This is a genomic window from Nocardia sp. MH4 (assembly GCF_019266065.1).
In the GTDB taxonomy this organism is placed as follows: Bacteria; Actinomycetota; Actinomycetes; order Mycobacteriales; family Mycobacteriaceae; genus Nocardia; species Nocardia canadensis.
The window spans coordinates 1-44,031 of record NZ_LPNR01000076.1; the positions used below are offsets into that span (position 1 = coordinate 1).

Sequence of the window (44,031 nt, forward strand, 5' to 3'; positions counted from 1 at the left end):
CACGCGGCCGGGTCCGCCGCGCCGGACTGCTCGGCTACCTCGCCGCCGTGGTGGGCCGCCTCGCCGCCCGCGCCACCGAGACCCGGCAGCGGCCGACCCGCACCGACCTCACCTCCGCGCTCGCCCACCCGCTGGGCGTGGCGCACTACTTGGCGCTGTGGACCCGGTCGCACTACCGCCATCGCACCGGCACGCTGCGCTGGAAGCAGCGCCCACTGGTCGCGCCGGAGACCGCGAGCGCCCAGCACGCCTGACGCGCCCGGCCGCGCTCAGCGATCGGTGATCCGCAACGAGAATTCGCCGCCCATCCCCCGGCTCGTCGTCCGGGTCAGCCGCAGCCGCGACATACCGTCGACGAGATCGCGATTGCCGCCCCGACGAAGATCCGGCCACAGCCACGAGATCCTCGACCCCCAAGCGATCCGGCGCCACGCGATCCGGCGCCACGCGATCCGGCGCCACGCAGGAAGAGAGCAGATCCGCGGGGCCACCTTAAGGCGGCTGCCGCACGCGCTGTTCCATCGGCCAGGACCAGCACCAGCATGGCGGCCAGGAACACCGTCGAAGCCGTTGGTCGCGTAGACCACCCGCTTGCCGCCGAGTGCGGCGGCGCGCGCGAGTCCGTCGAGTCCCCGCTGAGCCCTCAGGGAACCTCGGTGATCCCGACGGTCGGGAAGAAGAAGCAGGAGCGGCCCGCGTTGTCGGTGGTGCCGAAGACGGCGGCCAGGACGGTGCCGTGGCCGGTGTCGACCGGGACGGCCCGCACACCGCCGACCGGGACGGCGGCGAAGAGGAAGTCGCGGATCGCGGTCTCGGCGATGGGGCGCAGTTCGACGGGGACCTCGGGCGGGACCAGCGCGCGCACCACGTCGGCGATGGAGCCCATCGAGGCCAGCCCGCCGCGCCCGGTGCTGATATTGAGCCAGGCCACCTGCATGCCGGAGGTCTCGGTGGCCGCGGTGTCCGGTGCCAGGCCGTAGGGCAGGAAGGTGAACATCGTCTGGCCCGACTTCACGGCGGTGAGGTCGAGACCGGGGATCTGCACGGCGTTGGCGGGCCACGGGCCGGGCACCGCGCCCGCGACGGCGGGCACGAGCCCGAGGCCGTCGCCCGCGCAGTTCGCGGCGACCGTCGGGTACAGGAACGGTTGGATGCCCAGCGCTTTCAGGGTGTCGACGACGGTCTGATACGCGCCGAGCAGGTCACCGGGACCGGCGGTCGGGGTGGCGGCGGGCGCATCCCTGGTTACCGTCGCGGGCACGGCCGCCGCGGTGGGCGCGGCCAGCAGCAGCGCGGCGGCGCAGGCCGCCAGCGTGGTCAGGGCGGTGAAACGACGCGGCACGGTCACAACGCACTCCTCATCGACGCGGAGACATCCGACGCTACGCCCGTATCCGGCGGAATCCGCGCAGGTGAGGCGCGTCGTTTCGTCGGCGCGTCGCGGACAGTGTGCACCAGCGCCGCCCCGGTTCCAAGCTCTGCGCTCACGCTGATCCTTACCGTTGTGAAGTATCGCCGCAGTGCCACATGCTGATTCGGTACCGGCCCCTGTGGTCGGTCACAACCATCCAGAGCGACCGAGAGACCTGGCTCCATGACGTCGCAGCAACCCGCCCGTTCCCGGGTGTGGGTGCTTCCGCCAGGTTCGATGGAGGAGCAAGAGTGGCGAGGTCTGCTGTCGCATGAAGTTTCTGTTGTTCACGCTGGTGACCCGGGCGGTGACCACGCTCAGCCTGCTCGACCCGGTGCGCGCGTCCGAGGACTACGCGACGCTGGACAACCTGGCGGATGGCCGGCTGGAGCTGATCATCGGCAAGGGCAACGGCCCCGCGCAGGCCCGGATCTGGCACGGCAGCGCGACCAGCCGCGAGTCGGTGGAACTGGCCGCGCGCCACGGTGATCCGCTGTTCTCGGCCGACGTCACCAACCCCATCGAGCCGTCTGCCGAACTGGTTCGCCACTATCGGCAGCGCTGGGCCCACTACGGCCGCGACCCCGCCGACGCGCTCGTCGGCGCGGGCACCGCGGGCTTCCACGTCGCCGCCACCTCCCAGCAGGCCAGAGCGGTCTCCACGCCGCTGTTCGAGGCGCGTCGCGCGCTGGCGCGAAAGCTGGGCCTGCCCCTGGTGTTCGACACCATCGACGACTTCCTCGCGCGCAGCTCCGCTCTGGTCGGCAGCCCGCAGGAAGTCATCGACAAGGTCGGCCGCTACCACGAGCAGCTCGGCCACGAGGTGATCCATCTCTCCGCCGAACGCGACGGTCGCGCCGACACCGACTACCTGGGCAGCCTCGAGCTGTACCAGGCCGAGGTGGCGCCCGAACTGCGCCGCCGCATTCCCAGCCATCCCCTGGCCGCAGGCCGCGAATTCTCTGGAGTCACCCCGTGATCGGTCCTCGTCATCGTTTCGCCGCCGCCGTCGGCGTCCTGGCTGTCGCCACCTCCGTGGTCGCGTGCGGCAGCGACACCGGCGGCGCGGGTGGGCAGGCCGGTCCGCCGCAGCCCGGCGGCACCCTGCGCTACGGGTTGTCCCAGGCCCCGTCGTGCTCGGATCCGGCCCAGGCCGGGTCGAACCAGACCATCTACGTCACCCGCCAGATCGTCGACTCGCTCACCGACCAGGACCCCAAGACCGGCGCGATCACCCCCTGGCTGGCCAAGAGCTGGGAGGTCAGCCCCGACGCCAAGGTGTTCACCTTCACCCTCGCCGACGGCGTCACCTTCAGCGACGGCACCGCGCTGACCGCGGATTCGGTGCGCGACACCTTCGACGCGATCGTCGAGCTGGGCGGTGCGAAGGCGCCGCTGGGCGCGAGCTACCTGACCAACTACGTCGGCACGACGGCGGTCGACAAGCTCACCGCCCGGGTCGAGTTCAGCCAGCCCAACGCCCAGTTCCTGCAGGCCTCCTCGACGCCGCAGCTCGGCATCCTGGGCCGGGCGACCAATGCCAAGCCGGCCGAGGCCCGCTGCGCGGGCGACAACATCGGCAGCGGCCCGTTCACCTACGCCGCCTACAAGCAGGACGTCTCGGTGACCCTGGCCAAGCGGGCCGGATACCACTGGGGCTCGGCGGTCTTCGGCCATCAGGGCGAGGCCTACCTGGACCGGATCGAATTCACCGTCGTTCCCGAGTCCGGCGTGCGCACCGGCAGTCTCGTCTCCGGCCAGCTCGACGCGATCAGCGACGCGCTGCCCCAGGACGCGCCGCAGATCGAGGCCGTCGACGGCCGGATCCTGTCCACCTCCAACCCAGGCACGCCGTTCGGCTTGCAGCTCAACGTCAATCGCGGCCCGCTGCGCGATCCAGCCGTGCGCCAGGCGCTGCTGCCCGCGCTCGATCGCAAGCAGCTCGTCGACACCGTGCTCGGCCCGCAGTTCAAGTTCGCGACCTCGTCGCTGGCCTCGGCGACCCCCGCCTACACGGACCTGTCGGCGAAGCTGCCCAACGACCCGGCCGAGGCGAAGTCGATCCTCGACCAGGCGGGCTGGGTGCCCGGTGCCGACGGTATCCGCGCGAAGAACGGTGAGCGCCTGAGCTTCTCGGTGACCTTCAGCCAGGTCTTCGCGGGCAACCAGGCGATCCTGGAGCTGGTGCAGCAGCAGCTGCGGCAGGTCGGCGTCGAGCTGACGCTCGATCTGGTCTCGGGCCCGGAGAGCACCGCCAAGATGAACTCCAAGGACTACGACTCCTTCTACAGCAACTCCACCCGCGCCGACGGTGACATCCTGCGCACGTGGTTCTCGCTCACCGGCCGCAACCTCAACGCGCGCGGCCCGATCCCGGCGCTGGACGAGACCCTCGACAAGCAGCTGGCCACCAACGATCCCGCGGCCCGCGCCGCGCTGCTCGGGACCGCGCAGCAGCTGATCCTCGACAACGGCCTCTACCTGCCCACCGTCGAGTTGTCCCAGGCGATCGGCGCGGCCGCCAACACCCGGGATCTGAAGTTCGAGGCCTCGGCCCGACTGCAGTTCTTCGATACCTGGCTGAGCGGGCGCTAGTCATGGTCCGCTATGTGGGTTCGCGCCTGCTGCAGGCGATCTGGGTGATGTGGGCCGCGTTCACCATTTCCTTCGCCGTGCTGTACCTGCTGCCCGCCGACCCGGTGTCGATGGCCGCCGACGGCGGCGGCCCCGGCAGCGCCGTCGACAAGGCGGCGATCGCGGAACTGCAGGCGCGCTACGGGCTGGACAAGCCACTGTGGGAGCAGTACGTGACCGCGCTGGGCAACGCGGTGACCGGCGATCTCGGCCGGTCCATCACCACCGGCCAACCGGTCACCGAGGCCCTGCTCGACGTGCTGCCCGCCACGCTCGGGCTGGCCGCGCTGGCGCTGCTGTTCGCCACGCTCGGCGGGGTGGTGCTGGCCTTCGCCGCCACCTACACCCGCCGCCCGTGGCTGCGCAACACCCTCAACGCGCTGCCGCCGCTGGGGGTGTCGGTGCCGACGTTCTGGACCGGCCTGATCCTGTTGCAGCTGTTCTCCTTCCGGCTGCACTGGTTCCCGGCGTTCGGCGGGACCGGGCTGCGCGGCACCCTGCTGCCCGCGCTGACCCTGGCCCTGCCGATCGGCGCGGTGATCGCCCAGGTGCTCGCGGCCGGATTGCAGCAGACCTGGCGGCAGCCGTTCACCGAGGTGGCGCTGGCCAAGGGCGCGTCGCGCTGGTGGGTGCAGCGGCGCCACGTCGCGCGGCTGGCGAGCGTGCCCGCGTTCACCATCGCGGGTGTGCTGGTCGGCACCATGCTCGCCGGTTCGGTGGTGGTGGAGTCGGTGTTCGCCCGCGCGGGCGTGGGCAGGCTGACCCAGACCGCCGTGCTCAACCAGGACATCCCGGTCGTGCAGGGCGTGGTGTTGCTGTCCGCGCTGATCTTCGTCGCGGTGAATCTGACCGTCGACCTGCTCTATCCGCTGCTCGATCCACGCATCACCGGTGCGAGCAGGCGGCGGGCCACCGCGCGCGCCGCGCTCCCGGACACCAAGGCCGATGTCGCCGCGAAGGCGGTGCACAGTGCCTGATCCCACCCCGCCCATCGAGACCGAAGGGAACGTCCATGGTTGACATCCTCGTGCGCCGTGGCACGGTCGCCGAGCGGCCCGACGCGGCCGACGACAGCCACGTACGGACGCACCGTGCCGCCGCGGCGGCGCGCTGGGTCCGCGGGCATCTGGGCCTGATGCTCTCGGGCGTCGTGCTCGTCGTCGCGGTCGGCTGGGCGGTGGCGCCGTCGGTGTTCGCCTCCGGCGACCCGCTGACCGGCGTGCCCGCCGAGAAGTTCCAGGCGCCCAGCGCGGCGCACTGGTTCGGCACCGACAATCTCGGCCGTGACCTCTACACCCGGATGGTGCACGGCGCCGGGCTCTCGCTCACCGCGACCCTGACCGCCGTCGGGATCGCCCTGGTGATCGGCTCGCTGCTCGGGCTGCTGTCCGGCGCGGCGGGCGGGATCGTCGACACCGCGATCATGCGGGTCGTCGACGTGCTGCTCTCGATCCCCGCGCTGCTGCTGTCGCTGGCCCTGGTGACCGCGCTGGGCTTCGGTACCCGCAATGTCGCGCTCGCCGTCGGCATCTCGCTGATCGCCAACTTCGCCAGGGTGATGCGCTCGGAGGTGCTGCGGGTGCAGCACGCGCCGTATGTCGAGGCGGCGCACGCGTCCGGCGTGCGCTGGTACGCGGTGCTCGCCCGGCACGTGCTGCCCAATTCGTTCCAGCCCGTGCTGGCGCTGGCCGCCGTGGAATTCGGGATGGCGGTGCTGGCGGTGTCGTCGCTGAGTTTCCTCGGCTACGGCACCAAACCGCCCACCCCCGAATGGGGTTCGCTGATCTCGGAGGGCCGCAACTTCCTCGCGTCGGCGTGGTGGCTGACGACGCTGCCGGGTCTGGTCATCGTCACCGTCGTGCTGTCGGCCCAGCGCCTCGGCCGGTTCGTGGGAAAGGCGGAGACCCGATGAGCGAGTCGGCGGCCACACACCCGACGTCGGCGGCGGAAGCGTCCGCCGCACACGCGGAAGTTCCAGCGCTCCCGGCCGGTCCGCTGCTGCGCGTCGACGAGCTGCGCATCGCCTACCACTCCAGCTCCGGCCGGGTCGACGCCCTGCGCGGCGCCTCGATCGAGGTCGGGCGCGGGGAGGTGGTGGCGCTGGTCGGGGAATCCGGCTCGGGCAAGTCCACGCTGGCGCACGCGGTGATCGGCCTGCTCGGCGATACCGCGCGCTTCGTCTCCGGCGGCATCGACTTCGCCGGCGAGAAGGTCGACCCGACCGACGAGAAGGCCCTGCGGCGCCTGCGCGGCGCCCGGGTCGGACTGGTGCCGCAGGATCCGGGACTGTCGCTGAATCCGGTTCTGCGCGTGGGTGATCAGGTGGCCGAGGCGCTGCTGGTGCACCGGCTCGCCGATCGGCGCGGCGCCCGGTGGCAGGCGCTGGACCTGCTCGCGGAAGTCGGGCTGGACCGACCCGAGCTGCGGGCACGGCAGTTCCCCCACGAATTGTCCGGTGGCCAGCGGCAGCGGGTGCTGATCGCCATCGCGCTGGCCTGCGGACCGGAGCTGATCATCGCCGACGAGCCCACCAGCGCCCTGGACGCGACGGTGGCCCGCCAGGTGCTGGATCGGCTGGCGGAACGGATCGCGGCCCGCGGCACGGCCGTCCTGCTGATCACCCACGATCTGGCCGTCGCCGCCGAGCGGGCCGATCGGCTGGTCGTGCTCGAACGCGGCGAGGTGGTCGAATCCGGTCCTGCGGCACAGGTGCTCACCCATCCGCGGCATCCCTACACACGTCGGCTGCTCGCCGCCTCCCCCGCGCTCGCGCCCGCCGGCTTCCGACCGCCGCGGGCCAGGGCCGAGTCGCCGCTGCTGTCGGTGCGCGCCCTGCACAAACGGTTCCACGCGGCCGAGGTGACCGCGGTCGACGATGTCGGGTTCACCCTCGACCGGGGCGAGACCCTCGCGCTGGTGGGCGAATCCGGTTCGGGCAAGTCCACCACCGCGCGCATCGCGCTGCGATTGACCGAACCCGACAGCGGCACGGTGACCTTCGACGGGCACGACCTCACCAGGGCGCGCAGGCGCAGGCTGCGCGAGCTGCGCAGGCGCTTCCAGGTGGTCTACCAGAACCCGTACTCGTCACTGGATCCGCGCTGGCAGGTCGGCGACATCATCGCCGAACCCCTGCACGCCTACGGCGTCGGCGACCGCGCCGCGCGAACCCGCCGGGTGACCGAACTGCTCGACCAGGTCGCGCTGCCCGCCGAGTTCACCGCGCGCAGGCCCGCCGAGCTCTCCGGCGGCCAGCGCCAGCGCGTCGCCATCGCCCGCGCGCTGGCCCTGCGGCCCGACCTACTCGTGCTCGACGAGCCGGTCTCGGCACTGGACGCCTCGGTGCAGGCGCAAATCCTCGACCTGCTCGACGGGCTGCAAGCCGAGCTCGCGCTCGGCTACCTGTTCATCTCCCACGATCTGGCCGTGGTCCGGCAGATCAGCGACCGGGTGGCGGTGCTGCGCCACGGTCGCATCGTCGAAACCGGGCCCACCGCCACCCTGTTCACCGATCCGCAGCACGACTACACGCGCGAGTTGCTCGCCGCGATTCCCACACCGAGCGTCCGGATCGACCCCCTCGACGGAAAGGACCCCACCCGATGAGCGAAGGCACGCTGTTCCTTGGCATCGAGACCGCGGGCACCGGAACGCATCCCGCGTCCTGGCGACGCGCGGACTCGCGTGCCGAGGATCTGTTCACCGCCGGCTACTGGACCGAGGTGGTGGCGCGCGCCGAACAGCTCGGCGCCGACGCGATATTCCTGCCCGACGCGTTCGGCCTGCAGGACGGCGGCACCGCGGTGACCCGCGGCCGACTCGACGCCGTCGCGATCGCCGCCCGCGTCGCCCCGCTGACCCGCCGGATCGGGCTGATCCCGCAGGCGCCGCTCACCCACACCGAGCCGTTCCACGTGTCCAAGGCGATCGCCGCGCTCGATTTCGCGAGCCTGGGCCGGGCCGGCTGGGAAGTGGGCGTGTCCGCCACGGCCCAGGAGGCGAAGGCTTTCGGCCGCAAGGCGGTTCAAGATCGCACCGACCTGTGGCACGAGGCCGACGAGGCGATCGAGGTGGTGACCCGGCTGTGGGACAGCTGGGAGGACGGCGCCGAGATCCGCGACGTGCCTACCGGCCGGTTCATCGACCGGGATCGCCTGCACTACATCGATTTCGCCGGGGACCACTTCTCGGTGAAGGGCCCGTCCATCACGCCGCGCTCGCCGCAGGGTCAGCCGATCGTGACGGTGCGCGCCGACGACGCCGTGGCCGTCGACGTCGCCGTGCGCCGCGCCGATCTCGTGCGGATCAGCGCCCCCGATCTGGCCACCGCCGCCGCGCACCGCGTTTCGCTGCGCGCCGCCCTCGCCGCGGCGGGCCGCGATCCGGACACGGTCCGGGTGCTGCTCGATCTCACCGTGCACCTGGCCGATTCGGCCGAGCGGGCCAGGGCTGAGGTCCGCGAGCTGGATCAGTGGCTGGGGCAGCCGATCGACGATCCCGGGCTCACCCAGGTCGGCACCGCGGGCGAACTCGACGACCTGCTCGCCGAGATCGGCGGTTCGGCCGTCGCCGACGGTGTGGTGCTGCGACCGCTGGCGCTGCCCGCCACTCTCGCCGCGCTCACCTCGCGCCCCGAACGGGCGACGGGCACCCTGCGCGAACAGCTCGGCCTCCCCCGCCCGGCCAGCCGTTATGCCGCCGCGACCACGCAAGGAGCAGCACTGTGAACGCGAAGCCACGCAAGCAAGTCCATCTCGCCGCGCACTTCCCCGGCGTCAACAACACCACCGTGTGGGCCGATCCGGCGTCGAAGTCGCAGGTCGATTTCGCCTCGTTCGAGCACCTGGCGCGCACCGCCGAACGCGGTCTGTTCGACTTCTTCTTCCTCGCCGAGGGGCTGCGGCTGCGCGAACACCGCGGGCGCATCCACGATCTGGACGTGGTGGGCAGGCCGGACACCTTGACCGTGCTCAACGCCGTCGCGGCGGTCACCGATAGGCTCGGCCTCGCCGGGACCATCAACAGCACCTACAACGAGCCGTTCGAGCTGGCCAAGCAGTTCGCCTCGCTGGATCACCTCTCCGGCGGCCGCGCCGCCTGGAACGTCGTCACCTCCTCCGACGCGTTCACCGGCGAGAACTTCCGCCGCGGTGGCTATCTGGACCACAGCGACCGCTACCGCCGCGCCGCCGAGGTGGTCGAGGCGACGAAGACACTGTGGGACAGCTGGCCCGCCGACGCCCTCGTGATCGACCGGGAGCGCGGCGTCTTCGCCCACGAGGTCCCCACCACGGCCGTCCGCAGCAGCCAGTTCGACATCGAGGCGCCGTTCGTGCTGCCACCGAGCCCGCAGGGTCATCCGGTGCTGTTGCAGGCGGGCGATTCCGACGAGGGCCGCGAATTCGGCGCCAAGGCCGCCGATGCCATCTTCACCGTGCACGGCACCCTCGAGGCGGGGCAGGCGTTCTACGCCGACATCAAGGGCAGGCTGGCGAAATACGGCCGCTCCCACGACGAACTGCTGGTGTTCCCGGCGGCGACGTTCGTGCTCGGCGACACCGAGGCCGAGGCGCACGAGCGGGCCAGGCACATCCGTTACCAGCAGGTGAGCCCGCAGACCGCCATCGCCTTCCTCGAACAGGTCTGGGGCCGCGACCTGTCCGGCTACGACCCCGACGGTCCGCTGCCCGACATCGAGCCCGACACCACGACCGAGATCACCCGCGGCCGGGTGCGGCACGCGAAAGATCCACTGGCCGTGGCGAAGGCGTGGCGCGCGCAGGCCGAGGCCGCGAACCTGAGCATCCGCGAGCTCATCATCGAGGTCACCACGCGCCAGCAGTTCATCGGCACCCCGGTCCAGGTCGCCGAGCAGATCGACCACTACGTGCAGTCCGACGCCGCCGACGGATTCATCCTCGTCCCGCACCTCACCCCCGCCGGGCTCGACGAGTTCGTCGACCGGGTGGTGCCGGAATTGCAGGAACGCGGCAGTTTCCGCACCGCCTACACCGGCACCACGCTGCGCGACCACCTCGGTCTGCGTCATCCCCACCACCACACCGTCGCCGAAGGAGCACGCGCGTCATGACGATCACCGTCGATACCACCAGCACCGCAACCACGTTCACCGACGACTGGCACCGCTGGCACAACGCCCGCGAGGACGGCCTGCGCGACCCGCTGGGCTGGCTCAGCCTCGCCGGACTGCACTGGCTCACCGACAGCCCCGAGCGCATCGACGGCCTGCCGGGCACCTGGTGGGTGACCGACGGGAAGGTGTTCATCACCGCCCAGCCCGCCGACCGGCTCGACGTCGACGGCGAGCGGATCGGCGGCGTGCAGATCTTGGTCCCGGCCGAGGGCGCGCCCGGGCTGAGCGTGTTCAACGAGGAGCGGGTCTTCGAGGTGATCCGGCGCTCCGGGCAGTTCGCGGTGCGGGTGCACGACCCGGCCGCGCCGACGCTGGCCGCGTTCACCGGCGTGCCCGCCTACCCGGCCGATCCGCGCTGGGTCGTCACCGGGCGGTTCACCCCGTTCGACAGCGCGCGCACCGTCACCACCGGCGCGGTCGTCGACGGACTCGAACACCACCACAGTGCCGCGGGCACCATCGAATTCCGGATCGGTGACACGACCGAGACCCTGGTCGCCTTCGGCACCCCCGCCGATCTGAAGGTGCTGTTCACCGACGCCACCAGCGGTGTCACCACCTACCCCGCGGCACGGTCGCTGGCGATCGGGGCGGTCGAGGCCGACGGGACCGTGACGCTGGACTTCAACCGAGCGGTCAACCTGCCGTGCGCCTTCAGCGACTTCGCGACGTGCCCGGTCGCGCCGGCCGAGAACCGGCTGCGGGTGGCGATCGAAGCGGGAGAACAGGATCCGACGCTGTGACCGTTCCGCTGTCGATCCTCGACCTCTCGCCGATCAGCGCCGGGTCCTCCGCCGCGCAGGCCGTGCGCAACACCATCGAGCTGGCCCGGCGGGCCGAACAGTGGGGTTACCACCGGTATTGGCTGGCCGAGCACCACTTCGTGTCGGTGGCCAGTTCGTCGTCACTGACGCTGCTCGGGCTCGTCGCGGCCGCGACCTCCCGGATCCGGGTCGGCACCGGCGCGGTACAGGTGGGCCACCACACCTCGGCTTCGATCGTCGAGTCGTTCGGCACCGTCGACGCGGTGGCGCCGGGCCGGCTGGATGTGGGGTTGGGCCGGTCGGGACATCGGCGCAGCCAGTTCGGGGCCGAGACCTCGACCACCAAGGGCGGGCGGCCGGTGCTCGACGCCCTCGTCGGGCGCACCGAGATCCGCGACGGCGTGGTGGTGCCACCGCCGTTCGATCCGCGCGGGATCACCGACCGGTCCAAGTTCGCCGCCTCGCTCGAGGCCTTGCAGCAGCCCGGCGCGCAGGCGCAGGACTTCCCCGAGCAGGTCGCCGACGTGCAGGCCCTGCTCGAGGGAAGCTATATCGGCTCCAATGACGTAGCGCTGCACGCTGTTCCCGGCGAGGGAGCCGAGGTGGAGCTGTGGCTGTTCGGCAGCACCGCCGGGGAGAGCGCGGAACTGGCGGGTCGCCTCGGCCTGCCGTTCGCCGCCGCCTACCACGTCGCCCCCGGCACCGCGCTGGACGCGGTCGAGGCGTACCGGGCGGCGTTCCGGCCCTCGGCCACCCTCGCCGAACCCCACGTGATCGTCTCCGCCGACGTGGTCGTGGCCGCCGACGAGGACACCGCCCGCCACCACGCGAGCACCTACGGCCACTGGGTGCACAGCATCCGCAGCGGTTCCGGCGCCTGCGAATACCTCGACCCCGACACCGCCGCCCCCCTCACCCCCGACCAGCTCCGCCTCGTCGAGGACCGCCTGGCCGCCCAGATCGTCGGCACCCCCGACACCGTCACCGAGCGTCTCCGGGCCCTGGCCGAGCTCACCGACGCCAGCGAACTCCTGATCACCACCATCACCCACCACCACACCGACCGCTTGGAATCCCACCGCCTCCTGGCCGACGCCTGGGGGTTACGCACCGCCCGCGCCGCCTGAACTGCGAGGGGCGGCGCCGCGACCACCGCGGCGCCGCCCCTCGTCCATTCACGAAATACGTTGCACCACAACACGGGAGCGGGCCGCCGCACGCGGCTTCCCATACCCGCCGACCCGAGCTCGGAAAGGTCTACGGGGTTCAGTCGAAGAGATCCGCTGTCTCCGCTGCGTCGATCGCGCGTCTCAGCCAAGCATCGAGCTGGTTCAGGTCTCGGCAACCCTGGATACGTTCCCGCTGGTCGTCGGAGACAGCGAGTCGACGGGTACCGAGGACCGTCAGGATGCTGGCCGCGGTGGCTTCTTCACGGCCCTCTTCACGGCCCTCTTCGCGGCCTTCTTGTCGGCCCTGCTCGACATACTTACGGGCGATCCGGCCCTGGTATTCGTAGGTCATCGTCATCAATTCCTCCAACCGTCGGCTGGCCGCCTCGGACAACACCTCATCGACCAGGTCATGGTACATCCGCGCACGCTCGTCATCGGTCTTCGTCAGGCCGACGAGGAGAGCGGTGAAGACCTCGTCGGAGTGGGGGCCGTTGCCGTGCGCCATGGCTGAGAGGACCGCCCGTTCCGGGGAGGACGCGGCCTCCCTGGTCGCGAATTTCGTGATGCGCCAACAGCGTTCGGCGAGTCTGGTGCGCCGCGCCGTTTGCTGTCCGGAATATCCGGAGTCGAGTCGGCTTGGACGCGGGCGTGTTCGCAGCCCGCAGGCGCAGCGGAGATCGATCGATTGCCGCTGCCGCGCGGATCTGATCTATACGTAGGCGTATATCAGGGGTACGCTCCCTCCATACGCATCCGTACGGAGAGGGGTTTCTCATGCGAGTTCCGGCAGTGGCGCATACCGGGCGGGGGTGGCGTATCCACGAGATCACGCCGGATTTCGAGGTCGAGGACGTGTGGCGGTTTCGGACGCCGGGTGGGGCGGCGGGGGACTTTCCGGCGCTGCTCGCGGCGTTGCGGACGGCGCGGGCGTCGGAGTCTTCCGGGGTGAGCGGGGTGTTGTTCGAGATCCGGTGGAAGCTGGGGGCGGTGCTGGGGTGGGATCGGGAGGCGGCGGGGGCCGGGCGGCGGGTGGCGTCGTTGCGGGATCGGCTGCCCGCCGACCTGCGGGAACTGCCGCGACCCGACGACGCGGGGAGCCCGTTCACCAGCCTGTACGCGCTCGACGACGAGTACGCGGCCGAGATCGCCAACGGCACCGTGCACGGGGTGATGCACCTGGGGTGGGTGCCCGACGACGACGGGCCCGGCTACCACCTGCAGATGGCGGTGCTGGTGAAGCCGAACGGGGTGTTCGGGCGCGCCTATATGGCCTTCATCAAACCGTTCCGCTACCTGATCGTCTATCCGGCGATGACCAGGAACTGGGAACGCGTGTGGACCGAGCTCGCGCTCACGCGCTGAGCGGGGCCGCCGTCACGCCGTAACCGAGATTGGTGAGCACCTCGCTGGTCGCCTTCGCGAAGTTGAGGGTGATGAAATGCAGGCAGGGGGCGCCCTCGTCGATCAGGCGCTGAGCCATCTCGGTGGCGATCTGGATGCCCTCGGCGCGCACGGCCGCCTTGTCCTCTTCGGGGCCGGTGCCCGCGGCGCGGGTCAGCCGGGCCAGCACCGACGGCTCCAGCGGACGGCCGCAGAGTTCCTCGGCGCGCTGCACGGTACGCAGCGAGGTGATCGGCATCAGCTCGGGAATGATCGGCTTGGCGCCCTCGATCGGGTCCATGGCCACCACCCGGTCCCGCAGCCGCAGGTAGTGCTCGACGTCGAAGAACATCTGGGTGATCGAATACTCCGCGCCCGCACGCAGTTTCGCGGCGAGCTGGCGGGTGTCGTGGTCGAGGTCGGGCGAGCGGTGGTGCCCCTGCGGGAACGAGGCGACACCGACGTGGAAGTCGCCCAGATCGCGCACGATGCGCACCAGTTCCTCGGCGTACTCGACGCCCTCGGGATGCTTGCGCCACTCCCCGAGCGGATCGCCCGGCGGGTCACCGCGCAGGACGAGCAGGTTGCGGATGCCGGAATCGGCGTAGGAGCCGACCAGCGCGCGCAACTCGTCGATGCTGTGACCGACGGCGGTGAGGTGGGCGACCGGGAGCAGGGTGGTCTCGGTGGCCAGCTCACCGGTGATCCGCACGGTGCGGTCCTTGGTGGAGCCGCCGGCGCCGTAGGTCATCGACACATAGGCCGGGTGCATGCACTCGAACTCGCGGACCGCGCGCCACAGCCGGGCCTCGCCCGCCGCGTCGCGGGGCGGATTGAACTCCACCGAGAAGGGCACGCCGCTGCCCGAGTGGGCACGCAGGCTCTGCACCACCGAGGGGGTGTTCGAGACGATCGACTGCTTCCGGGCGGGTCGATCAGGGGTCGAACGTCCCCGTCCATCGTCGAATGTCACCGGTTCAGTGTAGTGGTGCGCCCCGGCACCGCGGCGCCGACCGGGAATCGACGGCCGCGACCGGCCGAAATCGGGCACGGACCTGCCGCTCGTTCGTCAAGTCCGCTGAACGCGATCCGCGCGAGGGGCAGACACCGCCGAATCGCCGGGTGTGGGGTCGGTCGCAGCGGCCGTGTGCGCCGACGACACCCCCGCGCCACCCGCGTATTCTGCGACGGAACGCCGGTGATCGCGCCGCCGCGTGCGATCGACGTCCATCCGCTCGCCCACTTCCGCACCTGGAGGCCACCCTGTCCGCCGGAATCGGTACCCCGCTTTCCCGGTCCGTCGCCGACACCCCGGCTTCGGTCGATCTCGTCACGCTCACGCCGGGCACGCCCGCGTTCGTCGCCGCGGTCGAGCAGGTGCTGGCCGATTTCTTCGCGTCCCGGCGCGAGATCGTCGAGCCGCTCGGCCCGGTCTTCGTCGACGCCGCCGAGGCGCTGGAACAGTTCGTCATCCGGGGCGGCAAGCGCACCCGGCCCGGCTTCGCCTGGACCGGCTGGCTCGGCGCGGGCGGCGATCCGGCCGGACCCGACGCGGCCGCGGTGCTCACCGCCTGCTCGGCGCTGGAACTGGTGCAGGCGTGCGCGCTGGTACACGACGACATCATCGACTCCTCGCAGACCCGGCGCGGCTACCCGACCGTGCACATCGAGTTCGAGGACCGGCACCGCGCGGCGGGCTGGCCCGGTGACGGCGCCGAGTACGGCCGCGCCGTCGCCATCCTGATCGGCGATCTCGCCCTGGCCTGGGCCGACGACCTGGTCCACGAGGCCGGGCTCGCCCCCGCCGCGCTGGCCCGGTTCGCGCCGGTCTGGGCGCGGATGCGCACCGAGGTGCTGGGCGGGCAGTTGCTCGACATCAACGGCGAGGCCGGTGGCGACGAATCGGTGGAGGCCGCGCTGCGGATCAACCGGTACAAGACCGCCGCGTACACGATCGAACGCCCCTTGCACCTGGGCGCCGCGCTGGCCGGAGCCGACGACGCCCTGGTGGCGGCGCTGCGGACCTACGGCACCGACGTCGGCATCGCCTTCCAGCTGCGCGACGACCTGCTCGGGGTGTTCGGCGACCCCGCCGTCACCGGCAAGCCGTCCGGCGACGACCTGCGCGAAGGCAAGCGCACCGTGCTCATCGCGGAGGCGCTGCGGCGCGCCGAGCCGGCACCGGCGGCCCTGATCCGCACCGGGCTCGGCACCGATCTCGACGATGCGGCCGTGGACCGGCTGCGCGCGCTGCTCACCGAGCTCGGCGCGGTCGACGAGGTGGAACGCCGGATCACCGAGCTCACCGACACCGGCCTGCGCGCCGTGGCGACGAGCAGCGCGACCGCGCAGGCCAAGCAATTACTGCACGACATGGCGCTGGCCGCCACCCGCCGAACCGCCTGAGCCCGCCATGAGAAGCGTGGTGGGACAGACGAACCATGTCGTCGTGGTCGGCGCGGGCTTGGCCGGGCTGGCCGCGGCGCTGCATCTGCGCGGCGCGGGCCGCGAGGTGACCGTGCTCGAACGGGCCGATCATCCGGGCGGCCGGGTCGGGCGCTACCGGTTCGACGACTACGAGATCGACAACGGGGCCACCGTGCTCACGCTGCCGGAGCTGATCGACGAGGCGCTGGCCGCGGTCGGGCGGACGCGCGCGGACGTCGGCCTGCGCGTGCACCGCCTCGCGCCCGCCTATCACGCCCGCTACGCCGACGGCACCGACATCCGCGTCTACGACGACGCCGAGACGATGGCCACCGAGGTCGAGCGAGCTTGCGGACCGACCGAGGCCCGCAACTACCGGCGGCTGCGCGCCTGGCTGGGGCGGATCTACGACGCCGAGTACGACGAGTTCATGGACGCGAACTTCGATTCGCCGCTGGACCTGGTGCGCAGCGGCGAAGCACGGGCGGGGCTGACGGCGCTCGCCCGCCTCGGCGGCTTCGGCAAGCTGGGACCGCGGGTGCGGTCCTACCTGCGCGACGAGCGGCTGGCCCGGCTGTTCACCTTCCAGGCGCTCTACGCGGGCACGGTGCCGGACAAGGCGCTGGCGCTCTACGGCGCGATCCCGAACATGGACACCTGCCTGGGCGTCTACTTCCCCGAGGGCGGCATGCGCGCGATCACCGCCGCGCTCGCCGAGGCGTTCACGGCGGCGGGCGGCAACCTGCTCCTCGGGGCCGAGGTCGTCGGGATCGACTATGCGGCCGGCACGCGCAAAGGCCGCCGCGCCGAGGCGGTTCGCACCGCCGACGGCCGCCGGGTCGCCTGCGATGCCGTCGTCCTCACCGCCGATCTCGGCGCACTGCCCCGATTCGGCCTGCGCCACCGGCGCGGTCTGCGGGCCTCACCGTCGGCGGTGGTGGCCCACGGCACGGTGCCCGCCGAGGTCGCCGCGCGGTGGCCGGTGCAGGCCCATCACACCATCGATTTCGGGGCCGCCTGGGCCACGACCTTCACCGAGATCGCCGCGCGCCGCGGCCGCGGACGGGTCATGAGCGATCCGTCCCTGCTGCTGACCCGGCCCGCACTGACCGACGCCGGTCTGTACGTCGAGCGCGCCGACGGCCGCCATGAACCGTTCTCGCTGCTCGCGCCGTGTCCCAATCTGGACGCCGCGCCGCTGGACTGGGACCGCCTCGCCCCGGCCTATCTGCGCGAACTGCTCGCGGAGCTGGAGCGGCGCGGCTACACCGGGATCGCCGAGCACTTCCGGATCGACCACGTCGACACTCCGGTCACCTGGGCGGCGCAGGGCATGATCGCCGGCACACCGTTCTCGGTGGCACACCTGTTCCGCCAAACGGGTCCGTTCCGGCCACGCAATCTGCCAAGGGGCGTGGACAACGTCGTTCTCGCAGGTTGCGGCACCACTCCGGGGGTGGGCGTGCCCACCACCTTGCTGTCGGGCAAGCTGGCCGCGGCACGAATCACCGGCAGCCGGACGCGCAACGCCACCGACCACCGGGCTAGTGTTCCAACGTGAAGCCGTAAACTGACGGCCGACTTATCAGCTCGCGGTTGCGACCGCCGACCATCCGGGGGGACCGACCGAACATGCCGCCCCCTGAGACGACCGTAGGCCCCATGGACACCACGCGCACCCTCGAGCCGCAGCGCCACATGCCCACCGGGACCGATCCCGGCGTCCGGTCCCGGCTACGGACCGCGGGTGACTTCATCCGCAGTCCCGAAGGCCACGCGGCCGTCATGGGGTTCTTCGGCGCGGTCATGATCACCTTCGGCGGTTTCGGCGCGGGCGCCGTGCGCAAGCGCGACCCGCTGCTCGAGGCACTGCACCTGTCCTGGCTGCGGTTCGGCCACGGCTACGCGCTATCGACGATCGTCATCTGGATCGGCGTCCTGCTGATGATCACGGCGTGGGTTCGGCTGGGCCGCAACACCCTCGGCAAGGACGGCGGGCACGTCACGCTGAACGAGCTGCGGGCCATCGTTGGCATCTGGATCACGCCGCTGCTGTTCGCGGCGCCGATGTTCAGTCGCGACGCCTACTCCTACCTCGCCCAGGGCGCGCTGCTGCGCGACGGTTACGACCCCTATCAGGTGGGTCCCGTCGCCAATCCCGGTGTGCTGCTGGACAACGTGAGCCCGGTCTGGACCACCACCACCGCGCCCTACGGCCCGATGTTCCTGCTCATCGGCCGGGTGCTCACCATGCTCACCGGCGACAACGTCATCGCGGGCACCATCGCGCTGCGCGTCGTCATGCTGCCCGGCCTGGCGCTGATGATGTGGGCGGTGCCGTACCTGACCAAGCACCTGGGCGGGAAGCCGACCGTGGCGCTGTGGCTGGCGGTGCTCAATCCGCTGGTGCTGGTGCACCTGATCGGCGGCGTGCACAACGAGATGCTGATGGTCGGGCTGATGTGCGCGGGCATCGCGCTGGTGCTCGAACGCCACCATGTGGCCGGCATCGTGGTCGTCGCGATCGGCGTCGCCATCAAGGCCACCGCGGGCGTCGCGCTGCCGTTCCTGGTGTGGATCTGGATCCTGCACGAGAAGGAGCGTCGGGCCGCCGAACGGGGCGCCTCCGATCCCGAGGTGTCGGAAGACCAGAAGCATCCCGACGCGGCCCGCCCGTCGGCGGACATGCCGCATCCGCTGTTCGTCTTCGCCAAGATCGCCGGTATCGGTGTCGGGGTGTTCGCGCTGGTGTTCGGCGCCGCCTCGGTGATCGCGGGGGTCGGGTTCGGCTGGGTCACCGCGCTGCAGGGCTCCAACAAGATCATCAACTGGCTCTCGCTGCCAACGATCCTGGCGCACATGGTCACCTGGGTGACCCCGCTGCGCCTGGACTCCGTGCTCAGCGTGACCCGCGAACTGTGCAAGATCGCCCTGGTGGTGTTGCTGGTCGCCATCTGGTGGCGGTTCCGGCATTCCGAGCGGGAGGCCGTCCTCGGCATCGTGATCGCGTTCGTCGCGATCGTGCTGCTCTCCCCCGCCGCGCTGCCCTGGTACTACTCGTGGCCGCTGGCGCTGGCCGCCGGTTTCGCGCTGTCGACAGTGACCCTGCAGTGGCTGGTCGGGCTGTGCACCTGGTTGATGCTGGTGTTCCAGCCGGACGGGTCGATCGGGCTGTACAACTTCTGGCACGTCGCGCTGGCCACCTTCGCCGCCGTCGTGGCCGCGGTGTCGCTGCGGACCGTCGATCCCCTGCACCTGCGATCGGCCAGTTCCCGGCCCGTCACCAGGGAACCGGCGCCCACCGTCCGGGCATGAGCGATCGGGGTCCGGGCGCGGTCGCGCCGGAAGACCTGACCGGGCCGGCGGCCGACGCCGCTGTGATCCCGCTCGATGCCGCGTACGCGAGTTGTCGGCGCATCGCCGCCGAGCACGGTCGCACGTACTACCTGGCGACCACCCTGCTCACACCACCGCGGCGCCGAGCCGTGCACGCGCTCTACGCCTTCGCGCGCATGGTGGACGACATCGTCGACCACGCCGACAACCCGGCCCGGGTCCTCGACCCCCGCGACGGCGCGTACCTCGCCGGTTCGGAGCTGAGCCCGGCCCAGCACCTCGATCTGGTCGAACGGCAATTCCGGCTCGCCCTCGAACAGGGCGTGATCGATACCGGCGACCCGCGTCGTCGGCAGATCCTGACCGCCGCCGCCGACACCATCGCCCGCTACGACATCGCGCACACCCACTTCTGGACGTTCCTCGACGCCATGCGCATGGACGTGCCCGGCACCGACGGCCACCGCACCCGCTACGCCACCATGACCGAGTTGCGCGAGTACATGCGTGGTTCCGCCGCCGCCATCGGCCTGCAATTGCTGCCGGTGCTCGGCACGGTCGTCCCGGTCGCCGACGCCGAACCGGCCGCCGCCGCGCTGGGCGAGGCCTTCCAGCTCACCAACTTCCTGCGCGATGTCGGTGAGGACCTCGACCGCGACCGGATCTACCTGCCCACCGAGGAGCTGGCCGCCTTCGGCGTCGACGAAGCCCACCTGCGCGCGTGCCGTGCCACCGGGCGCACCGATCAGCCGCTGCGCCGCGCGCTGGCACATCTGATCGCCGTCAATCGCGATGTCTACCGCCGCGCGGAGCCCGGTATCGCGCTGCTCGAGCCCCGGGTCCGGCCGGCGATCCGCACGGCGGCGGCGCTCTACGCCGAGATCCTCGACCGTATCGAGGGGGCCGACTTCCAGGTGTTCCAGCGAAGGGCGACGGTGCCCAACCGTCGGCGAATCCTGGTCGCCGCCAAGGGGTTCGCCACCGTACGGCGCTGACGCGGCCGGGCGGCCCGCGGCGTCACATCATCGGACTGCCGCGATCTCGGGCCGTCCGCCGACGTGCCAAGCCCCGGCACCGACCGATGCCGTCGGTTCAGCCCGCGATCTCAGGGCGTTCGGCCAGGCCCAGGCGCAGGTGCTCGCTGTGGTAGACAGCCTCGTCGAGCAACTGGGCGACGTGCTGGTCGTAGAGGCTGTAGACGATGCTGCGGCCGGCGCGGGTGCCGGTGACCAGGCCCAGATTGCGCAGCAGCCGCAGCTGATGCGACACCGCGGACTGCTCCATCCCCACCGCCTCGGCGAGTTCGGTGACCGGTCGGGGCCCCTGGCGCAGTTCGGACAGGATCAGCAGTCGGCTCGGGGTGGCCAACGCTTGCAGGGTGGTCGCCACGTGCGCGGCGGCCGCGGCGTCCAGCCGCGTCGCCGGACGGCCGCCTTCCACACCGTGTCCCATGGCGTGGAGTGTAGCGGACCAGCACACATGAATATCTCTTCATATGATCTGTTATTCTCGGGTCCTCGTTCCCCGCCTCGGAGGTGCCCTGTGGTCTCGTCCACCGCCACGCCGACCCGCGCCGTCACCGCGTCCCGCGCTTCGACCACGCGGACCGGACTGTTCGCGATTCCCGAGATGCGCTGGGCCGCCACGGCGACCGCGCTGTTCGCGCTCGGTCTGCTCGCGAAGCTGACCGGCGGACCGTCCTGGCTGTGGTGGTCGCTGCTGCTGGCCTGCTACCTCGCCGGCGGCTGGGAACCGGGTCTGGCGGGTCTGAAAGCGTTGCGGGACAAGACCCTCGACGTGGATCTGCTGATGGTGGCGGCCGCACTCGGGGCGGCGGCGATCGGCCAGGTCGTGGACGGGGCGCTGCTCATCGTCATCTTCGCGACCTCGGGTGCGCTCGAGGCGCTGGCGACCACGCGCACCGAGGACTCGGTGCGCGGCCTGCTCACCCTCGCCCCCGACACCGCGACCCGGCTCACCGACGACGGTGAACAGACCGTCGCCGCCGTCGATCTCGCGATCGGCGAGGTGATCCTGATCCGTCCCGGCGACCGGATCGCCGCCGACGGCCGGGTCGTCGACGGCGCGAGCGAGGTCGACCAGGCCACCATCACCGGTGAACCCCTGCCGGTGGACAAGGCCACCGGCGACGAGGTGTTCGCCGGGACGCTCAACGGCACCGGCGCGCTGCGGGTCCGGGTCGAGCGCCGGGCCGAGGATTCGGTGGTCGCGCGGATCGCGGCGCTGGTCGAGGAGGCGGGTCGCACCAAGGCCAGGACCCAGCTGTTCATCGAGAAGATCGAGCAGCGCTATTCGATCGGCATGGTCGTCGCGACGCTGGCCGTCTTCATCGTTCCGCTGATCTACGGTGCGCCGCTGCGGGATTCCCTGTTGCGCGCGATGACGTTCATGATCGTCGCCTCCCCCTGCGCGGTGGTCCTGGCCACGATGCCGCCGCTGCTGGCCGCGATCGCCACCGCGGGCCGCCACGGCGTGCTGGTGAAGTCGGCGGTGGTGATGGAACAGCTGGGCGCGACCACCCGGGTCGCCTTCGACAAGACCGGCACGCTCACCCGCGGCATCCCGGACCTCGTGGAGATCCACCCGCTGCCGGGCAGTGCGGTCTCCGAGGATCAGATCCTGCGCCTGGCCGCCGCGGTCGAGCACCCGAGCGAACATCCGCTGGCCGCGGCGACCGTCCGCGCTGCCCGGCAGCGGGATCTGGATTTCCCTGTCGTCCACGACTTCGCCGCACAACCCGGTCGTGGCGTGTCGGGGCGGGTCGACGGCCACCACCTGCGCATCGGCTCGCCCACCGTGCTCACCGGCGATCTCAGCTCGGTCGCGGACGCCGCACGAGTGCGGCACGGGTCCAGCGCCAGGCCGACGCGCTCGATCGCCGCCGCGGAGATCGTCGCGACGGTACACTCCCGTGGCCGCACGGCGGTCGTGGTGCTGCGCGAGGACGAACCGGTGGCGGTGCTCGGCTTCACCGATCAGGTCCGCCCCGAGGCGGCGAGCGCGGTGGCCGCGCTCGCCGAATCCACCGGCAGCACACCGGTTCTGCTGACCGGCGACAACCCCGCCACCGCGGACCGGCTCGCCCGGCAGCTCGGGATCGGCGAGGTGCGCGCCGGGCTGCTGCCGCACGACAAGGTCACGGCCGTGCGGGAGCTGGCCGCGGGCGGCCACCGGGTGACCATGGTCGGTGACGGGATCAACGACGCGCCCGCCCTGGCCGCCGCGCAGGTGGGGATCGCGATGGGTGGCGCGGGCTCGGATCTGACGGTGCGGACCGCGGACGCCATCGTCGTCCGGGACGACCTGACCGCCATCCCGGCCGTCATCGCGCTGTCGCGGCGCGCACGCCGGGTGGTGCTGGCCAACCTCGCCATCGCGGCGAGCTTCCTCGGCGTCCTGGTCGTCTGGGACCTGGTCGGTCATCTCCCCTTGCCGCTCGGCGTGCTCGGGCACGAGGGTTCGACGGTCCTCGTCGGCCTCAACGGCCTGCGACTGCTGCGCTCGTCCGCCTGGCGGCGGGCACACGATCAGGCAACCGGACGCGGCGCTTCCTGAGCGACGGGCGTCTGCTCGGGGCCGCAGGTCTGAGCCGCGTACCCGGCGCGCCGCCGACCGGGCTCAGGCGCAGGTCGACAGACGCGCACCGAGGCCCGCTGACGAGGATCAGGGCTGGAGCGACGGACGCCGGCTATCGGGCCGCCGACCGGACACGCCATGGGCCGGGCCGGCGGGCGGCGGCAGGAACGCGCGGGATCAGAAGGGTTCGGCGGCGGCGCGGCGGACGACCTCGCGCGCCAGCGGGCCGTGCAGGGCGTCGACGGGGCGGCCGGGCAGCGAGTCGTCCTCGGTGTAGATCCAGCGCAGGATGTCCTCGTCGGAGTACTTGCCGTCGCGCATCACGGTGATGAGGCCGGGCAGCATCCGGACGATCTCGTCGTTGTCGTCGAAGAAGCGGGACGGAATGCCGGCGACGCCGTTGCGGCGGATCGCGAGGAGCTGGTGGTCACGCAGCAACTGGTGCACCGCGGTGACCGGGATACCGAGTATGTCGGCGGCCTCGGGGAGCGAGACGACGGTTTCGGTGTCGGGCAGCACATCGTCGCTGCAAGGGAAGGCACTCACTCGCACAACCGTAGTACGTGCGACCTCGCGTGCATCGGCTGGCATGCCATCATGACCCGGTTACGATCGTGGGGGCCGCACACGGTGGCCTGGTCGCTTGTCGCAGTGTCGCGAGGGGTGAGAAGTTTGTGAAAGCCGGAGGACATCACTTGATCGGCCAGATGCTGGAAGGGCGCTATCGCATCGATGCGCCGATCGCTCGCGGCGGGATGTCGATGGTGTTCCGGGGCACCGACACCCGGCTGGATCGCCCGGTGGCGGTCAAGGTGATGGATCCGAAGTTCGCCGGCGACCCCCAGTTCCTGACCCGCTTCGAGTTCGAGGCGCGCGCGGTGGCCAAGCTGAAGCACCCCTCGCTGGTGGCCGTCTACGACCAGGGCGTCGACGGCGAGTACCCCTTCCTGATCATGGAACTGGTCGAGGGCGGCACGCTGCGCGAACTGCTGCGCGAGCGCGGCCCGATGCCGCCGCACGCGGTGCGCGCCGTCGCCGAGCCGGTCCTGCGCGCCATCGGCACCGCCCACGACGCCGGACTCGTGCACCGCGACATCAAGCCGGAGAACGTCCTGATCTCCGACGCCGGCGAGGTGAAGATCGCCGACTTCGGCCTGGTCCGCGCCGTCGCCGCCGCCAACACCACCTCGGCCAGCGTCATCCTCGGTACCGCCGCCTACCTGGCGCCCGAGCAGGTCACCACCGGCACCGCCGACGCCCGCAGCGATGTGTACTCCTTCGGCATCCTGATCTTCGAACTGCTCACCGGCCGGGTGCCGTTCACCGGCGACAACTCGCTGTCGGTGGCGTATCAGCGGGTCGAGAACGACGTGCCGCCGCCGAGCCAGTTCATCGGCGGCGTGCCGCCGGAACTCGACGCCCTGGTCGCCAAGGCCACCTCCCGCGATCCCGAGCGCCGCTACGCCGACGCCAACGAGATGGCCGCGCAGCTGCAGATGATCGCCATGGAGCTGAATCTGCCGCCGTACCGGGTTCCGGCGCCCCGCGATTCGGCCGAGCACCTCAGCGAGAGCTACCGCACCGGCGACGCACACCACCCCGGAGACCGCCCGGTCACCCCGAATCCCGTTGTCGCGCACGCGATGCCGAACGCCCAGCCACAGCACACCAGGGTGGTCACCGCGCCTCGCCCGCGCCCCGACGACTACCAGCACGCGCACTCCCCCGCACCACAGCACAACCCGTTCGCGTCCAACGAGAATCCCTCGCGCCGCACCGGCGTGGTCTGGGCCGCGATCGTCACCGCGCTGACCCTGCTGGTCGGCATCGGCGGCTGGTGGCTGGGCGTGGGCCGCTACACGGCCGTGCCGCCGATCGCGGGCATGGACTCCGAACGCGCCGTGGCGGTGCTGCAGGAGGCCGGTTTCGAGACGGTCCTGCGCAACAAGGCCTCCGACACCATCCCGGTGGGCGGCGTGGTCGGCACCGATCCGTCGGCCGGGTCGCGGGTCACCAAGAGCTCGACCATCGCGGTGCTGATCTCCAACGGCAAGCCCCGCGTGCCCGACATCACGCCGGGCGACCAGATCAGCGCCACCAACCAGGCCATCCGCGACGCGGGCCTGCAGCCGATCGACAGCGGCGAGGCCCCGAGCACCGCTCCGAAGGGCTCGCTGGCCAAAGTGGAACCGGCGCCGGGCACCATCCTGCCGATGGGCGCCCAGGTCAAGGTGTACCGCAGCAAGGGTTCGCAGCCGGTCAACGTGCCGGACGTGCGCGGCAAGACCGCCGAGGAGGCGGCCAGAGCCCTGACCACCGCCGGGCTGACCGTGCGCGAGACCCGCGTGCAATACGACAAGAGCATCGAGGGCGACAAGGCGATCGGCACCGACCCCGCCGTCGGCACCACCCTGCAGTCCGGCGACAGCGTGACGCTGATCGTGTCGAACGCGGTGAAGGTGCCCAATGTGATGGGTCAGACCGTCGGCAACGCCCGCAGCAAACTCCAGCAGCTGGGCCTGCGAGTCGAGGTCAAGTCCATCACCGACTCCGACAGTTCCCTGGTGATCGGCCAGGTCCCTGGCTTCAACTCGAACGTGGAAGCGGGCAGCGTCGTGACGCTCACCGCCCTGCCTTGAAGAGATCCGGCCCCGGACAAAGACGACAAGGACAAGGACAAGCCCGGGCGCGGTCACCGCTGACCGCGCCCAGGCACACACCGCACTCCCGGCCCCGCACATCCCGGCCTCGAGGAGGGATCGCCGCGCAGCGGCGGTTCGAGCGCGCCAGCGCTCCGAACTAGCGCAGCATCTCGGCGACCAGGAACGACAGCTCCAGCGACTGCTGGGTGTTCAGGCGCGGGTCGCACGCGGTCTCGTAGCGGTCCTCGAGGTCGAGGTCGGAGATGTCCTGCGCGCCGCCCAGGCACTCGGTGACGTTCTCGCCGGTCAGCTCGATGTGCAGGCCGCCGGGGTGGGTGCCCAGCGCGTGGTGCACCTCGAAGAAGCCCTGCACCTCGTCGACGATGCGGTCGAAGTGGCGGGTCTTGAAGCCGGTGGAGGACTCGTGGGTGTTGCCGTGCATCGGGTCGCACTGCCAGATGACCTGGTGGCCGGTGGCCTGCACCTTCTCGATGATGGGCGGCAGCACGTCGCGCACCTTGCCGTTGCCCATGCGGGCGACCAGGGTGAGCCGACCGGGCTCGTTGTGCGGGTCGAGCCGCTCGACGTACTCCACGGCCTGATCGGGCGTGGTGGTCGGCCCGATCTTCAGGCCGATCGGGTTGGCCAGCAACTCGGCCAGCGCGATGTGCGCGCCGTCGAGCTGACGGGTGCGCTCGCCGATCCACAGGAAGTGCGCCGAGAGGTCGTAGAGCAGCGGCTCGCCGGTCTCGGACTCGCTCAGCCGCAGCATCGCGCGCTCGTAGTCGAGCACCAGCGCCTCGTGCGAGGCGTAGATGCGGGCCGACTTCAGGCTCGGGTCGTTGACCTGACAGGCGGTCATGAAGCGCAGGCCGCGGTCGATCTCCTCGGCCAGCGCCTCGTAGCGGGCGCCGGCGGGCGACTGGGCGACGAAGTCGCGGTTCCAGTCGTGCACCTGGTGCAGGTCGGCCATGCCCGCGGTGGTCAGCGCGCGGACCAGGTTCATCGCGGCGCTGGCGTTGGCGTAGGCGCGGACCAGGCGCGAGGGGTCGTGGCGGCGCAGCTGCTGGTCGGCGACCAGGGAGTTGACCATGTCACCGCGGTAGGAGGTGAGCCCGAGCGCGTCGGTGTCCGAGGAGCGCGGCTTGGCGTACTGCCCGGCGATGCGCGCGACCTTCACCACCGGCAGGCTCGCGCCGTAGGTGAGCACGACGGCCATCTGCAGCAGGGTGCGGATGTTGCCGCGGATGTGCGGCTCGGTGTTGTCGGCGAAGGTCTCCGCGCAGTCACCGCCCTGCATGAGGAACGCCTCGCCGCGCGCGACGGCGGCGAGCTGGGTCTTGAGCTCCTCCACCTCGGCGGGCAGGCAGATCGGCGGCACGCTCTCGAGCACGGTACGCATCGTCGCGGCCTCGTCGGCGTCCCAGGACGGCTGCTGCAGCGCGGGCCGGGCCAGGGCGGCGTCGAGCCGGTGGCGCAGCTCGGCGGGCAGCGGCGGCAGTTCCGGCAGGCGGTCAATGGGTACGTCGACGGTCCAGGTCACCAGATCAGAATACGGCTTTCGCCGCCCGGCGAATATCCGGCGTACCGGCTACCCGTTCGTCGCGTCCCCGAACCATCGACATAGGGTTTCTCCCGACCCATCGTGGGTCACGGACCGCGTCGTCCTCCTCGGACGGTCACGGCCGCCCACCGGCACGAAGAGGCGATCTCCCTGCGATATTTCTACGACTCCGAATTCATCGAGGACGGCACCACGATCGATTTGATCTCGATCGGCGTCGTCTGCGAGGACGGTCGCGAGTACTACGCGGTCTCCACCGAATTCGACGCGGGACGGGCCGGTCCGTGGGTGCGCAAACATGTGCTGCCGAAGTTGCCGCCGGCGGGATCGCCGCTGTATCGCACCAGGGCGCAGATCCGCGACGACCTGTTCAAGTTCTTCCTGCCCCGCCCGAGCGTGCAGCCGGAGCTGTGGGCCTGGGTCTCGGCCTACGACCACGTCGCGCTGTGCCAGCTCTGGGGCGATATGACCGCGCTGCCCAAGGGCATGCCGCGCTACACCAACGAGCTGCGCCAGCACTGGGCCGCGCACGGCAGCCCCGAACTGCCGCCGATCCCCGACGACGCCCACGACGCGCTGGCCGATGCCCGCCACAACCTGGCCAAGTTCGAGGCGATCGAGGCCTACCGGCGCACCCCACGGCTGTAGCGACCGAGATGACGAGGAAGGCCCCGAGTCGTAGCGACTCGGGGCCTTCCTCGTGTGCGTCGGTGCGCGGTCAGTGACCGTGCGGCTCGTCACCGTTGGCGCGGGCCTGCTCCTCGGCGAGGGCCGTGAGCATCTTGTGCTCCTCGACGTGCTCGTTCTCGAAGTAGGCGTCGGACTCCGCCTTCGGGTCGGGGCGCAGGAAGCTACCCGTGCCCGGCTTGCCCGCCGAACCCAGCTTGTTCATCTTCTTGGGCACCGGGGCGCCCTGGTACTCCAGCGGGATCGCGTGGCCGTGGTCGTCGACCGGGCCCAGCGGCTGGTGCACCTCGATGTACTCACCGTGCGGCAGGCGCTTGATGACACCGGTCTCGATGCCGTGCTCGAGCACCGCGCGGTCACTGCGCTGCAGGCCGATGCAGAACCGGTAGGCCACGAAGTAGGCCAGCGGCGGCAGCAGCAGCACGCCGATACGACCGATCCAGGTGGTCGCGTTCAGCGAGATGTCGAACTTCAGCGCGATGATGTCGTTGACGCACGACAGCGTGAGCACCACGTAGAACGCGATGGCCATGGCACCGATGGCGGTACGCACCGGCACGTCGCGCGGACGCTGCAGCAGGTTGTGGTGCGCGGTGGTGTCGCCGGTGAGGCGCTTCTCGATCCACGGGTAGGCGATCAGCAGCGTGAACACCAGGCCCATGACGAGGGCGACCCAGAACACCGCCGGGATCGTGTAGCGACCCAGGTAGAGCTCCCACGGCGGCATCAGACGCGCCATGCCGTCGGTCCACATCATGTAGAAGTCGGGCTGCGAGCCCGCCGAGACCTGGGACGGGTTGTACGGACCCAGGTTCCAGATCGGGTTGATCTGCAGGATGCCGCCCATGATGCCGACGATGCCGAGGGTGAACGCGAAGAACGCGCCCTGGTCCGCGGCGAACACCGGCACGATGCGCGCGCCGACCACGTTGTTCTCGGTCCGGCCGGGGCCGGGGAACTGGGTGTGCTTCTGGTACCAGACCAGCGCGACGTGCGCGCCGATCAGCGCCAGGATGATGCCGGGCAGCAGCAGCACGTGCGCGATGTAGAGGCGCGGGATGATGATGTCGCCGGGGAAGTCGCCGCCGAACATCAGCCAGTGCAGCCAGGTACCGACGACCGGGACACCGATGGTGATACCCGAGAACGCGGCGCGCAGACCGGTACCCGAGAGCAGGTCGTCGGGCAGCGAGTAGCCGAAGAAGCCCTCGAACATCGCCAGGATCAGCAGCAGCGAGCCGATCACCCAGTTCGCCTCACGCGGCTTGCGGAACGCGCCGGTGAAGAAGATGCGGAACAGGTGGATGATGATCGACGCCGCGAACAGCAGGGCCGCCCAGTGGTGGATCTGCCGGACGAACAGACCGCCGCGCACCTCGAAGGAGATGTTCAGCGCGGTCTCGTACGCCCGCGACATGCCGACGCCGCGCAGCGGCTGGTAGGCGCCGTCGTAGGTCACGTGCGCCATCGACGGGTCGAAGTACAGCGTCAGGTAGATACCCGACAGCAGCAGGATGATGAACGCGTACAGCGCGATCTCACCGAGCAGGAACGACCAGTGGGTCGGGAAGACCTTGTTGATCGACCGCTTCATGAACGCGGCGGCGCGATACCGCTCGTCCATCTCGTTGGCTTGGTTCGCCACCAGAGTGCTCATGAACGACGCTCCCAGAAGGCCGGGCCGAGCGGCTCGATGAAGTCGCCGTTGGCGACCAGGAAGCCCTCGGAGTTGACGGTGATCGGCAGCTGCGGGAGCGCGCGGGCGGCCGGACCGAAGACCGGCTTACCCCACTCGGTCGCCGAGAACTGCGACTGGTGGCAGGGGCACAGGATGCGGTTGGTCTGCTGCTCGAACAGCGAGGTGGGGCAGCCGAGGTGGGTGCAGATCTTCGAGTAGGCGAAGTAGTCGCCGTAGTTGAAGCTCTCCTGGCCCTTGCGCTTGATGGCCTTCTCCGCGTCCGCGGTGCGCAGACGGATCAGCATGACCGCGTTGCGGATGCCGCGCAGCGACTGCAGCGTCTCGTGCTCGTTGCCGCGCCACTTCTCCTTCCACGGGAAGACGGTCTCCATGGCGCCCGCGTCCAGGTCCTCCGGACGCACCAGCACGACATCCTGCGGGCGACCGGTGTCGCGGCGGATGTAGACAGTCTCGCCCGGGAAGTCCGGGGTCCAGCCCGAGACCCACAGCGGCGACTTGTCGCGCTTGGCCCACGGGTTCTTCACCATGCCGCCGACGAACACCAGCAGCGCGCCGATACCCAGCACGCCGACGCCGGCGCCCGCGGTACCGAGCATCATCTTGCGGCGACCCAGGGTGGAGGTGTCGAGCGCGTCCTGCAGCTCGGCCGCCAGGGTGCGGCGCTCGACCTCGTCGGACGGGCCGTCGTGGCGCTGCTGGATCGAGATCTCGGCGGGGATGAACCGCTTGCGGATCAGCACCACCGCGATGCCGATGACCAGCACCGAGATGCCGAAGGTCAGACCGACCAGCGGGGTGAACAGCGAGTAGGCGGCATGGCCTTCGTCGCCGTTGCCCTTCCACTCCCACGGCCAGAACAGGAAGACACCGATCAGCGCGGCGGCGGCCAGGCCGGAGATGGCGAACCAGAACGTGACCGCGCGCTCGGCGCGCTTCTCCGCGCGCGTGCCGGGGACCGGCCAGCGCTCGCCGCGGTACGCGACGTCGACGCCGTCGCGCGCGGTACCGAGCTCGACCAGCTCGTCACGCGTCATCGCGTCCAGTTCGGCTTCGGTCGGTTCCCGACCCATGTCGTTGTGCTCCTGTCCACTCATGTGCGAGATCCGATCCACATCGCGGCACCCACCACGGCGGTGATGCCGATAACCCAGATCGCCAGACCCTCGGTCGCCGGGCCGAAACCGCCGAGGTCCCAGCCGCCGGGCGACTTCTCTTCCGCGGCGTTCTTGACGTAGGCGACGATGTCGCGCTTCTCCTCCGGCGTCAGCTGCCGGTCGGAGAACTTCGGCATGTTCTGCGGGCCGGTGAGCATGGCGTCGTAGATCTGCTGCTCGTTGGCCTCGGCCAGCGGCGGGGCGAACTTGCCGCCGGACAGCGCGCCACCACGGGCGGTGAAGTTGTGGCAGGAGGCGCAGTTCATGCGGAACAGCTCCGAGCCGCGGGCGATGTCGTCGCCACGCAGCGATTCCTGCGCGATCTCACCGTTGGCGTCGCGGATCACCGAGGGGCCACCGCCGTTGGCGGCGACGAACGCGCCGAGCGCGTCGGTCTGATGCGCGTCGAACTTCTCGGGCTTGCGCATGGCCTGGGCCTCGTTGCGCACCATCGGCATGCGGCCGGAGGACACCTGGAAGTAGACGGCGGCTTCGCCGACGCCGATCAGGCTGGGGCCACGATCCTCGACACCCTGCAGGTTCGCGCCGTGGCAGGTGATGCACGAGGTCTCGTAGAGCTGCTTGCCCTCGCGGATCAGCGCGGACTGGTCCTCGTGCGCGGTGGCGACCTGAGGCGCGGGGGTGAGTGCCGCGGCGAGGAAGCCGGCTCCGACCAGACCAACCAGCAACGCGAGGCCACCCGCGATACGACGGCGAACGCGACGCTGCTTACGCGCCTTGGTGGCCTGACCGTGGTCAGGGCCGGCGGGCTCGGGGGCCGACGGGGGAGATGAACTCATCTGTGTCCCTTTGGAGTAGACGGAACCGACTTGTGCAAATGCTGTGCGCCCGCGCGCTAGCGGACGAAGTAGATCGTGGCGAACAGCCCGATCCAGACGATGTCGACGAAGTGCCAGTAGTAGGACACCACGATGGCGGCGGTGGCCTGGGCGGGCGTGAACTTGCTCAGCGTGGTGCGGATCAGCAGGAACACGAACGCGATCAGACCGCCGATCACGTGCAGACCGTGGAAGCCGGTGGTGATGTAGAAGACCGAGCCGTACGAGCTGCCGGAGATCGAGGTCCCCTCCTCCACCAGGTGGTAGTACTCGTAGCCCTGGCCGGCGACGAAGAACGCGCCCATCAGCAGGGTGATCATGTACCAGCGACGGAGGCCGAACACGTCGCCCTTCTCCGCGGCGAACACACCCATCTGGCATGTGAACGACGATGCGACCAGCACGGCCGTCACCGGAACGGCGAGCTTCATGTTCAGCTCGGTCGGCTCCGGGGGCCAGTTGCCGTGCGCCTGCGCGCGCGCAACGAAGTACATGGCGAAGAGGCCGGCGAAGAACATCAGCTCGCTCGACAGCCAGATGATGGTTCCGACGCTGACCATGTTGGGCCGGTTCAGCGAATGCACACGCTGAGTAATGGCCGATCCTGGGGTGCCTACTGCGGTCGTCACGGGGTAAGTATGACTCTTCGTAGTACGACAGCTGTACCCGGGTACGAAAGTTTGTCGCGGGAGTCGGAAAACCCACGCACAGAGGGGGTCTACGACCTCCGTCGGCGTGTTGGCGACGATCACGTGACGACCCATTGTGACAGCGTTGGATGTGGATAACCTGAGACGAGGAGGCGGCGATGGTCGTGGTGCGGATGTGGCGGCGGTTGTTCGGCGGGCAGGGCGAGTCGCTCGACCCCGCGCGGACCGATCTCGTCGTGGTCGCGGCGAGTTTCGACGACGCCGAAGCCTGCTCGGCGGCGCTGGACCGGGCCACCGAGCTCGACCGGGACGCCGACTCGGTCCTGCGCCACCACCTGCGCCTGCCCGCGGACCGGATCGACGAGGCCGCCGAGATCGCCGGTTACGACGGCTACGCGCGGGCCGAGGCCGTGGACACCACCGCGGGCGAGCTGGTGCCGGTCGTGTTGCAGCGGGTGCAGCGCCTCGATCCGCTGACCTGTTCGCAGGAGCGATCGCGGATGGCCGGGCTCGCGCAACGCCACGACGGCGTCGCCGACGGCTGGGACGCGCTGCAACCGCCGCGTCCCGCGCCGTAAACTCAGCCAACGGCGCAATAGGCTTGCGCTACCCCGCCGCGCCCGATCAGAGTTGCGCGATGGCGATGTCGAACGGAGATGCGGAGCAGATGAGCGTGCGCAGCTGGCCCCAGGTGCTCGGAACCCTCGCCGACGGCGGCGACCTGGCCGCGGACGACACCACCTGGGTGATCGACGAGATCTTCACCGACAACGCCACCGCCGCCCAGATCGCGGCCTTCGGCGTCGCCATGAAGATCAAGGGCCCCACCCCCACCGAGCTGGCGGGGATGGTCGCCGGCATGCTCGGGCACGCCCGCCTGGTGCACGTCGACGGCGACGCGGTCGACATCGTCGGCACCGGCGGTGACCGCTCCGGGTCGGTCAACATCTCCACCATGTCCTCGGTGGTCGTGGCGGCCGCCGGGGTGCCGGTGGTCAAGCACGGCAACCGGGCCGCGTCGTCCAAGGCGGGCGGCGCCGACGTGCTCGAGGCGCTGGGCGTGAAGCTGGCGCTGGGCCCGGAGTCGGTGGCGCGGTCGGTGCGCGAGGCCGGGATCGGCTTCTGTTTCGCGCCGCTGTTCCACTCGGGGCTGCGTTTCGCCGGTCCGGCGCGCAAGGAGATCGGCATCCCGACCGTGTTCAACGTGCTCGGCCCGCTCACCAACCCCGCGCAGCCGCGCGCAGGCCTGATCGGCTGCGCCTTCGCCGACCTGGCGCCGGTCATCGCCGGGGTGTTCGCCGAGCGTGGCGCGAGTGCGCTGGTGGTGCGCGGACGCGACGGACTCGACGAGATCACGACCTCCGACGTCACCGACGTGTGGGTGGTCAGCGGCGGGCGGATCCGGCAGACCGTGCTCGATCCGACCCGCCTCGGCATCCCTCGGGTGGACCTGGACGCGCTGCGCGGCGGTGACGCCGTGGCCAACGCGGGGATCGCGCGCGAGATGTTTGCCGGCGCGCCGGGCGCGGTGCGCGACGCGGTGCTGCTCAACTCGGCGGCCGCGATCGTCGCCTACGACCTCTCGCGCGGCGCGGGCGACGTCGACCTGGATCTGGACGCCGCCCTGACCGGCGGGCTCGAGCGCGCCGCCGCCGCGGTGGACAGCGGCGCGGCGGCGAAGCTGTTGCAGAGCTGGGCCGAGCTCACCCAGGTCCTCGACGAGTCCTGAGCGCGCGAAAGCCTCACTCCCCCAGCGAGAATCCGGCTTCCACGTCGGCGCTCGAGTACGACTTGAAGGCGATGTGGGTGGTGGTGCGCACTACGCCGGGGACCTTGTCGATGCCGCTGGTGACGACCTCGGCGATGCGCTCGTGATCGCGCACCCGCACGATCGCGATCAGATCGACGTCACCGGCGCAGGAGTACACCTCGGCGACTCCGGCGGTGTCGGCGAGAGCCTGCGCGGTCTCGGGGATACGAGAGTTCTCGGCCTGGATCAGCACGATCGCGGTAATCATGGGATCAGCCTAGAACTTCGGGCCGCTCGGTGGCCGCTTTGAACCGGCGCATCAGCTCCAGGCTCTTCACCCCGGGCGCCGATTCCACCGAACTGGACACGTCGACGCCGTACGGGCGGTGCCGGGCGATGGTCTCGGCGACATTGCCGGCATCGAGCCCGCCGGCCAGCACCACCTTGCCGGGCAGCGCGCGCACCCAGTCCGGGAACTCCTCGAAGATCCCGGAGCCCGCGCTGGCGTCGTAGAAGAAGTACTCGCTGGTCTGCTCGGGCGCGGGCGGCGTGGACGAACAGAACGCGAGGTTGGGCAGGTCGGCCCACTGATAGAGCTGGACGACGTCGAAGGCGTCGGCCACCTCGGTGACCTCGGCGGCCGCCAGGGCCACGACGAAGGTGGTGATCCGGCCGCGCGCGTAGTCGGCGAGGGCACGGGCCTGCGCGGGCGTGCGGTACCGCTTGCTCTTGGGCGTGGCCATGACGCCGATCGCGGAGTAGCCGAGCTCGACGGCCCAGTCGATCTGCTCCTCGGTGGTCAGACCGCACACCTTCACGAACATTCGCGCCTTCGCCCTCTCTCCCGCCGTCACCGGGGCGTGACAGGCGCTTCCATGATCCTCCGGACCCGCGGTCACCGTTCGGCCAGGTACTGCTCCCCCGGGCCGACCGTGGTGGCGGCGGTGCGGGCCAGCTGGGCCCAGCCTTTCCAGCGGGCCGCGCCGTGCAGGGGTTCGCGATAGCCCTCGCTGGTGCGGACGATGCGGGCGCCGGGCTTGGCCAGCCAGCGGGCGATGACGCCGACCTCCTCGGGAGGGGCGCCGCGCAACGGGGGAATGTCGTCGTCGGGCGGGGTCGCGCAGGCGAACAGGGCATCGTGGGCGGGCGGGGCGTCCATGCCGGGCGCGGCGGTGGCCGGACGGATGCGGCCGGTGGTCGCCGCGTCGCCCAGGTCCGGGAGGACGGTCTCGGCGGCCGCGACGATCTGGTCGACGACCGCCATGGGCGGGGTGCCGCGCCGGGCGGTGCCCGCGGCGGCGAGGCGGCCGTAGCGGATCACCGAGAACTCCCAGCCACCCGCGCCGTCGGGCAGGGCGACGATCAGTTCCGCGAGCCGGGCCAGCGCGGCGAGGCGCTGGGTGCGGTACAGCATGGTGACGACGGCGGCGGCGCGGTCGCGCAGGCGGGCGGCGGCCTCGAAATGCTCAGCGGTGGAGTGGGTTTCGATGCGGTCGAGCATGGCGCGCAGCAGCGCGTCCGAGCGACCGGCGAGCAGGTCGCGCACCGCGTCCACGGCCGGGGCGTAGCCGGTGGCGTCCAGGTCGACCTCGGGGTGTGCGGCCGGGCAGCCGCCGACGACGGCGGGCGGGCAGGTGTGTCGCGCCGCGCGGGTGAGCCGGGTGGCGCAGGTCCGCAGGCCGGCGAACTCGGCGATCGTCGCCGCCACGTCGACGGCATCGGCGCGGGAACCGAACGGCCCCAACGCGGTTCGCGTGGGTGTGCGCACCGCGGTGAGCCGGGGGAAGGCTTCGTCGCTGAGGGTGAGCCACCAGCCGCGCCGGGGGAATTTCGAGCGGCGGTTGTAGGGCGGCGCGTGCGCGGCCAGCAGGCGCAACTCCCGCACCCCCGCTTCCAGACCGTGCGCGCACACCACATGGTCGACCCGGATCGCCAGGGCCACCATCTCTTTCATCCGGCCGCGGGTCTCCGAACCGGTGAAGTAGGTGCGGACACGGCGGCGCAGGTTGACAGCCGTCCCTATATAGAGGACTTCGTCGGACGGCCCACGGAACAGGTAGACACCGGGCGCGGTCGGCAGATCACCGGCGAAAGCGCGCTTGGCGCGCTGGGTTCCGGTCACCCCGGGCAGATAGTCGAGCAGCTCGGTCAGGCTGTGTACGCCCTGGTTGCCGACCCGGCCGATCAGGGCGTGCAGCACGTCGACGGTAGCGCGGGCGTCGTCGAGGGCGCGATGCGTCGGGGTGGTCGAGGCGCCCAGGATCTGGGCGAGCACGCCGAGCCGGGCCGAGGGCGCCTCGTCGCGGGTCAGCACCCGCCGGGCGAGCTTGACCGTGCACAGCACCTGCGGATTCGGCCAGGCGATGTCCTGCCGGGCGGCGGCGGCCTTGAGGAAGGCGGTGTCGAAACGGGCGTTGTGCGCCACCAGGACCGCGCCGGCGGCGAACTCGAGGAAACCCGGCAGCACCGCCTCGATCCGCGGCGCCTCGTACACCATCGCCGTGGTGATCCCGGTGATCTGCACGATCGCGGGCGGGATCGCGAATCCCGGATTCACCAGAGTCGCGAACTCCCCCAGCACTTCTCCCCCGCGCACCTTCACCGCCCCGATCTCGGTGATGGAGTCCCCGTCCGGGCTGGTCCCGGTCGTTTCCAGGTCGACGACGACGAAGGTGGTGTCGTAGAGCGGTGTGTCGAGTTCGTCGAACGCCAGCTGACGCGCGGCGGCCGGGAGCGGAACGGGATCGGGCACGGCGAGCAGCGTAGGACGGGGGTACGACACGCTCGCCGTCGCCGAACCCGGTTCCGCGCCGGGCCTCGCGCGCCGCACGGGAACCGGTTCGCCGGGCGCCGCCGAGAAGCCCGCGCCCGGCCATTCGCCGCGAGACTTTCGTTCCGATGCGAACAAAATGACCTTGATCAGACTCGAATGAGACCGGGCTCACAGTTTGCCGAACATCACATGACCGGGCCGAATTTCATCGGGTAAGACCGATTACCGATCGGCGGCCGCCGGAGCGGGCGGCGCGCCGCCCGCGGGCACGCTTGGTCGACCGACCGGTTCGAGGGTCGACGCGCGGAGGCGACCTGGGGGTTCACCCCTAGGGGTAGACCAATAGGCCGTGAACAAGCCGTCCACGACGCGCCGGGCGGCAGTCCGGAAGCCGCCCGAAGTCGACCTGGCGTTATCGTTTCGTGATTGGTGTGACGCAGCTCGCACACAAAGTTCGGGCTGATCTCCCGAATTACCTTTCGGACCGATGTCCGACTTTACAAACCACCGTGATGTCTTCGTAACCTTTTCGAGACCTCACGGAGTCCCCACGGCCACGAACGGTTCAACGGGATGAAGCCCGCCGCGTCATACGGACCCGGCGTCGTGGGGCAGATTGGAAGTACCCGCATCATGGCGACCAACACCGTCAAGCGTCAGGCGCAGCGAGCCGTTGCCGCCGGAGCCGTCGGCGCTGCCACCATCGGCGCGTTCCTCCTGCCGGCCGCTCCCGCGTCGGCGACGCCGGTCACTGTCCCCGGTATCGGCACCTTCGAGGTGCCCAACGAGATCCCGCTGCCGCAGGGCATCCCCGGCATCGAGACCCCCTCGGTCCCGCAGGCCTTCACCGCGCCGCGCGCCACCGCCGCCGACATCGCCCTCGATGCCGCGCTGAGCAAGGTCGGCTCCCCCTACGTCTACGGCGCCGCAGGCCCGGACGCCTTCGACTGCTCGGGCCTGGTCCAGTGGGCCTACCGGCAGGCCGGCATGGAGCTGCCGCGCACCAGCGGCGCCCAGCTCGGCGCAGGCACCCCGGTCTCCCTCGACAGCCTGCAGCCCGGCGACCTCGTCTCGTTCTACGGCGGCGGCCACTCGGGTCTGTACGCGGGCGACGGCAACGTCGTGCACGCCTCGACCTCGGGCACCCCGGTCCAACTGGCGCCGATCTCCTCGATGCCGTTCGCGGGCGCTCGCCGCTTCTGATCGACGGGTACGGTGCGTCGTTCGCGGGGAAGGGCGCACCGTGACCCCTCCGTGGCCTACTGGACACGGGCATACGCGGTTCCGTAACCTGATCGAGACCTTCTCGCCGGACGAGAGGATCCGGTTCGGGTAAGGCGCCGCATCGGCGGACATCGAGAGAACGGGGCACGGCGCACTGTGACTGACCACCACCGGAACCCACGCGTTGCGCGGGGCATCGCCGGAGCCATGTCCGCCGCGATCCTGGTGTGCGCCACCTACGCCGCTGGCCCCGCCCTCGCCGACCCGATCGCCCTGCCGACCACCGCCGGTGACGCCATCGCCCGGATGATCGACCTCTCCCGGCAGGCCGAGGTGCTCAACCAGGCCTCGCTCGACGCGCAGTCCGATCTCGACGCCAAATGGGCCGTGCAGCGCGAGGCCGACGACAAGCTGGCCGCCAGCACCGCCGTCGCCGACGCCGCCCGCGCCGAGGTCCGCAAGTTCCAGCCGATGATCGATCGCACCGCGATCGCCACCTACACCGGCGCCCGCACCGATCGCATGTTCGCGGTGCTGTCGAGCAATTCACCGCAGCAGCTGCTGGACAAGATGTCCACGCTGGACGTGCTCGCGCAGCAGACCGCCGACAGCGTGCGCCAGTTCAAGAAGGCCGCCGACGCGGCCACCGCCGCCGAATCGGTGACCCGCGCGGCCGCCGACACCGCCCGCGCCGCGACCGCGGCCGCCGAGGCCGTGCGCGCCGACGTCGACCGCAAGCGCCACGATCTCAGCCTGGCCACCACCCAGGTCGTCGAGGCCTGGGGCGCGCTCTCGGCCAAGGACAAGTCGACCCTGGCCGGTTCCCCCTTCCCGCCCGGCTTCGACCGCGACTCCCTGCTGCAGGGCCTGGTCCCCGGCAGCGGCACCAGCGCGCTGGCCGCCGCCTTGACCCGCATCGGCGACCCGTATGTCTGGGGCGCCACCGGTCCCGACCAGTTCGACTGCTCCGGGCTCGTGCAGTGGGCCTTCAAGCAGGTGGGCAAGAACGTCCCGCGCACCAGCTCCCAGCAGGCGAACTTCGGCACCCCGGTGGCCAAGGACGACCTGCAGCCCGGCGACGTCGTGCTGTTCTATCCCGAGATCTCCCACGTCGGGATCTACGCGGGCAACGGCATGATGGTGCACGCCTCCACCTTCGGTGTCCCGGTGGCCGTCGCGCCGATCAACACCACCCCCTTCCACTCGGCCCGGCGATACTGAGCCGGCGGTGACCGATCCGTCCCGCCGTACCTCCGGCCTACGATCCTGGTTCTCGGCCAACGGCCGCCTCGAATTCGCGCTCACGCTCGCCTCGGTCACGCTGTTGACCGGGGCGTGCGTCGCACTGATCCTGGTGCCGCGCAACGCCGGTCCGCTACAGCTGGCCACCGACGAGGCCGAGGTACTCGACACCACCGAGGGCATCGACGACCCCCGGCTGACCCCGGTCCGCCGCGAGCTGCAGCCGTTCGGGCCGATCCTGGTGCGCCGGGTCGCCGCGGGCGACGAGGCCGACGCGCTCGTGGTCGCCCACTCCGGCCACCGCACCGACGTCGACGTCCTCGAGCAGGAACTCGCCCCGGCGATCGCCGACGTGAGCACCGCCTGGGGCACCGACTGGAATCGCGCACCGGTGATCGTCGTCGCGGGCACGCCCACCGAGTTCACCGCGCTCACCAGGGCGGCGGGCGCCTCGACCGGTGCCGATGTGGCCGCGGTGTCGCTCACCGGCTCCTACGCGCCCGGCACCCGGCCGACCGATCAGCGGATCGTGTTCAATCCCGACGCCCGCCGCCGCGTCGGCGACGAGGGCATGGCGACGCTGCTGCGCCACGAACTGACCCACATCGCGACCAGGGCGGCCACCGCCGACGGCGCGCCGCTGTGGCTGGTCGAGGGCTACGCCGAGTACGTCGCCCAGCGCACGAGTGCCAGCACCTTCTCCCAGATCGCCCCCACGCTGACCACCCGGCTGCGCGCGGGCGCCCTGCCCACCGATCTGATCGGTGACGCCGACTTCACCGGCACCGACGCCCCCTACGCCTACGAATCGGCCTGGAGTGCCTGCGCCTTCCTCGCCGACCGCTACGGCCCGGCCGCCCTCACCACGCTGTACAAGCGGCTCGCGACCGGCCCGCAGTCCGCCGCGGCCCAGGACGCCGCCTTCGCCGCCGTACTCGGCACCTCGCGCACCGACCTGCTCGACGGCTGGCGCGCCTGGTTACGGGGCCGCGCCGTCTGACCACCCCTCATCGAGTCACTCCGTGACACTCGCCCACCCGTCGCCCGACCACCACCCCTCATCGAGTCACTCCGTGACACTCACCTATTAGGTTGTTCACTTATGGCCCGAACTCTGCTGGTTACCAACGATTTCCCGCCTCGGCCGGGCGGCATCCAGTCCTATCTGCACGCGCTGGCCGAGCAGCTGCCGCCCGACGACCTGGTCGTCTACGCGCCGCGCTGGCGTGGTGACAGCCACGAGAAGTTCGACGCCGCGCAGAAGTTCCGCGTCGTTCGCCATCCGACGACCCTCATGCTGCCGACGCCGGGGGTGATCAAGCGCGCGGGCAAGCTGCTGCGCGAACACGACTGCGACACCGTGTGGTTCGGCGCGGCCGCGCCGCTGGCGGCGATGGCGCCGATGCTGCGCCGCGCGGGTGCCGAGCGCATCCTGGCCAGCACCCACGGCCACGAGGTGGGCTGGTCGATGCTGCCGGGCGCGCGGCAGGTGCTGCGCTCGATCGGCGAGAACACCGACGTCGTCACCTATGTCAGCAAGTACACCCGGGGCCGGTTCGCCTCGGCGTTCGGTCCGCGCGCCGCGCTCGAGTACCTGCCGCCGGGCGTCGATCCGGCCGAGTTCCGGCCCGACCCGGGCGCGCGCGCCGAACTGCGCGCTCGCTACGGCCTCGGTGACCGGCCGACGGTGCTGTGTCTGTCGCGCCTGGTCCCGCGCAAGGGCCAGGACATGCTGATCGTGGCGATGAGCGAGATCCGTGAACGCGTCGACGGGGCGGTCCTGGTGATCGCGGGCGGTGGCCCCTACGAGATCCGGCTGCGGGGGCTGGCCGAGGCGCTCGGGGTCTCCGACTCCGTGGTGTTCACCGGTCGGGTGCCCTCGGGCGAGCTCGCCGCCCACCACACCATCGCCGACGTGTTCGCGATGCCGTGCCGCACCCGCGGCGCGGGCCTGGATGTCGAAGGCCTCGGCATCGTCTACCTGGAGGCCTCGGCCACCGGGGTGCCGGTGGTGGCGGGCAGTTCCGGCGGCGCGCCCGAGACCGTGCGGGAGGGCGAGACCGGGCTGGTCGTGCACGGCCGCTCCGCCGAGCAGATCAGCGACGCCCTGGTCGAACTGCTCACCGACCGCGACAAGGCGGCCGCCATGGGCGCCGCCGGGCGCGCGTGGGTGGAACAGAACTGGCATTGGGGCCGTCAGGGCGCCCGGCTGCGGGAGCTGCTGCGGTGACACCCCGGCCGCGTCCGGTGTGGCGTCCACTACGCTCAGCGAGGTGAGCAGTATCCAGGTCGCAGATCAGACCTTTCTCGCGGCGCCGCCCGCCGCGATCGCCGACGTGCTGAGCGCCACGAACAACTGGCGTCGCTGGTGGCCCGATCTCCGTCTCGACGTGCGGGAGGATCGCGGCGACAAGGGCATCCGCTGGACGGTGGCGGGCCCGCTGGACGGGACCATGGAAGTGTGGCTGGAGGCCGTCCCCGAGGGCGCGATCCTGCACTACTTCCTGCACGCCGAGCCCACCGCCGCCAAGCCGCTGACCCCGCGCGCGCTGGCCGCGGCGAATCGGGCCCGCCGGGTGGCGGGCAAGCACATGTCGTTCGAATTGAAGGCTCGACTCGAGGCAGGCCGACCCGCCGGCGTCGCGCCCGCGGTCGCCGCGGCGTCCTGACGCCACCGGCACCGACTGCTCGTCCCGCACGAAAGGAACCGTTGTCCGCCATGGCCGACCGGACCCAGAGATCGATCGTCATCGAGGCGCCGTCGCAGCAGGTGATGGCCGTCATCGCGGACCTGGAGTCCTATCCGGAATGGGTCGCGGCCGCGCAGTCGGTCGAGGTGCTCGACACCGACGCCGCCGGGCGGGCGGCGACCGCCCGGTTCGTGCTCGACGCCGGCGTCGTCAAGGACACCTACGTGCTGGCCTACACCTGGCGCGCCGACGGCCACGCGGTGAGCTGGCGGCTGCTCAGCGGTGACCTGCAGAAGGCCCAGGACGGCAGCTACGAACTGCGCGAACGGCCCGACGGCAGCACCGAGGTGGTCTACGAGCTGACCGTCGACTTGAACATCCCGATGATCGGCATGTTCAAGCGGAAGGCCGAGAAGGTGATCACCGATACGGCCTTGAAGGAACTGAAGAAGCGGGTCGAGGGCTGAGCGCCCCGGGCGGTACCCGCGTCGAACTGTTCGTCGGCAAGGGCGGTGTCGGCAAGACGACGCTGGCCTGCGCGACGGCCATGGCCCACGCCCGCGCCGGACAGCGGGTGCTGATCGCCTCGCTCGACCAGGCGCATTCGCTCGGCGACGCGCTCGGCTTCCGTTTCCCGCACGATCCGGGCACCGTCGCCGGGGTGGCCAGGGTCGCGCCCGGGCTCGAGGTGATCGAGATCGATTCCCTCGCCCTGCTCGAGGACCGGTTCCGCGATGTGGTGCGGATGCTGGCCAAGGGCGGCGGCCACGATCACGGCGTGGACTTGACCGCGATCGACCCGGCCGAGCTGACCGGTCTGCCCGGCGTGCAGGAACTGCTGATGCTGGTGGAGATCGCCCAGTACACCGAGGAGGACGACTGGGACGTCATCGTCGTCGACTGCCCGCCCTCGGCCGACATGCTGCGCCTGGTCACCGCGCCGGACACCCTGCTCACCTATCTGGAACGGCTCTGGCCGCGCCACGAACGCACGATGAGCGCGATCGGCCCCGATCTGCGCAAAGCGGTGCTGGCGGCCACGGTCGAACGGATCGTCGCCGCGGTCACCGGGGTTCGCGACCTGCTCGCCGACCGCACCCGCACCAGCGCCCGGCTGATCACCGGTCCCGAGCAGGTGGCCGTCGCCGAGTCCCGGCGCGTGCGTTCGGCGGCCGCGCTGCTCGGTCTGCGGCTGGACGCCGTCGTGGTGAACAAGGTGCTGCCGCAGGTGCCGCCGCCCGGCGAGAACGCCCATCCGGCCGTGCACTGGTATCTCAACCGTCGCGCCGAGCAGCTCGAGGTGGTGGCGCGGCTGCACGAGCAGATCACCGATGTCCCGATCCTGATCGCCCAGCACGCGGGCGCCGAGCCGGCGGGTCTGAGTTCGCTCTCGGCGTTCTCCTACGCGGTCGACACGCTGCCCGGCCCGCACGCTCAGAGCGCGCGATCGGGCGAACCGATGGTTCGATGGGAGTCGGGCTCCGGTGTCGACTCCGTGTACGCGATGCGGATGCGGCTGCCGGTAGTCGATCCCGGCACCTTGCGGCTGGGCCGAGTGGAGGACGATCTGATCGTGGGAGCCGACGGGGTGCGCACGCGCGTACGGCTCGCGCCGGTGCTGCAACGCTGCACGGTGGCGGGCGCCGAGCTCGACGACGGTCATCTGGTGGTCCGCTTCCGGCCCGATCCGCAGGTCTGGCCCGCCGATCCGAACTACACGAAGGCCACCGCAGATGAGTAGTGACGCCCAGTCCGACCGCCGCGGCCACCACCCCGACGGCTTCGCCGAGTTCACCGAGGAGCTGCGGCTGCTGGCCGAAGTGCTGCTGGCCAGAGTCGAACCGGTGCTGCGCCGCACCGCCGCCGACGGGCAAGCCGATCTCGGCGGCTGCGCCTGGTGCCCGGTCTGCGCGGCCGCGGCGCTGGTGCGCGGCGAACACCACGACGTGGTCGCCGCCCTCGCCGAGCACGGCACCTCGATGGTGACGGTGCTGCGCGAGGCGCTCGCCGGTGTCCCCGTGGAGCCGGTCCTGCCGCCGGAGTGGGCCGAACACGCTGCCGGACACCATGATTCGCACGACCCCGCGTGGCCGCACCAGCACGGCGCCACCGACGCCCGGCCGGCCCCCGACGCCGACGGACAGCACGACGGCGCCGACGGCGCCGGAACCCGGCCCGCCGCCGGAGCTCAGCACCACGGCCGCGCGACCCCCGGCGCGGCGCAGGACAGCGACGCGGGGCC

The 44,031-nt window shown here is 71.1% G+C and carries 40 protein-coding genes, 1 pseudogene and 1 riboswitch; of the genes and pseudogenes, 28 read left to right on the forward strand and 13 right to left on the reverse strand.

Features of this window, described 5'->3' with window-relative positions:
* Window positions 1–254 (forward strand): annotated as a pseudogene (locus tag ATM97_RS07600) (glycosyl transferase); the annotation flags it as partial.
* A 389-nt stretch (window positions 255–643) separates the two neighbouring features.
* Here ATM97_RS07600 and ATM97_RS07605 read toward each other — a convergent pair.
* Window positions 644–1,348: a hypothetical protein gene (locus ATM97_RS07605; RefSeq protein WP_218717238.1), complete on the reverse strand. Its 705-nt coding sequence runs from the start codon at window positions 1,346–1,348 to the stop codon at window positions 644–646.
* Window positions 1,349–1,561: 213 nt separating this feature from the next.
* Window positions 1,562–1,655: riboswitch (SAM riboswitch) on the forward strand.
* Window positions 1,656–1,682: 27 nt separating this feature from the next.
* Between ATM97_RS07605 and ATM97_RS07610 the strand changes: the two genes are divergently transcribed.
* The 9 genes from ATM97_RS07610 to ATM97_RS07650 are packed head-to-tail and all read left to right on the forward strand — an operon-like array spanning window position 1,683 to window position 12,090.
* Window positions 1,683–2,390 carry an LLM class flavin-dependent oxidoreductase gene (locus tag ATM97_RS07610; protein ID WP_218717239.1) on the forward strand — a complete coding sequence of 236 codons (708 nt, stop codon included), beginning with the start codon at window positions 1,683–1,685 and terminating at the stop codon, window positions 2,388–2,390.
* Entirely contained in the window at window positions 2,387–4,006 is a 1,620-nt protein-coding gene (locus ATM97_RS07615; protein WP_218717240.1) for an ABC transporter substrate-binding protein, read from the forward strand. The genes ATM97_RS07610 and ATM97_RS07615 overlap by 4 nt, the downstream gene beginning before the upstream one ends.
* Window positions 4,007–4,008: 2 nt before the next feature.
* Complete coding sequence (locus ATM97_RS07620; RefSeq protein WP_218717241.1) at window positions 4,009–5,022, forward strand: ABC transporter permease; 1,014 nt, start codon at window positions 4,009–4,011, stop codon at window positions 5,020–5,022.
* A gap of 35 nt (window positions 5,023–5,057) precedes the next feature.
* Window positions 5,058–5,957, forward strand: a complete 900-nt coding sequence (locus tag ATM97_RS07625; RefSeq protein WP_218717242.1) for an ABC transporter permease — start codon at window positions 5,058–5,060, stop codon at window positions 5,955–5,957.
* Entirely contained in the window at window positions 5,954–7,651 is a 1,698-nt protein-coding gene (locus ATM97_RS07630; protein ID WP_218717243.1) for an ABC transporter ATP-binding protein, read from the forward strand. The genes ATM97_RS07625 and ATM97_RS07630 overlap by 4 nt, the downstream gene beginning before the upstream one ends.
* Window positions 7,648–8,772 (forward strand): LLM class flavin-dependent oxidoreductase, encoded by a 1,125-nt coding sequence (locus tag ATM97_RS07635; protein ID WP_218717244.1) that lies wholly within the window; start codon window positions 7,648–7,650, stop codon window positions 8,770–8,772. Before ATM97_RS07630 ends, ATM97_RS07635 begins: the two co-directional genes overlap by 4 nt.
* Entirely contained in the window at window positions 8,769–10,136 is a 1,368-nt protein-coding gene (locus ATM97_RS07640) for an NtaA/DmoA family FMN-dependent monooxygenase (protein WP_218717245.1), read from the forward strand. Before ATM97_RS07635 ends, ATM97_RS07640 begins: the two co-directional genes overlap by 4 nt.
* Window positions 10,133–10,942 (forward strand): DUF1684 domain-containing protein, encoded by an 810-nt coding sequence (locus ATM97_RS07645; protein ID WP_218717246.1) that lies wholly within the window; start codon window positions 10,133–10,135, stop codon window positions 10,940–10,942. Before ATM97_RS07640 ends, ATM97_RS07645 begins: the two co-directional genes overlap by 4 nt.
* Complete coding sequence (locus tag ATM97_RS07650; RefSeq protein ID WP_218717247.1) at window positions 10,939–12,090, forward strand: LLM class flavin-dependent oxidoreductase; 1,152 nt, start codon at window positions 10,939–10,941, stop codon at window positions 12,088–12,090. Before ATM97_RS07645 ends, ATM97_RS07650 begins: the two co-directional genes overlap by 4 nt.
* A 139-nt stretch (window positions 12,091–12,229) precedes the next feature.
* Here ATM97_RS07650 and ATM97_RS07655 read toward each other — a convergent pair whose 3' ends face one another.
* A complete protein-coding gene (locus ATM97_RS07655; RefSeq protein ID WP_218717248.1) occupies window positions 12,230–12,640 on the reverse strand; it encodes a hypothetical protein in 411 nt (136 codons plus the stop codon).
* A gap of 269 nt (window positions 12,641–12,909) precedes the next feature.
* On the opposite strand from ATM97_RS07655, the gene ATM97_RS07660 reads away from it, so the two are divergent.
* Window positions 12,910–13,497, forward strand: a complete 588-nt coding sequence (locus tag ATM97_RS07660; protein WP_218717249.1) for a DUF2867 domain-containing protein — start codon at window positions 12,910–12,912, stop codon at window positions 13,495–13,497.
* On the opposite strand, the gene ATM97_RS07665 is transcribed toward ATM97_RS07660, so the two are convergent.
* The gene (locus ATM97_RS07665) at window positions 13,487–14,488 is read right to left on the reverse strand and encodes a methylenetetrahydrofolate reductase (protein ID WP_374104835.1); all 1,002 of its coding nucleotides are present in this window, start codon (window positions 14,486–14,488) and stop codon (window positions 13,487–13,489) included. The genes ATM97_RS07660 and ATM97_RS07665 overlap by 11 nt on opposite strands.
* 278 nt (window positions 14,489–14,766) lie before the next feature.
* Between ATM97_RS07665 and ATM97_RS07670 the strand changes: the two genes are divergently transcribed.
* The 4 genes from ATM97_RS07670 to ATM97_RS07685 all read left to right on the forward strand — a co-directional run bounded on the left by ATM97_RS07670 (window position 14,767) and on the right by ATM97_RS07685 (window position 20,273).
* Window positions 14,767–15,921 carry a polyprenyl synthetase family protein gene (locus tag ATM97_RS07670; protein WP_374104836.1) on the forward strand — a complete coding sequence of 385 codons (1,155 nt, stop codon included), beginning with the start codon at window positions 14,767–14,769 and terminating at the stop codon, window positions 15,919–15,921.
* 7 nt (window positions 15,922–15,928) lie between these two features.
* On the forward strand, window positions 15,929–17,503 hold the full coding sequence (gene crtI, locus ATM97_RS07675; RefSeq protein WP_218717251.1) for a phytoene desaturase family protein: 1,575 nt from the start codon (window positions 15,929–15,931) through the stop codon (window positions 17,501–17,503).
* A 101-nt stretch (window positions 17,504–17,604) separates the two neighbouring features.
* Complete coding sequence (locus tag ATM97_RS07680; protein WP_218717252.1) at window positions 17,605–19,257, forward strand: alpha-(1->6)-mannopyranosyltransferase A; 1,653 nt, start codon at window positions 17,605–17,607, stop codon at window positions 19,255–19,257.
* A 62-nt stretch (window positions 19,258–19,319) separates the two neighbouring features.
* Window positions 19,320–20,273, forward strand: coding sequence for a phytoene/squalene synthase family protein (locus ATM97_RS07685; RefSeq protein WP_374104837.1), 954 nt, complete (start codon window positions 19,320–19,322; stop codon window positions 20,271–20,273).
* A gap of 97 nt (window positions 20,274–20,370) precedes the next feature.
* Here the strand turns inward: ATM97_RS07685 and ATM97_RS07690 are convergent, their stop codons facing one another.
* A complete protein-coding gene (locus ATM97_RS07690; protein WP_218717254.1) occupies window positions 20,371–20,730 on the reverse strand; it encodes a metalloregulator ArsR/SmtB family transcription factor in 360 nt (119 codons plus the stop codon).
* 90 nt (window positions 20,731–20,820) lie between these two features.
* On the opposite strand from ATM97_RS07690, the gene ATM97_RS07695 reads away from it, so the two are divergent.
* A complete protein-coding gene (locus ATM97_RS07695) occupies window positions 20,821–22,854 on the forward strand; it encodes a heavy metal translocating P-type ATPase (RefSeq protein WP_308248404.1) in 2,034 nt (677 codons plus the stop codon).
* Between the two features lie 198 nt (window positions 22,855–23,052).
* Here the strand turns inward: ATM97_RS07695 and ATM97_RS07700 are convergent, their stop codons facing one another.
* Window positions 23,053–23,421, reverse strand: a complete 369-nt coding sequence (locus tag ATM97_RS07700) for an Rv2175c family DNA-binding protein (protein ID WP_218717256.1) — start codon at window positions 23,419–23,421, stop codon at window positions 23,053–23,055.
* Between the two features lie 128 nt (window positions 23,422–23,549).
* On the opposite strand from ATM97_RS07700, the gene pknB reads away from it, so the two are divergent.
* Window positions 23,550–25,514 (forward strand): Stk1 family PASTA domain-containing Ser/Thr kinase, encoded by a 1,965-nt coding sequence (gene pknB, locus ATM97_RS07705; RefSeq protein WP_218717257.1) that lies wholly within the window; start codon window positions 23,550–23,552, stop codon window positions 25,512–25,514.
* 160 nt (window positions 25,515–25,674) lie between these two features.
* Here pknB and ATM97_RS07710 read toward each other — a convergent pair whose 3' ends face one another.
* Window positions 25,675–27,060 (reverse strand): class II 3-deoxy-7-phosphoheptulonate synthase, encoded by a 1,386-nt coding sequence (locus tag ATM97_RS07710; RefSeq protein ID WP_218717258.1) that lies wholly within the window; start codon window positions 27,058–27,060, stop codon window positions 25,675–25,677.
* Between the two features lie 171 nt (window positions 27,061–27,231).
* Here ATM97_RS07710 and ATM97_RS07715 point away from each other — a divergent pair, with 171 nt between their 5' ends.
* On the forward strand, window positions 27,232–27,729 hold the full coding sequence (locus ATM97_RS07715) for a polyadenylate-specific 3'-exoribonuclease AS (protein WP_218717274.1): 498 nt from the start codon (window positions 27,232–27,234) through the stop codon (window positions 27,727–27,729).
* A 70-nt stretch (window positions 27,730–27,799) separates the two neighbouring features.
* Here the strand turns inward: ATM97_RS07715 and ATM97_RS07720 are convergent, their stop codons facing one another.
* The 4 genes from ATM97_RS07720 to ATM97_RS07735 are packed head-to-tail and all read right to left on the reverse strand — an operon-like array spanning window position 27,800 to window position 32,089.
* Window positions 27,800–29,425 carry a cytochrome bc complex cytochrome b subunit gene (locus ATM97_RS07720; RefSeq protein WP_218717259.1) on the reverse strand — a complete coding sequence of 542 codons (1,626 nt, stop codon included), beginning with the start codon at window positions 29,423–29,425 and terminating at the stop codon, window positions 27,800–27,802.
* Entirely contained in the window at window positions 29,422–30,561 is a 1,140-nt protein-coding gene (locus tag ATM97_RS07725; protein WP_255587357.1) for a ubiquinol-cytochrome c reductase iron-sulfur subunit, read from the reverse strand. The genes ATM97_RS07720 and ATM97_RS07725 overlap by 4 nt, the downstream gene beginning before the upstream one ends.
* Window positions 30,558–31,421: a c-type cytochrome gene (locus ATM97_RS07730; protein ID WP_218717260.1), complete on the reverse strand. Its 864-nt coding sequence runs from the start codon at window positions 31,419–31,421 to the stop codon at window positions 30,558–30,560. Before ATM97_RS07730 ends, ATM97_RS07725 begins: the two co-directional genes overlap by 4 nt.
* Window positions 31,422–31,477: 56 nt before the next feature.
* On the reverse strand, window positions 31,478–32,089 hold the full coding sequence (locus ATM97_RS07735) for a heme-copper oxidase subunit III (RefSeq protein WP_218717261.1): 612 nt from the start codon (window positions 32,087–32,089) through the stop codon (window positions 31,478–31,480).
* Window positions 32,090–32,268: 179 nt separating this feature from the next.
* Between ATM97_RS07735 and ATM97_RS07740 the strand changes: the two genes are divergently transcribed.
* Window positions 32,269–32,688, forward strand: a complete 420-nt coding sequence (locus tag ATM97_RS07740; protein WP_218717262.1) for a hypothetical protein — start codon at window positions 32,269–32,271, stop codon at window positions 32,686–32,688.
* A gap of 89 nt (window positions 32,689–32,777) precedes the next feature.
* Window positions 32,778–33,839 (forward strand): anthranilate phosphoribosyltransferase, encoded by a 1,062-nt coding sequence (trpD, locus tag ATM97_RS07745; RefSeq protein ID WP_218717276.1) that lies wholly within the window; start codon window positions 32,778–32,780, stop codon window positions 33,837–33,839.
* Window positions 33,840–33,852: 13 nt separating this feature from the next.
* On the opposite strand, the gene ATM97_RS07750 is transcribed toward trpD, so the two are convergent.
* The 3 genes from ATM97_RS07750 to ATM97_RS07760 all read right to left on the reverse strand — a co-directional run bounded on the left by ATM97_RS07750 (window position 33,853) and on the right by ATM97_RS07760 (window position 36,612).
* A complete protein-coding gene (locus ATM97_RS07750) occupies window positions 33,853–34,128 on the reverse strand; it encodes an Lrp/AsnC family transcriptional regulator (protein ID WP_218717263.1) in 276 nt (91 codons plus the stop codon).
* Window positions 34,129–34,132: 4 nt separating this feature from the next.
* Window positions 34,133–34,684: a hypothetical protein gene (locus tag ATM97_RS07755; protein ID WP_218717264.1), complete on the reverse strand. Its 552-nt coding sequence runs from the start codon at window positions 34,682–34,684 to the stop codon at window positions 34,133–34,135.
* 71 nt (window positions 34,685–34,755) lie between these two features.
* Window positions 34,756–36,612, reverse strand: a complete 1,857-nt coding sequence (locus ATM97_RS07760) for a DEDD exonuclease domain-containing protein (protein ID WP_218717265.1) — start codon at window positions 36,610–36,612, stop codon at window positions 34,756–34,758.
* Between the two features lie 654 nt (window positions 36,613–37,266).
* Here ATM97_RS07760 and ATM97_RS07765 point away from each other — a divergent pair.
* From ATM97_RS07765 to ATM97_RS07800, 8 genes are all read left to right on the forward strand, one after another.
* A complete protein-coding gene (locus tag ATM97_RS07765) occupies window positions 37,267–37,836 on the forward strand; it encodes a C40 family peptidase (RefSeq protein ID WP_218717266.1) in 570 nt (189 codons plus the stop codon).
* A gap of 228 nt (window positions 37,837–38,064) precedes the next feature.
* Window positions 38,065–39,078: an NlpC/P60 family protein gene (locus ATM97_RS07770; RefSeq protein WP_218717267.1), complete on the forward strand. Its 1,014-nt coding sequence runs from the start codon at window positions 38,065–38,067 to the stop codon at window positions 39,076–39,078.
* A 7-nt stretch (window positions 39,079–39,085) separates the two neighbouring features.
* Window positions 39,086–40,099: a hypothetical protein gene (locus tag ATM97_RS07775; protein WP_218717268.1), complete on the forward strand. Its 1,014-nt coding sequence runs from the start codon at window positions 39,086–39,088 to the stop codon at window positions 40,097–40,099.
* 102 nt (window positions 40,100–40,201) lie between these two features.
* Complete coding sequence (locus tag ATM97_RS07780; RefSeq protein ID WP_218717269.1) at window positions 40,202–41,329, forward strand: glycosyltransferase family 4 protein; 1,128 nt, start codon at window positions 40,202–40,204, stop codon at window positions 41,327–41,329.
* Window positions 41,330–41,372: 43 nt separating this feature from the next.
* Complete coding sequence (locus ATM97_RS07785) at window positions 41,373–41,768, forward strand: polyketide cyclase / dehydrase and lipid transport (RefSeq protein WP_218717270.1); 396 nt, start codon at window positions 41,373–41,375, stop codon at window positions 41,766–41,768.
* Between the two features lie 50 nt (window positions 41,769–41,818).
* Window positions 41,819–42,256: an SRPBCC family protein gene (locus ATM97_RS07790; RefSeq protein ID WP_218717271.1), complete on the forward strand. Its 438-nt coding sequence runs from the start codon at window positions 41,819–41,821 to the stop codon at window positions 42,254–42,256.
* Window positions 42,257–42,282: 26 nt separating this feature from the next.
* The gene (locus ATM97_RS07795) at window positions 42,283–43,530 is read left to right on the forward strand and encodes an ArsA family ATPase (RefSeq protein WP_218717277.1); all 1,248 of its coding nucleotides are present in this window, start codon (window positions 42,283–42,285) and stop codon (window positions 43,528–43,530) included.
* The coding region (locus ATM97_RS07800; RefSeq protein ID WP_218717272.1) for a hypothetical protein at window positions 43,523–44,031 on the forward strand (509 nt) is incomplete at its 3' end. The genes ATM97_RS07795 and ATM97_RS07800, both read left to right, overlap by 8 nt.

Bases quoted from the DNA above. Each gene is read 5' to 3' on its own strand.
- ATM97_RS07610 (WP_218717239.1), top strand. From the start codon at position 1,683: ATGAAGTTTCTGTTGTTCACGCTGGTGACCCGGGCGGTGACCACGCTC.
- ATM97_RS07630 (WP_218717243.1), top strand. From the start codon at position 5,954: ATGAGCGAGTCGGCGGCCACACACCCGACGTCGGCGGCGGAAGCGTCC.
- ATM97_RS07730 (WP_218717260.1), bottom strand. From the start codon at position 31,421: ATGAGTTCATCTCCCCCGTCGGCCCCCGAGCCCGCCGGCCCTGACCAC.
- ATM97_RS07740 (WP_218717262.1), top strand. From the start codon at position 32,269: ATGGTCGTGGTGCGGATGTGGCGGCGGTTGTTCGGCGGGCAGGGCGAG.
- ATM97_RS07720 (WP_218717259.1), bottom strand. From the start codon at position 29,425: ATGAGCACTCTGGTGGCGAACCAAGCCAACGAGATGGACGAGCGGTAT.
- ATM97_RS07625 (WP_218717242.1), top strand. From the start codon at position 5,058: ATGGTTGACATCCTCGTGCGCCGTGGCACGGTCGCCGAGCGGCCCGAC.
- ATM97_RS07690 (WP_218717254.1), bottom strand. From the start codon at position 20,730: ATGGGACACGGTGTGGAAGGCGGCCGTCCGGCGACGCGGCTGGACGCC.
- ATM97_RS07645 (WP_218717246.1), top strand. From the start codon at position 10,133: ATGACGATCACCGTCGATACCACCAGCACCGCAACCACGTTCACCGAC.
- ATM97_RS07655 (WP_218717248.1), bottom strand. From the start codon at position 12,640: ATGGCGCACGGCAACGGCCCCCACTCCGACGAGGTCTTCACCGCTCTC.
- ATM97_RS07680 (WP_218717252.1), top strand. From the start codon at position 17,605: ATGGACACCACGCGCACCCTCGAGCCGCAGCGCCACATGCCCACCGGG.
- crtI (WP_218717251.1), top strand. From the start codon at position 15,929: ATGAGAAGCGTGGTGGGACAGACGAACCATGTCGTCGTGGTCGGCGCG.
- ATM97_RS07770 (WP_218717267.1), top strand. From the start codon at position 38,065: ATGTCCGCCGCGATCCTGGTGTGCGCCACCTACGCCGCTGGCCCCGCC.
- ATM97_RS07755 (WP_218717264.1), bottom strand. From the start codon at position 34,684: ATGTTCGTGAAGGTGTGCGGTCTGACCACCGAGGAGCAGATCGACTGG.
- ATM97_RS07790 (WP_218717271.1), top strand. From the start codon at position 41,819: ATGGCCGACCGGACCCAGAGATCGATCGTCATCGAGGCGCCGTCGCAG.
- ATM97_RS07750 (WP_218717263.1), bottom strand. From the start codon at position 34,128: ATGATTACCGCGATCGTGCTGATCCAGGCCGAGAACTCTCGTATCCCC.
- trpD (WP_218717276.1), top strand. From the start codon at position 32,778: ATGAGCGTGCGCAGCTGGCCCCAGGTGCTCGGAACCCTCGCCGACGGC.
- ATM97_RS07660 (WP_218717249.1), top strand. From the start codon at position 12,910: ATGCGAGTTCCGGCAGTGGCGCATACCGGGCGGGGGTGGCGTATCCAC.
- ATM97_RS07780 (WP_218717269.1), top strand. From the start codon at position 40,202: ATGGCCCGAACTCTGCTGGTTACCAACGATTTCCCGCCTCGGCCGGGC.
- ATM97_RS07635 (WP_218717244.1), top strand. From the start codon at position 7,648: ATGAGCGAAGGCACGCTGTTCCTTGGCATCGAGACCGCGGGCACCGGA.
- ATM97_RS07725 (WP_255587357.1), bottom strand. From the start codon at position 30,561: ATGAGTGGACAGGAGCACAACGACATGGGTCGGGAACCGACCGAAGCC.
- ATM97_RS07765 (WP_218717266.1), top strand. From the start codon at position 37,267: ATGGCGACCAACACCGTCAAGCGTCAGGCGCAGCGAGCCGTTGCCGCC.
- ATM97_RS07620 (WP_218717241.1), top strand. From the start codon at position 4,009: ATGGTCCGCTATGTGGGTTCGCGCCTGCTGCAGGCGATCTGGGTGATG.